Origin of the sequence: Pseudoclavibacter sp. CFCC 11306 (assembly GCF_008831235.1) — a bacterium.
Taxonomy (GTDB): Bacteria; Actinomycetota; Actinomycetes; order Actinomycetales; family Microbacteriaceae; genus Pseudoclavibacter_A.
Genome location: NZ_WBKF01000003.1, coordinates 57,672 through 115,342, shown reverse-complemented (window position 1 = coordinate 115,342; position 57,671 = coordinate 57,672). Strand labels below are relative to the sequence as shown.

Sequence of the window (57,671 nt, the reverse complement as noted above, 5' to 3'; positions counted from 1 at the left end):
GGTCACCCACGGCGATGTGTCCAAGGCATCGCTTGCGCAGATCGGCGGCGTCGGCGTCTTCGCGACCGCCCTGCGGCAGGGGCTCGCCGCCGGCGACTACGACGTGGTCGTGCACTCGTGCAAAGACCTGCCCACCGCGCAGGAGCAGCACCTCGACATCGCCGCGATGCCCGAGCGAGCTGATTCGCGCGACGTGATCGTGACCCGTGGCGGTGAGGGCCTGAGCGGTCTCGTGCAGGGGGCTCGGGTGGGCACCGGGTCGACACGTCGTCAGGCACAGCTGCGCCGGGCACGCCCCGATGTCGAGATCGTCGACATCCGCGGCAACATCGACAGCCGCATCGGTCGGGTCTACGACGATCTGGACGGCGTCGTGCTGGCCGCCGCGGGGCTGGAACGGCTGCCCTCGGCGGCCGCCCACCACCACGAGGCTCTGCCCGTCGACACTTGGGTTCCCGCACCGGCGCAGGGTGTGCTCGCCGTCGAGACGAGGCAGGGAGAAGGCAGCCTGGTCGCGACCCTCGACCATGCGCCGACGCGTCTTGCTGCGACGCTCGAGCGTGCTGTGCTCGGCGGCCTCGGCAGCGGATGCGCCGCTCCGGTCGGCGTGCACGCGATCGTCGCGTCTGACCTGCGGTCGGTCGAGCTGCATGCCCGCGTCTATGACCTGTATGACGCGCAGCACGACGTCGCCGTCGACGAGGTTCTCGAACTCGGGAAGATGCTCGGCGCGGGTGCTGCACACGGCGCCCGGCAGCTCAGTGCAGCTGGTGCGGCCGACGCAGCGGCGATCGAGGCGTGGACCGCTGTGGAAGGCGAACGCGTCGCGCAGCAGCTGATCGCCGAAGGCGCCGCCCGAATCATCGCAGCGGCAGACGCACGGAGGTCGGAGTGACCGACGGCGCAGCTGTCAGCGCCGACGCACACGAGGCTGCCAGCGCAGGGCTGCGCGGATGGCGTGTGCTTGTGCCTCGCGGCGGGCCAGGCGGTGAGCGCATCGCCGCTGAGGTCGCCGCTCGGGGAGGGAAGCCTGTCGTCGCGCCGTTGATCCGAAGCATTCCGCCAGCAGACGCCTCGAAGCTCGAAGAGGCGGTCGAGCGTCTGCAGTCGGGAGACTACGCTTGGCTTGTGCTCACCAGTCAGCGCACGGTCGATGCCCTCGCCGACTGCGGTCTGACGTTCTCAGCGCCTGCCGGCACGCCGGGCTTCAGCACCGCGTGCGTGGGCGCCACGACGGCCGCAGCTGCGGAGGCGAGGCTCGGACTCAGCCCAGATCTGCTCCCGCAGAAGCAGAGTGCGCACGGCCTGCTCGACGTCTTTCCACGACCTGACCACGCTCGTGCCCGGCTTCTGCTGCCGCACTCGGCGCAGGCACATGACTCGCTCGAACGGGGGCTGCGCGCGCTCGGATGGCAGGTCGACACCGTCGACGCCTACCGCACCATCGGCATCGCACTGTCGCAGCACGCCATCGAAGACGTGCGCCGCGGAGCGATCGACGCCGTGCTCGTCACCAGCGGCACGGTGGCGCAGCAGGTCGCCATCCAGTTCGGAGCATCCGCCGCGCAGACCGTGCTCGTCTCGATCGGAGAGCAGACGACGAACGACGCCGAGACACTCGGCCTCAACGTCGCGGCGACGGCGCGCGAGCACAGCATCCCCGGTCTGCTCGACGCCCTCGCCGAGGTCGCCGCAGGCCGCCGTCGCACCGGCGCGGCCACCACCATCTCGCGTGCACCCAGCATGCGCGCACCCGGCGCTGCGTCGGCGCACGCCGCACCTGCACGCACAACAGACATCACAGACGACAACCACTGAGGAGTCAGCATGAACGACAGCACATCTCACGACATCAGCTCTGCCCGGGGCCTGCCCGCCGGAGGATCCCACGTTCCCGGTGATCCCGGGGCCCCGGCGCTCGCGGCCTTCCCGCGTGTGCGTCCTCGGCGTCTGCGCCAGTCGCCGGCCGTGCGCCGCATGGTGCGAGAGACCCGTATCGAGCCGTCGCAGCTGATTCTGCCGCTGTTCGTGCGCGAAGACGCCACCGAGCCGGTGCCGATCTCGGCACTGCCCGGCCAGGAGCAGCACACCATCGACTCGCTGCGTCGCATCGCTGCCCGCGCTGCTGAGGCCGGCATCGGCGGCGTGAATCTGTTCGGCATTCCGGCGCACCTCGACGCCGTCGGGTCGCAGGCGGATGCCGCAGACGGCATCGTGCAGCGCGGCGTGCGTGCGATGGTCGAAGAGGTCGGCGATGCGATCGTGATCCAGACCGATCTGTGCCTCGACGAGTTCACCGACCACGGCCACTGCGGCGTGCTCGATGCGCAGGGTCGCGTCGACAACGACGCCACGCTGGAGCGCTACGGCGCGATGGCGCTGGCTCAGGCCGAGGCTGGTTCGCACATGCTCGCGCCGAGCGGCATGATGGACGGCCAGATCGGCTACCTGCGCGATGTGCTCGACGCCAACGGCTACCAGGACGTCATGCTGCTCGCCTACGCGGCGAAGTACGCGTCTGGGTTCTACGGGCCGTTCCGTGAGGCCGTCGACTCGCAGCTCAAAGGCGATCGCCGCACCTACCAGCAGGATCCCGCGAACGGTCGCGAAGGCGTGCGCGAGGCTCAGCTCGACATCGCCGAGGGGGCCGACGTGGTGATGGTGAAGCCGGCTGCGTCGTTCCTCGACGTGCTCTACCGGGTGTCGCAGATAAGTCCGGTGCCGGTCTGGGCCTACCAGGTCTCGGGCGAGTACGCTTCGATCGAGGCCGCCGCCGCGAACGGCTGGCTCGATCGCGAACGGGTGATCGACGAGTCGGTCACCGGCATCTTCCGCGCCGGGGCAGAGGCCCTGCTGACCTACTGGGCACTCGAGGTCGCCGACCGTCTGAAACGCGGCAGCTTCGGGGAGTGACCCTGCCGCTGCGCGCCCAGTCGGTCCGGGTGCGCAGCGTCTGCGCGGTCTGCGCGCGATGTGCAGCCGACCACACGACCACGTGGGCAACAGGCGGGCGCGAGCGGCGCATCCGCAGAAATGACTTCATCACAATCGAGAGGTGACACAGAACATGACTACGAACGCAGAGCTGTTCGAGCGCAGTGAGCGCATCATTCCGGGCGGTGTCGACTCGCCGGTGCGGGCCTTCGGATCGGTCGGCGGCGTGCCCAACTTCATCGCCAGCGCCTCGGGTGCGCACGTGCGCGACGTCGAGGGAAACGAATTCGTCGACCTCGTCGGGTCGTGGGGGCCGGCGCTGCTCGGCCACGCGCAGCCTGAGGTCGTGGCTGCGGTGCAGGCCGCCGCAGCTCGAGGGCTGTCGTTCGGCGCTCCGACCGAAGGCGAGGCCGAGCTGGCCGAGGTCGTCGCGCAGCGTGTGCGTCGCGGCGGGGTCGCCCCTGTCGAGCGGCTGCGCTTCGTGTCGACTGGCACCGAGGCGACCATGACCGCCATTCGACTCATGCGCGGGGCAACCGGCCGCGATCTCATCGTGAAGTTCGCCGGTCTCTACCACGGCCACAGCGACTCGCTGCTGGTGGATGCCGGGTCGGGTCTTGCGACGTTCGGCCTGCCCGCCTCTGCCGGTGTGACGGCGGCGGTCAGCGCGCAGACGATCGTGCTGCCGTACAACGACATCGAGGCCGTGCGTGCGCTCTTCGCCGAGCGCGGTGACGAGATCGCCGGCGTGATCGTCGAAGCTGCTGCGGCGAACATGGGCATCGTGCCGCCGCTGCCCGGCTTCAACGCCGAGCTGATCGAGGTCGCTCATGCGCATGGCGCGCTGGTGACGCTCGACGAGGTGCTGACCGGATTCCGCGTGAGCGACGCCGGCTGGTGGGGGTTCGAGAACGCCGATGCGGCCGAGCCGTACCGTCCCGACCTGATGACCTTCGGCAAAGTCATCGGCGGCGGCATGCCGATCGCTGCCGTGGGTGGCGCAGAAGAGTACATGAACCTGCTCGCGCCGCTCGGCCCGGTGTATCAGGCCGGAACGCTGTCAGGCAATCCGTTGGCGATCGCCGGCGGGCTCGCCACGCTGCGGCTCGCAGACGCCTCGGTCTACGAACGGGTGAACGCTGCCTCCGAGGCGCTGCAGGGCGCGGTGTCCGAGGCGTTGGATGCTGCCGGCGTCGCGCATCGCATCCAGCGTGCGGGGTCATTGTTCTCGATCGCGTTCGGTGAGCACGACGGTGCTCTGGTGAACTACGACGAGGTCAAGGCGAGCGAGACGTGGCGGTATGCGCCGTTCTTCCACGCGCTGCTCGACGGGGGAGTCGCGGCACCGCCGTCGGCGTTCGAGGCGTGGTTCGTCTCGGCCGCTCATGACCAGAGCGTGATCGACCGCATTGCCGAGGTGCTGCCTGCCGCCGCTCATGCGGCAGCCGCTGCCGAGCGCCCCGCGACCCCGCCGATCGGCGGGTAGTGGCGGCAGTCCTGGCGCGGGCAAGCCGTCCCGTTACTGAGGGTACCTGGCACAGCCGACGTCAAGCAGACGAAGACACTTCGGTGAAGCCACCTGCTCAGCCAGGAGCAGATTGAGCTGAGGCGGGAGACGGCAAGAGGCTTCCGGCATTTCGCGGTGCCGGAAGCCTCTTCGGGGTGTGTTCAGTGCACTTTCGCAGTTCCTAGGCCGGCCCACGCCCCGGTTCACCGTCCCTTTGGCGCGCCCGGTCTGTACTCGGTGCACTTTCTCATTGGCCAGGCCGGTTCGTGCTCGCTGCACCACACGTTCTGCCCGTCCTGCCGGTACAAGCCCGCATCGATCCATGGCAAATGCTGTCCCAGTCCATCGAGTCATGCCAAGTTCCATGTCTCGATGGTTGTTGAGGTCATTTCCCATGTCTCGATGGGTGGCGGCGTCATTCCCATGTCTGAGTGCGGCGTGACGGGCATCTGTGAGAGACAGAGATGGGGCCGCCGAACGAATCGGCGACCCCATCGAATTCAGTGGCTCGGCTCAAACGAGCAGAGTGATCACGCCCACTTCGAGGCGAGGTGATCGGCCTCGATCCAGCGCACGGTGCCCGACTTCGAGCGCAGCACGATGCTCTGCGTGTGGATGTAGCCGTTGCGCGGCCCCTTCACACCCTTCAGCAGCACGCCGTCGGTCACACCAGTGCCGACGAAGTAGGTGTTGTCGCTGGCGACCAGCTCGGAATCGGTGTAGATCTTGTCGATGTCGAGACCTGCGTCGATGCCACGCTGACGCTCGGCGTCATCCTTCGGCGCCAGACGACCCTGCATGACGCCCTTGAACGCCTTGATCGCCGCTGCGGTGATCACGCCTTCGGGGCTGCCGCCGCGGCCGAGCAGCATGTCGGCGTCGCCCCAAGGGCTTGCCGCGTTGATGCCGCCGACGACGTCGCCGTCGAGAATCAGGTTGGTCTTCGCCCCGACCGAGCGAATGCGCTCGATCAGCTCTTCGTGACGCGGGCGGTCGAGCACGATGACGGTCATCTCGCTGACGGGCTTGCCGAGTGCCTTGGCCAGCTCGCGGATGTTCTCTTCTGGGGTCATCTCGAGCGAGACGACGCCTTCGCCGATCGAGCTGGTGACGATCTTGTCCATGTAGAACACCGTCGAGGCGTCAAGCATGCTGCCGCGGTCAGCGACGGCCATGATCGACACGGCGTTGGGGCGGCCAGCCGCGGTCTGCGTCGTGCCGTCGATCGGGTCGACTGCGATGTCGGCCTGAACGCCGGTGCCGTCACCCACGTGCTCTCCGTTGAAGAGCATCGGCGCGCGGTCTTTCTCACCCTCGCCGATCACCACGACGCCGTCGAATGCAACAGTGTGCAGAAACTGGCGCATGGCGTTGACAGCGGCCCCGTCGGCCTCGTTCTTCTGGCCACGGCCGACCCACACCGACCCGCGGATCGCTGCGGCCTCAGTGGCACGCACCAGCTCCAACGCAAGGTTGCGGTCGGGCTGCTGAGACTGTTCAGTCATCTGAAAACTCCTAAAAGCTGCCGACCGCATTTCGATCGGCGCGTCAGCCTCCATCTTACCCGGTACCGGTGACAACAGCGGCTGAAAGCGAGTGCCGAAATCACCCGCGCAGCAGCTCGGCCGCGAGCGCCGCGGCAGCCGGAGAGATGCGGCTGTGTCCGGCCGGCTCCGCTCGCGGGGCGAGGCGCTTCTCTCGGGTCTCGCGAACATCCCCGAGATTGGCGAACAGGGTGACATAGCTGCTCACGTCGGCATACAGAGCCGACTCGTCGACGCCGCCCCCGCTTGCCGTGCGCCAGCCGAACGCGGTCATCTCGGCGGCGATCAGACGCATCTCGGGCTCGCGGCCCTCGGCGGCGACGTGCAGCAGGTAGAGCAGCCGGATGAACTCTCGCGGATCGTCCAGAGTCTCGGCGCCCAGCCGTGCGCGCAACGCGGTGACGAAGACCGCCGCATCGGTGCGGGCCTGGCGCCCGGCGCGTGACAGCAGAAGCCGCCCGCCGCGCACGTAGAGCAGCCCGAGCCGCTGCAGCAGTGTGCGCAGGTTCGCGACCGGCGGGGTCGAATCCTCGCGTGTGGCGCTGCCTGGCCAGCCGTCGCACGAGGGCAGCAGCTGCGCGACGGCCGACACGATGCGCGGGCGCAGCCGCCCGGCCTCGGTGAGCTCGGCCCCGTCGTTCCCGATGAGGTCGAGCACGGCCATGATCGGTGCGAACGCTGCGGCGAACAGGGGGTCGCGCTGTGCGTCGTCGGTGGATGCCGCGCCCGCGCCCGCCGCGCCATCGTGCGCCCGCAGCAGGCCGTCGACGATCTGCGCGCGATGCAGGGTCTCTTCGGCGATCGACGCCGGTGCCAGCCGCACGAGTCGCTGCACCGTAGCGCCCAGGTGCTCGAGCCGTCGAGCTGCCAACAGGTCGATCGACGCATTCACCTCGGCGACCGAGAACCGGTCTGGGGCGCGCTCGGCGAATGCCGACGGGTCACCCGCCGTGACCAGCCCCCGCGTGTTCTCAAGCGGGGCGGCCCGGCGGCCGTCGACGCAGGTCGCGGCAGGGGCATCCGCGGTCGACGCCCCCGGTGTCTCAGAGAGTTCGACGACACGCTCGAGACGCAGCGTCACCTGCCAGTGATCGCCGTAGTCATAGACGTAGAACAGCCGGTCGCCCGGCTGCTGCAGGGCCTCGTCGAGGTGCACTGAGGCCTCGGGTGTGCCTTCGGCGTCGCCCTCTTCGAGGTCGTACTCGCAGATGAAGGGCTCGACGCCTTGGCTGAGTGGCGACCCGCCGAGCGCGAAGCGATGCAGATGCGTGTCTTGCCAGGCGAACGCGGCCTGCAGAATCTGGTGCACCTGATCGAGCGTGAGGTCGCTGCGCAGATCGAGACGGCGCCAGATCTGCCGTTCATGGGGCGTGGGCTGCGTGGCTGAGGTCGACTTGACACTGTTGGCAACGGTCGCGTCGGGTGAGGTATCGATGTCGAGGTCGAGATCAACGCGGATGCGCAGCATCGCCGGTCGCGCAAGTCGAGGCCGGCGAAGGCTCGGGCGCTGTTCGGTGAGTTCGGACAATATGGTGTCGGGCTGCGGCTCGTCGATCTCGTTGAGCAGCTGCAGGGCCTCTTCAGCAGAGAACTGACCGACGAGTGCGGCGAACCGCTGCTGCAGATCGCGGTCGCTGCGGTCTGGATCGTTCTCTTTGTCTGGGCCGTTCTCTGCGTCTGCGGCGGTCATGCGCACAGCCTACGGGCTGAGCGCTTCGCACGCGAGGGGTGGGGACAGACACCGTTGCTGCACAGCGGGTGTCTTGTCGGAACGGCCGCTCTGGTGCGTGGTCAGCGGCGCCAACACTGTGACACGGAATCCAGGTGTCAGCACGAGGATTGCAACAGGTCAGCATTCGCTGTATGGTCAGCATGTGCTGACCATTGCATCTCGGATTGAAGTCATGAATCGGCTGGGACGTGCGATGGCCGATCCCACCCGGTCACGCATCCTGCTGTCGCTGATGCGCAAGCCGGGATATCCGGCTCGCCTGGCGCACGACTTGGGGCTCACCCGAACAAACGTCTCGAACCATCTCACCTGTCTGCGTGGCTGCGGCATCGTGGTGGCCGAACCAGAGGGTCGGCGCACCCGCTACAAGATAGCCGACCCCCATCTCTCAGCGGCGCTCGACGCCCTGATCGACGTCACTCTTGCAGTCGATGAGGGTGTGCCCTGCATCGACGAATGCAGGCGAGCGCTGTGATGACACTTCTGACTCGCGAACGTTCGGCTGTTCTGCGCAGGCGCATCAGAGGCATCGTGGCCATAACCATCGTCTGGAATGTCATCGAAGCGATGATCTCGTTGCTCGCCGGTCATGCGGCATCGTCGGCTGCACTGATCGGTTTCGGCCTCGACTCGGTCGTAGAGGTGCTCTCGGCAGCCGCGATCGCCTGGCAGTTCGCTTCGCCGACTCCTGAACGTCGGGAACGTACCGCTCTACGTGTCATTGCGTTCTCGTTCTTCGGGCTTGCGCTCTACGTCACGGCAGATGCGCTGCTCACGCTGTTCGGCGTGCAGCAGCCGGAGCACTCGCCGGTTGGCATCGTCATCGCAGGGCTCAGCCTCGTTGTGATGCCCGTGCTGAGCTGGTTCGAACGGCGCACAGGCCGGGAACTCGGGTCTGCTTCGGCCGTTGCCGACTCGAAGCAGACTCTCATCTGCACGTACCTCTCTGCAGCAGTGCTGGTCGGCCTGTTGCTGAACAGCCTGCTGGGCTGGGGATGGGCTGATTCGGTCGCTGCGCTGGCCATCGCCGTGTTTGCCGTTCGCGAGGGCATCGAGGCATGGCGGGGTGACGCCTGCTGCGCCTCATCGGCGGCGACTGCGATCGCTGCAGACGAAACGGAGGACGAACGTCACGACGACTGCTGCGCGCCGCACGGTGCACCGCACTGAGTGGCGATCGATTGAACGGGCGAACGACGAAGCGGCCCTGACGGCTGCACTCGCACCCGACACCTGCGTGACTCGCGCATCAGCACCGGGTCAGGACGCCTGCGCTGTCGAGCCGCAACTCGACGTCGAGGTGCAGGCGTTCGAGAAACGCCCGATCGTGGCTCACCACGATCACCGCACCGCGATATGCGTCGAGTGCTTCGACCAGTCGGTCGACACTCGCCATATCCAGACTGTTCGTCGGTTCGTCGAGCACCAGCGCCTGCACAGCCGGAGTCGCCAGCAGTACCTGGGCCAATGCCACACGGAAACGCTCGCCGCCGGAGAGCGAGGCGACCGGAGCATCCGCCATACGGCCACGCAGCAGCAGCCGAGCAAGCTGATTGCGCAGTTCGCGGTCGCCCAAGCCCGGAGCGAAGCGTGCCACGTTCTGCACCACGCTCTCGTCGTCGTGCAGCGAGGCGAGCTGCTGCGAGAGGTATCCGACGTGCTCGACGAAGAGCTTGCCGTGCGCCGTCTTCGCCCGAGCACTGCCAGGCCTTGCTGCGGCAACGTCGATCTGATCGCAGAGCATCGCACGCAGCAGCGTCGACTTGCCGACGCCATTCGGGCCGGTGAGGGCGACGCGCTCCGGGCCCTGCACCACGAACTCACGCCCGTCGGCGCCGGTCAGGCACGCGATGCGGCGGCCCACCGGCACGTCGGGGTCGGGCAGTTCGATCACGACGTGCTCGTTGTCGCGCACCCGTGACTCGGCATCGTCGACGGCGCGCTGTGCGGCATCCACCCGGTCGTCGAGCGTGCCGCGGCGGGCAGCCTGCGACTTCTCGGCCGAATTGCGCCGGTCGTTGATCACGGCTTTGACGAACTTCCGATTCACGGCGTCTTTGCGCCCCTGCCGCGCGGAGTGCGCAATGCGCTGCTCGGCCTGCGTGCGCTGCCGGCGTTCGGCCTTCAGTCCCTGCTCGGCCGACCGCAGCGCCTGTTCGGCGGCCTGCTGCTCGTTGGTGACCTGAGCCTCGTACGCGCTGAACGCCCCGCCGTACAGAGTGATGCGCCCATCGCGCAGCTCGGCGATCGCATCGACATGCTCGAGCAGCTGGCGGTCGTGACTGACCACGATGAGGGCGCCGCGCCATCCGTCGATCAGACGATAGACCTGCTGGCGCGCGTCGGTGTCGAGATTGTTGGTGGGCTCGTCGAGCAGCGCGATGTCAGCTCGGGAGCGCTGCACCGCGAGCTGCACGCCGACGATCGCAGCGAGCATCGCCTCGCCGCCCGACAGCGTGTCGACAGTGCGGTCCAGGCCCAGATCGACGCCGACCGCGGCGAGGGCGGCGCTCGCCCGCGCCTCGATATCCCAGTCGTCGCCGATGCGTTCGAAGAGCTCGGGGTCGACGCCGCCGCGCTCCACGGCAGCGATCGCGTCGAGCACCGCGCACACACCGAGCAGCTCGGCGACCGTCTGGTCGGGATCGAATCGTTGGGGCAGACACGCGACGACGCCCGAGCGCGTGATTCGGCCATCCGTCGGCTGCAGGCGACCGGCGAGCAGCGCGAGAGCGGTCGACTTGCCGGCGCCGTTGTCGCCGATGAGGCCGGTGCGGCCGGTCGGGAACGCGGCGGTCACGTGCGTGAGGATGCTGCGGCCGTCGGGCCAGGCGAAGCTCGCGTCGTGCAGCGCGATGGAGGATGCGGGCGTAGAGGTACCAAGGGAGTGGTGGGTCGGCAAAATGGTCTCCAGAGTGTCAGAGGATGCTGACACGAGACCGCGCGACAGTCGGCGCAGGGGTTGGTCAGCGATGGATGCTGGAACCGAATGCCCTCAACGTGATGCCTTTGCACTTCATCTCTTCTCACAGCGGCCGTGTGCCACAGAGATGCTGGGAGCCACGATAGTTGAGCGGTGGCGTGCGGGCAAGGTCGCGCGGGCAGAGTCCGTCTGGTGTCGGCTCTGCCCGCGCATGGCCTCTTCTCAGCGCGCCGACGGGCCGATCAACAGAGTCGCGGCTCGTGGTCGATGACGCGACGTGGTGACCGAGTCACCGCACCGTCCATCCATTCGACGACCCAGTCGTCGTCGGCGCTGAAGTGCAGCATATGCACATTCGCACGCACCGTCGGCATAGCCATGCCGCGGTCGGTCGGTCGCGCCGGGGTGATGAACCTCGTGTCTGACGTGGTCAGCAGCCGGTCCATCTGCGGCCAGTTCCAACCGGGAAAGTGCTCGGTGACGTAGCGCTCAGTCATGCCTCGACTGAGCGGAACAGGATGGTCGAAGCGAATGAGCGCTCCCAGAGCACTCCGGTCAAGGCGGAAGGCCATGGCATGTGCGGCCTCCCGGTCGGCCTCTGTGGCGGCGTCATCAAGCTGTGGCTCACCTGACGCGTCGGTGACGGCGTGCTGGGTCCGAAACTGAACTCCGGTCTCGCCATCGTCGGCGAGCGCAAGCCCCGCTGCGAGGCGCAACGTCTCAAGCTGTGCGACGATGCGGTCGTTCTGCCTGTCGATGAAGGCCTGCGCAGACTGGCTGCTGAGCGATTCGGCGGATGCCGGACTCGCCTCGTCTGGCCCGGTGCTTCCGCCAGCGCGGGTGAGATCGGTCGACCCGACCACTTTGTTTCTATTCATCGCCGTCACCCGCAGGAGTTCGGCTCCGGTGAGCTGATCCAGACGTGCAGCGATGATCAGTGGAGCCTGAGACCAGCGCACGCCAAGTCGGATTCGTGCCACACGGGGCGTGGCGTCGTGGTGGCTCTGCTCGCGGTCGCCGGGCAGGTTCGGGGAATCGGTGTCTTTGCACATGGTGTGCCTTCCATCAGAGCTTGCGCGCGACGTCTGTCACATGCCCGTTCTTCTCCTGGGGCACCCGGAAAGATGGATCGGGTTGCCGTGCGGCCAGCCAGGTACTGTCAGCCACAACTCTTGAACGTGGGTCAAGACTACCGGTACCCGACGACTGCCGTGTGTCAGGCGGTTCGATCCAGATTCTGTGAAGCCGCTTTCGGCGCGGTGCGTCTGGAGGTCAGACTCGAAGGCGAGGCAGTTGTTGCAGATCTTGCAACAACTGGCTGAGATGGCAAGACCTACAGCGTCGCTCTCTGCAACCTTGACGTGGATATTTCGGTTGGCTATCGAGTGAAATCTCATGAAGGCGTGCGCTTTCGGCGCTGGGCAACCTTGGTACTGCGGGATTATCTGCTAATCGGTGTGGCGATTGATCGTCAACGCCTCGAACAGCTCGGCAAGGTCATGCAGATTCTCAGCCGCTCGAGCGATGAGCTTGCGTCGGGCATGGGCTGCTGTATCGAGATACGGGCATCGCGATCATTGACAATGGGGCACTTGCCGCGCTCACACTTCTCGTCGCGAACTCTGACCCGCGAGAGAAAGAGCTGCTGGTGCACCTGATCATCAGAGTGATCACCGGTGAAAACTAGTGCGAGCGCATCAGCGGCGGGTTCAGCACACCATCCGTGACGTCGGTGCCCGGCGCCAGTCGATAGAGGGCGGCCGGGCGGCCCACTGCCTGCGCGCGTGATGAACCGGTTGCCTCAAGAAATCCGGGTGTGCCGACCGCCTTGCGATGAAAGTTGCGAGCATCGATCGATGCCCCCCAGACGGCCTCGTACACCTCGCGCAGCTCGGCGATCGTGAACTCGGGCGGGCAGAAGGCCGTCGCCAAGGGGGAGTATTCGATCTTCGCTCTCGCACGTTCGACCCCGTCGGCGAGAATCCGTGCATGGTCGAAAGCCAGCTGAGCGCCGTCATCGCCCAGCACATCCGCCACATCATGCCACGCGACTTCAGCGGCGTCACCGCCCGCACTCGGCACATCGAATGCCGGGGCGAGCGCGAGGTATGCGACCGACAGCACCGGCCCGCGTGGGTCGCGATGCAGCGGGCCGTAGGTGCGCAGCTGCTCGAGGTGTCCGCTTGCATGCCCACTGATATGTCTACTGAGTTGCGCGCTCGCGTGCTGACCTGTCGGTGCGTCAGAGGTGGGAGTCTGCACAATCAGCGCACTCGGCTGTACGCCTGTCTCTTCTTCGAGCTCACGTCGCGCGGCGTCTTCAAGGGATTCGCCGGGGAGCACGAAACCGCCCGGCAGCGCCCAGCACCCTCGAAACGGGTCGAGCATGCGTTCGACCAGCAGCACCTGCAGGCGTTGGCTGCGCACGGTCAGCGCCACGACATCCACGGTGACGGCGATGTCGGCGGCAGTGCGGGGAATCGCTGCCGAATCGGTCTCACTACGGCAGTCAGCTCGTGCCCCAGCGTCAGCCGCGTCGTCAGCATCATGACGAGTTCTGCTCATTGCCCGATGGTGCGGGCTCTCCTTGGCGAACATACCCACAGAATAGCACTTATCGTCATCTTGACATTTACTCGAAGATCTAGTTATCGTCAGACTGACATAAACAACCGCAACGAAGGAGCACACCATGGCAACCATCAAGAGGCTTCCCGGCGTCCGCCGCTTTCTCGGAACCCCGACCGGCTACGTCGTCCACCTGCGCAAGGGCCAGCTGACGCACGAAGGCGTCGGGCAGGCGTTCTGGTTCTCACCCGCGACCTCGGTGCTCAGCGAGGTGCCCTCAGATGACCAAGAGCTGCCGCTCATGTTTCATGCCATCACCGCCGATCACCAGGACGTCACCGTGCAGGCCAACGTGACCTTCGGGTTCGTCGACCCGGTCACGGTGTCGCAGCGCCTCGACTTCGGCATCTTTCCGGCGAAGGCGGATGCCACCTCGACCGGCCTGCAGCAGGTCACCACGATCGTGGGTCAGGTCGCACGCAGCATCGCTGTCGATCACCTCGCCACGATGTCGCTGCAGAATGCCCTGCGCACTGGGATCAGTGAGGTGCGTGCCGCCTTGGTTGGTGGTCTGCAGGCCGACACTCGGCTGCAGAGCACCGGTCTCGCCGTGCTCGGCGTGCACGTGCTGGCGATTCGGCCCGAGGCCGATGTCGAGGTGGCGCTGCAGACGCCGGTGCGCGAGCAGCTGCAGGCCGAAGCCGATCGCGCGACCTACGAACGGCGAGCTCTCGCCGTCGAGCGAGAGCGTGCGATCTCAGAGAACGAGCTGGCGAGCAGCATCGAGCTGGCCACCCGACGCGAACAGCTGGTGGTGCAGGAAGGCGCCAACGCTCGTCGGCAGGCGGAAGAGGCTGCGACGGCTGCACTCGTCGAGACTCGAGCGGCGTCTGAACGACGCGAGATCGACGCGGCATCCCGGGCGCAGGAGGTGAGCGTCGTCGGTGCGGCCGAGGCCGAGCGCGAGACGGCGAAGCTCGCCGCCTACCGCGACGTCGATCGGCAGACCCTGATGGCGCTGGCGCTGCGAGAACTGGTCGGCTCTGGTGCGCTGCCGAAGATCGACAATCTGACGATCACGCCTGATCTGCTCACCAACGTGCTGAGCGCCTTCACCGGAAGGCGGTGAATGCCATGCGCAGCAGAGCGGTCGTCGTCTACCGGCGCACCGAGCTCGATGAACTGCTCGATCGCCACGGCACCCGGGGACAGGCCGAGTTCTTTCTGCGCACACGTGGCCGCACGCTCGACGAGGTGCAGCGCCGCCACGACCCGGCTGCGGCGGCGCGCGCTGCAGTCGCGGGCGGGCTGCCCGAAGGGTGGGCGCTTGCCGAGGTCGAGCGTGAGGATCTCAGCCGCTTTCTGGTGGCACCTGAGGATGTCATGGTCGTCGTCGGTCAGGATGGTCTCGTTGCGAATGTGGCCAAGTATCTCGACGGGCAGCTGGTGATCGGGGTCGATCCGGAGCCTGGCGTCAACACCGGGGTGTTGGTGCGGCACTCGGCTGACGAGGCGCTGAGGCTGCTGCGGGCACCGGAATCGGCCGCGGTGTCCGGGCTCACCACCGTCGAGGCGAGGCTCGACGACGGCCAGAGTCTCTGCGCTCTGAACGAGGTGTTCGTCGGGCACCCGTCACACCAGTCGGCCAGATACCTGCTGCAGGTGGGGGAGTACCGCGAGCGGCAGTCGTCTTCTGGGGTCATCGTCGGCACCGGCACCGGGGCGACCGGGTGGTGCGCGTCCATTGCGCACGACCGCGGAGGCAGACGCCTGCCTGCGCCGAACGACGCGAGTCTCGCTTGGTTCGTGCGTGAGGCCTGGCCGTCGCCGGCGACCGGAGCGAACCTCATCGAGGGGATGCTGGGTGGATCGGCCAGCCCGGGTGCCGTCGATGGAGGCGCCGCCGAGTTGGTCGTCACCGTCGAATCGGATCGGCTCGTCGTCTTCGGCGACGGCATCGAGAGCGATCGGCTCACCGCGAGTTGGGGGCAGGAGATTCGCGTCGGTGTCGGTGGGCGCAGGCTGCGACTCGCCGTGTGAGGCGGATCAGGTGCGCAGAGCGGCGGCGAGCAGAGATGCGGCATCTCTGATCTGCTCGACCTGCTCGGGAGCCAGACGCAGCCGTTCGAGCATTCGCCTGGGCACAAGCTTCGCCTGCGCACGCAGAGCCCGGCCCTCAGGCGTCAGCAGAAGTCGCCGGCGCCGGTCGTCATGCGGGTCTGGCTCTCGCGTGACCAATCCCTGCGCTTCGAGACGACGAACTAGGCCGGTGAGTGTCGCAGTCTCCATGCTGAGTATGACCGAGAGCTCTGTCGCAGTGAGCGGGCTCTCGGATGCCCCCTCGTCGTGGTCATGCTGCCAGAGCGCCAGCATGACGAGGTACTGCGGATGGGTGAGACCCATTGGTGAGAGGACGTGCCGGTACTCCTGAACCAGCAGCCGGGCGGCGACGGTGACGGGGAAGCAGAGCTGTGCTTCCAGACGAAGGAGTTCGTCGTCAGAGAGTGCGTCGTCGTGCGCGGTGGGAGTATTCGGCGTATTCACAATGACGGAGTCTCGTCGCGCGGCTGTGCCTGCCCAGGCTGAGCTGCGGAGGTTCTGCGTCTGACCTCTTCGAGGGCACGCACATCGTCGGGTGAGAGGGGAGAGACCGCCGGCGGGCCGATGAATCTCAGCAGGAATCGTGTCCACTTGCTGTCATTGGGGCGGCCCTGAGCGAGAGTGCGCTTGCGAGGCTCGGCAGGAATGTCATCTGGCATGGTTATTAGTGTACTGATAGTCAGTACACATGCGACTTTGTTTGCGAGAGGTCTTCGCTCAAGGAGTGTGCCCAGAGAGAAGAAGGGTATTCAATGGTCGCGCGACACGCGCGAACTTGCATACAACATGTATCTCACAGAAATACCTCCGTGCCCGCCTATGGTCTGGCCACAAGGCATATAGAGTGCCCGGACAGCCGCCGCCCCTGCTTGACAGCCCATGCTCAGGGCCGGAAGATTGCTAGTGGCCGTACCACGATGCACGGCAACACTCCCCTGCAATGACGCGTCGAAAGCGTCATGCGGGAGCAACTATCGACAGAAAGAATTGAGATGACTCCCTCTCAAGAGACAACGGGCGCAGAACACCAGGCGATCGGTGCCTTTAAGAGCATCGTTGGTGCCGAGAACGTGCTGACGTCAGAACGCGCCACCATGCCGTTCAGCAAGGGCTACCGCTTCGGCGGCGGCCCCATCTTCGCCGTGCTGCGACCGACCACGCTGGTTCAGATGTGGAAGGCGCTGCAGGTCTGCGTCGACAACAACTTCATCGTCATCCCGCAGGCGTCGAACACCGGTCTGACGGGCGGATCGGGCCCGGGCTTCCAGCCCTACGACCGGCCGATCGTCGTCATCTCGACTCACCGCATCAACGACGTGTACCTCATCAACGACGCTCGCGAGGCCATCTCGCTCGCCGGCACCCCGCTGACGCACCTGACCGAAGAGCTCGCCAAGCACAACCGTGAGCCGCACTCGGTGATCGGTTCGACATCCATCGGCGCCTCGGTCATCGGCGGCATCTCGAACAACTCGGGCGGCAGCCAGATTCGCAAGGGCCCGGCCTTCACCCGTGAGGCGATCTTCGCCAGGGTGAACGAGCAGGGCAAGGTCGAGCTGGTCAACCACCTCGGCATCTCGCTCGGCGACGACCCCGAGGTCGCCCTCGACCGTCTGCAGCGCGGCGACTGGTCGCCCGCAGACGTCACTCCGGCACCGGCTGACACCAGCGAGACTGAGTACGCCGAGCACCTGCGCAAGATCGAGCCGACTCCGGCCCGCTACAACGCGAACCCCGAGTACCTCTTCGAGGCGTCGGGCTCAGCCGGCAAGCTCATGGTCTTCGCCGTGCGCACACGTACCTTCCCGCTCGAAGTGAACCCCACCATGTTCTACATCGGCACCAACAGCACGCACGAGCTCGAAGAGATTCGCCGTATGTTCCTCGAGGCCGACATGCCGCTGCCCATCTCGGGTGAGTACATGGGCCGCAGCGCCTTCGATCTGGCCGAGAAATACGGCAAAGACACCTATGTGTTCCTGAAGTTCATGAGCGCCGGCCTGCAGACCCGCATGTTCTCGTTCAAGACTTGGGCAAACGGTGTCTTCGGCAAGATCCCGGGCATCGGCCCGACCTTCGCTGACACCGTGTCACAGGTCGCGTTCGACCTGCTGCCGAACCAACTGCCGAAGCGACTGATGGAGTACCGCAACCGCTTCGAGCACCACCTGCTGCTCACCGTGAGCGCCGACCAGAAGGTCGAGAGCGAGAAGATGCTCAAAGCGTTCTTCGCCGAGCCCGAGCACAAGGGTGACTTCTTCGTCTGCACCGCCGACGAAGAGAAGAGTGCTTCGCTGAACCGCTTCGGTGCGGCCAGCGCTGCGACTCGCTACGCCAACATGAAGCGCAAGCACATCGCAGGCCTGATTCCGATCGACGTGGCTCTGCGCCGCGACGACTGGGACTGGCTCGAGGTGCTGCCCAAGGAGATCGCCGATCAGCTTGAGGTGACTGCATACTACGGTCACTTCTTCTGCCACGTGATGCACCAGGACTACGTCGCCAAGAAGGGCGTCGACCCCGAGAAGCTGCACGACCAGATTCAGGAGCTGCTCGAGGCTCGCGGCGCGAAGCTGCCGGCCGAGCACAACTACGGGCGTCTGTACCACATGCCCGAGTCGATGGTGGAGCACTTCAAAGAGCTCGACCCGACGAACACCTTCAACGCAGGCATCGGCGGCACGTCGCCCAAGAAGAACTGGAAGTAATGTAGCGCGCTCAGCGGTGCGCTGCTGAGCGGTAGCGCGTTGTCTGACTCAAGAACCCGCTCGTGTGACTTCGGTCGCGCGGGCGGGTTCTCTGCGTTTTTGGTGGATGCTGGCGCACGCAGCGAGGACATGCATGCGGTGTGCCGGGCTTCCTTGCGCTCGGTGGTACTCAGAGCGTGTGAAGCGTCATAACTTGACTGCCATACACAGTCGCCCGATATTGCGCTCATATCGGTTACGCAGGTACTGAGGCGGGTTGTTGCTCAGGTTTGAACTCATATCGGCAGGCTTCACTGTGATGGCGATGCGATTCTCAGACGCGAGAATGCGATCAATGAATTCGTGGTAGGTCTCGTCTTCGCGGCGAGAATCAATTGCGAGGCTCTCGACCAGGTGGGGAAACTCCGACTCGAGGCGTTCATGAAACTCTGAGTGGTCTTCGATCAAACCATGCAACCATGCGGCCTGTTCCACATGGGGATCGCCGCAGAGCTCACGCACAATGGTCGCTGTTAGAGCGAGATGAACCATGTACTGATAGTTCCTCAGCGATCGGTGCTGTGGGCCTCGCCTGCAAGGCGAATGGCCTGTTGAATGCGCTTGTTGTCGACATCGCCGATTATTTAGTCCCCTTGTAGACGTATCTTGCAGTGTTTAGATCCATTTGCAGCCTAAGACAGGCCACTGACCTGAGATGTACAGAGGCGTCGACCGACGCTACTCGTTGCCGCTACCTTCATTCTCCCGCTGTTCGAGAAGGGGCTCTGGAATCTGGCAGATAGCAAGCGGTGTTGTGGAAGACGATCGCGATATATCACGAACATCGAGGCAGCGATGTGGTCGATTCTGGTCAGCCGTGCATCGGCCAAAGGTCGTACGCCGACTGCCCCTACGGGTGCATGATGGCGTGAGCAGCTTAACCTGTCAGGGAGAAAACGTCGGAGTGCAGACCCCGCGAGAGCTCAAGGTCTTCGCGGTAATTCGTGAAGCGGTAGTGTCTGTAGATGCCCCAAAACGAACTCTGCCGGCAATGACGCAATGATTCGATTGTCGCGGGTGGCGCTTGCCGTCGAGGGGGTGGCGCTGACGTTGGTCGAGACTAAGAACTTGACTGCCCTGTCTGCTGCGAAGACACACTTCAGCCTTGAAAGCGAGGCCAGTACAGTGCCATACTCTGAACACAATGCTGATAGGTTCAGGGATCGTCGGCTTTCGAGTTCCACGAGTTGCTCCTCCTGGAGGATAGGTCTCGAGTGGGCTTGAATCCGCACTCGCACCGGGGAAGCGGCAACGACCGCAGCTCGGATCGGCGCCATTGATGGGTAATTGGCATGTGCTTCCTACGGCTGGTCTGCAGTTCCTGAACTCTGGCGCAGCCGACTTCAGGATGATGCCGACGAGATTGTGGCGCTGGCCGATCAGCTCGGGCACATGCGTTCGTGCCCGGTGCTGGCGATGCGTTTCATTGAAGATTCAATGGGACCACTAGCTGCTTGGTAGTGCAGAGAGCCATTGGCGCAAATGCGCAGGTCTCTGCCGTTCAAAGGGTCGGTGACGGCACTGTCCATGTGGCCGCATAAAACTAACCATTCATTAGTTCAACTTGACTTGAGTCTGATCAACCTGATTATGGTTGAGCCGTTGGGATTAATTGTTCACTATCCCAGCTAGACTTGGTCGTGACCGTCTGCCCGTCGTGAGTGAGTTGGGATTACTCGTTTACTACCCCAGTTAGACTTGAATGGGTTACCGGCAAGCTTACACCGCAGTTGGGATTACTCGTTCACTATCCCAGCTAGACTTGTAGACCTGCGCCAGCACACTTCCGTCCCGTTGGGATTACTCGTTCACTATCCAGCTAGACCTGAACCGACCTGGCGGTGCCCGATGAGGCCGTTGGGATTACTCGTTCACTATCCCAGCTAGACTTGTGAGGATGCGCTGCCACCCGTCGGCGGTGTTGGGATTACTCGTTCACGATCCCAGCTAGACTTGCGTACATCATTGCAGCGGGTGAGACTGAGTTGGGATTATTCGTTCACTATCTCAGCTAGACTTGTCGCGTCTGCGATGTCACCCTGGATGTTGTTGGGATTACTCGTTCACTATCCCAGCTAGACTTGGCATCGCCGACATCGAACGGCAGCTGCTGTTGGGATTATTCGTTCACTATCCCAGCTAGACTTGCGACGGGCAGACCACAAGAGAAAGGGCAGTTGGGATTATTCGTTCACTATCCCAGCTAGACTTGTCGGAGCGCTCACGCTGCGCCATAACTAGTTGGGATTACTCGTTCACTATCCCAGCTAGACTTGACATCACCCTCTGCAGCATTGAGCATCGGTTGGGATTACTCGTTCACTATCCCAGCTAGACTTGTGCGCGGGCATCCCGCGTATCATCTGTCGTTGGGATTACTCGTTCACTATCACAGCTAGACTTGATTGCCCGCGCGGCAGGCACGACACGTCGTTGGGATTACTCGTTCACTATCCCAGCTAGACTTGCCTGCCCTGGCTGGGCGCGGTGCGATAAGTTGGGATTACTCGTTCACTATCCCAGCTAGACTTGACGTGTCGTTGGCGTCCGGTGCGGTCGCGTTGGGATTACTCGTTCACTATCCCAGCTAGACTTGGTTGTCTTGCCCGTCGGCGGTCGTCGCTGTTGGGATTACTCGTTCACTATCCCAGCTAGACTTGCCTGAATCTTCGCGTTGCAAACCGGACAGTTGGGATTACTCGTTCACTATCCCAGCTAGACTTGGAGATCCGAGACAAAGACGGGTATTTCCGTTGGGATTACTCGTTCACTATCCCAGCTAGACTTGCAGCCAGGACGCCACCGAGCAGCCACGAGTTGGGATTACTCGTTCACTATCCCAGCTAGACTTGACCGCCGTTAGTTTTGGCTTCGACAGGGGTTGGGATTACTCGTTCACTATCCCAGCTAGACTTGCGGTGTCCGCTGGGCCACCGCACCGGTTGTTGGGATTACTCGTTCACTATCCCAGCTAGACTTGAGTGGTCGACGGTGCGAAGTTTGGACGGGTTGGGATTACTCGTTCACTATCCCAGCTAGACTTGTGACGAATACGAGAGAGAAGAAGACGTAGTTGGGATTACTCGTTCACTATCCCAGCTAGACTTGAGGCGCCGCAGCCGGAGCCGGAGCCACAGTTGGGATTACTCGTTCACTATCCCAGCTAGACTTGTAATCGCCCGGCGGCCCCGCGTCGTTTCGTTGGGATTACTCGTTCACTATCCCAGCTAGACTTGACCTCCATAGCCATAGCGACGAGCCGATGTTGGGATTACTCGTTCACTATCCCAGCTGGACTTGAGAGCTTCGCCGGATCATTCTGCACGCGGTTGGGATTACTCGTTCACTATCCCAGCTAGACTTGACACGCCACTAGCTCCGAACGGGGCTGCGTTGGGATTACTCGTTCACTATCCCAGCTAGACTTGCCAACGGTCGCAGATCGCACACCGTCAAGTTGGGATTACTCGTTCACTATCCCAGCTAGACTTGAGCGGATGCGCGTTGACATCCGCCTGGTGTTGGGATTACTCGTTCACTATCCCAGCTAGACTTGTGCCGCAGCCACGAACGCGCTGCAGCCCGTTGGGATTACTCGTTCACTATCCCAGCTAGACTTGTCCGGCAGACGCGCCACATGCGCGCCAAGTTGGGATTACTCGTTCACTATCCCAGCTAGACTTGGCAGCCCACTCGTCATACCGGCGGACGTGTTGGGATTACTCGTTCACTATCCCAGCTAGACTTGGCAGCCCACTCGTCATACCGGCGGACGTGTTGGGATTACTCGTTCACTATCCCAGCTAGACTTGTGCGCGTTCTTCGCGACAGATCCGGCGGGTTGGGATTACTCGTTCACTATCCCAGCTAGACTTGCCCCCGATCATCTGCACAGCCCCGTCCGGTTGGGATTACTCGTTCACTATCCCAGCTAGACTTGATGTAAAACAGCGTGTCATCTTCATCACGTTGGGATTACTCGTTCACTATCCCAGCTAGACTTGTCAGCGGACACCGACGACGAATCGGGCAGTTGGGATTACTCGTTCACTATCCCAGCTAGACTTGATCGAACGCTCGCCGATCCCTCTCCACGGTTGGGATTACTCGTTCACTATCCCAGCTAGACTTGTCGCCGAGTCGAAGCGCGTGACGCGATGGTTGGGATTACTCGTTCACTATCCCAGCTAGACTTGAGGTGGGTGTCCGCCACGATTGGGCACAGTTGGGATTACTCGTTCACTATCCCAGCTAGACTTGGACAGACCCGCAAGAGCCCGAGCATGCTGTTGGGATTACTCGTTCACTATCCCAGCTAGACTTGCACCAAGGCGCGGTTGAACAACGATCCGGTTGGGATTACTCGTTCACTATCCCAGCTAGACTTGTCGAACCCGCTCTTCTGCATTTCCGCGAGTTGGGATTACTCGTTCACTATCCCAGCTAGACTTGGCAGCGCGCGCTTTCCTCGGCTGCCCGAGTTGGGATTACTCGTTCACTATCCCAGCTAGACTTGAGGTCGTCGAGCAGTCGCTCGTCGTTTTGTTGGGATTACTCGTTCACTATCCCAGCTAGACTTGAGCGGATGAGCATTGACGTCAGCCTTGTGTTGGGATTACTCGTTCACTATCCCAGCTAGACTTGAGGTGGCGCATCGGCACGTACGCCGAAAGTTGGGATTACTCGTTCACTATCCCAGCTAGACTTGACATCACCATCTGCAGCATTGAGAACCGGTTGGGATTACTCGTTCACTATCCCAGCTAGACTTGGTCCTCGACGGTCACCGTCCATTCCTCTGTTGGGATTACTCGTTCACTATCCCAGCTAGACTTGGAAAGTTCTCGATGTTCTTGATGCCGGAGTTGGGATTACTCGTTCACTATCCCAGCTAGACTTGCCTGACCCGTCAACGAACCCGTGGGATAGTTGGGATTACTCGTTCACTATCCCAGCTAGACTTGACCAGCAAGGAGCACCGCCGAGCTGAGTGTTGGGATTACTCGTTCACTATCCCAGCTAGACTTGAGCACTTGCCTGGATCCGCGGTTTTATGCGGATCCAGGCAAGTCCCAAGTATCAAATAGTTCAAGAGCCTCGGGCCTTTTCTCGGGATCCTGACTTGCAGGGCCCCAAAAACGGTACTGGCTGGCCCACTGAGTGTCAGTTAGTTGCAAGACCCGCACCTGCCCTTCTAGCGGAATCTGATGCTTGATTGGGCGTACGATGCTGCGTAGCCCAGAGGCGTTGATGACGTACTTGCAGTACACGCTCAATTGCACCTGATCGAAACCGAAGTCGAGCAGCATCTTGCGATACTGGGTTGCTTCTCGGCGCTGCGACTTCGTTACGACTGGCAGATCGAACATAAGAAGGAGCCACACTGGATCAGCCATCCGCTTAGGCCACTCGCCAAGAAGATACTTGCAGGCGCGTACCCTCTCCTTCAACGTATGCGCCGACCGTCTGTGCGAGTTCCATGATCATGGTTCCGACCGTATGGCCATTAGTCGCGAACGGCATGTCGAGACTTGCGACGAGGCTCGCACGCACACCTAGATCGCCCAGCTCAGTATCAATTGAGAACCCCTGAACGACGTGGTCCACAACAGGACGGAACGGCTCGATCAAGTCATCTGCGAGTGCAAACACATTGCCGCGGTGATGATGCCAGAACCCCAGTGTCGGCCAGAGCCCGGCAGCGACAATGTTACGGATCACGGCGCCCCTCAGGATTGTGTATCCATAGTTCAGTAGTGCATTTCTATCAGTACTCATGGCCGCGTCTCGCACAAAGCCAGGCTCATCGAGAAATACACTCTTCCAATACAGCTTTGCCGCTTGTGCTTCAGTATTTGAAGGATCACCTGATCGAACTTCCTGCTGCAACCGCTGCAGTGAACGGTACGCGGCAGACTCAGGATGAAGATTTGCTCGTTGCCCTGCGATTTTTGCCTTGACCAGTTGCATCCACGCGTTCTTCCGCCTGCCTTCACTCAGCTGGCTCTGCGCAGCGTGTCTTGCTCCAACCCGTGTATTCGAGCTCCAAGGGAGTGCAGCCGAGATCGGTACGCCACGCCAATCGCATGCGAGCAGAATGATCTCAAAATGTGCAGCTCGATCGAGCAAGCTCGCATGAAGCGAACAGCGCGGGCCCGTGAGAATCGTCGAGATATCGGCGAGTGGAACGCTCCGTTCTCCGGCGAAGAGCTTGCCCTGTCTCGCAGCTATTGGGCCTTCGTACTTCTGGAAGTCAAGAACTCGCCACTGTGCCATCACCAAACACCTTTGCTGTTGACTGCAACACATTCCAAGAAACGGGCAGTCCGTCGTGAGCGTCGCGCCAGCGTGGCGAACCACTTGCCGTGCGCCTGATGATCGTTGGGTTCATCTGCAGAACTTTATTGAGCGAAGCTCGCCATCCGCGTTGGATGGCCTTCCTCGTCTCGGCGGACACTTCGCTGGAGTGTGCGGACGAGACCGGAGGGAGGCCTTCCTCAGCTAAGTAGGCTGGTTTCAAGTTCAGGATGACGTTGGTCTCGAACCCGGTGACGATCCACCTCCGCTCTCGGGTTACACCACAAGTAATGCCGCTGACCTCACCGATACTCATCACCTCAGCAGCGTCCGGGAACTCTAGTTCATCTCCTCTCACCAGCCATCCGATTTGGTGTGCAGTGCCATCTTTGATTGATTCACGGAGTTTTGATGGTGCGCAGCGCATGGCCTGTGACCAGGATGGCAGCGGAGCAGTGAACAGATCAACTCCCGATTTCAAGAATCCGATACGAGCAAACTCCCCAGCGAACACGCGAAGCTGCGCGTATATGATCTTCCCCTTCTTATCGCGGAAGGCATAAACACGGACGTGATGCTGAGAACTACCGATCTCAGCTGCACCGTCGCGGAGCGCAAGCTTCGGACTCAACCCCGAGGAAGCCGATTGAAAGAGCTTGATGCTGGCATCGGGCACATCGAGGATGGTGCCGGTATGAGGCCTGTCAGGTAATGCTGCCATGCCATCGATATCGCCTTGAAATCTCTCAGCGGTCTCGTAGAGGTCACGGTCCACAATGCGGAGCACTTCTTGAGAGGTGAACGGCTCACTGACCGGCTTGCTGACGAGCGGTTCGGGGTTCGGGCTGTGTAACGCACCAACGTTGGGGCCGAGACGCAGCGGCCGCATGACGACGATCTCGTCGTCGGCAATGGCTTGCTTGACGAATTCTGCGAGTTGGTGCATCGCCTGCCTCCAGCGGATGAACGCGTCATCGGTGTTACCGACGGTCTTCCACTCCTTGGTTTCTGGCCCGGTGGAGCTGGCGAGGCGTGCGCTGTCACGCTGCTCACTGCGCTGGGCGAGCACACGGGCAGGCTTCACTCCCATGAGCGAAATGACCGCGGCGTCCACCGCGTGATGTCTACGATCAAAGCGCGTCTTGTGCTGGGCCGCTCGGAGGCTCAGTTTGCCTTCGACGCCGCTGGATTTTCGTGCTTCTGCTGTGATGCGTCCCTGGTACACCTGCACCCAGTTGTGCATCGGAAGAGGTGTGACTTCGCCAGTCGACGTGTCGATCGTTGTCAGGATAGATGGATCGGTGCGTCGGATGTCTTTAAGGTGCTGACGCAGGAAACCGTCGATACGTTCCGTGACGACGCGCGCAGAATATGCGGTGGAAGCCATTGCGCGTTCGTCGAGCGGCGCGTCTTCTGTCGTTCTGCGGAGCCGCAGCCGAACACTGTTCTGGAGCTGTCGAAACCTGGCATAAGTCATGCCATTCGGCTTTTGCCAGTCGCGGACTCGTTGCAACGCCTCTGCGACACTGACCCCAGGGCGCCTTTCTTGTTCCTCACGGGTTGCCCAGACGCTGAAAATTTCGTTGGACTTGCGACTGTTGCATGGCTTGCAGACGGCGACAAGATTCTCTCGCCTGTTCGAACCACCACCGGCTCTCGGCACGATGTGATCCATCTCGACCTGGGAAAAATTGAACACCTTGTCCGGCTGCTCAACGTTGAGCGTGATTCCGCAATACAGACACTGTTGGTTCTGCATCTGCACTGCTTCGTAGCGGCGAAGGTCAGATCGGCGAGTGTGCTCGACGTTAGCCACGTGCAGTTCTTGGCGTGCGCGCTCGTTGCGGATGCGGTTCGAGCTGATCTCACGGTTGTACTCCGCCTTCGCCTCAGGGCCGAGGAAAGCACTGCGCACGTGCTCGACGTTCACCTGCTGAGGGAGTCCGTATCTGTCCACAATGGTCTTGAGCCAGCGACCGACATCGGTCAGCACGCGATCGACGACTGGGTGGTCGACATGGTCAAATAGACTCTCCGGAGCGGGCTTCCACCCTGGGTCTTTCTTGAAGACCTCTTTGAGTGCTTCCGTTAGCGAGCCAGTCTCGCTGGTGCGCATGTGATCGTTGAGCCTGCGCAAGGTTTCGATGCCATATGATGCTCGGCTCTTGTCAAATGCATCGATCTGATCAAGGAGTTCGCGTTCACCTTCAGGAAGCTCAGTGAGGTCTTCTGCAATCAGAGAGTCCTCGTCAAATGCGGTCGTCTCTCCGAGATACACGGCAAACTCACTGCGCTGAGCATCGGTCCACAGCTTTTCCCAGAGCACAGATAGACTCGGGAGCTTCTTTCGGTTCCGCGCGAGAACCGCGGCGGTCTTGTCAACCGGAGGAGAGGAAAGATGAGGATCATCAGAGATGGGGAACGTCACCTGCGAGCTCTCGCGATCGATCCACGACGCGAGCTCCTCCCACGTCGGCGACACCTCATCCTCCCACGCCAGAAGCTTGTCAATGATGACATCGCGTTGCGCTTTCGTCAGCCGGGCATCCTTGCCGCGGGTGCGATCTGTGAGATTCGCAATCGTTGACCGGATGCGAAACTCCTGAAACTCGAGCGAGGTGCGTGGGACACGGGGCAATCCGTCGAATGGATCCTTGCCGACGCGTTCCTTCGGAACAGTTGGCTTTTCGGTGTGGAAGACCGCCGCGACGATTCTCTGGCGGTCCTTCTCTGGAACGCCCTGCTGTACGAGGATTGCTTCGAGCTCTCTCAGCTGGTCTTCTTGCAGAATCTTTTCGGCGAAGATTCTGAACTTCTTCGTTTGTGCGAGGGCCTTCTTGCCTGTTCTTGGACGCAACGGCACCTCAGGAGGAGTCAGCGCGCCGATTGCTCCGAGCGATGGCAGGTCTTCGACCGCCACGTTAAGCGTCTCAGAAGCCCGTTCTTGGGTCGCAACGAAAGCCGCAGTGGGGCCTTCAGCAGCAGATGCGCGAAGGCGCTCGAGGCTCCACCAGGGGTTACGCCATCCTCGGTGTCGGGCAATATGCTCAATCGCGATCCGTAGCTTCGCTTGCCGTTGGATGTAATCGGTCTCATCCTTGAGATAGAGGTCGTGCCGTGCCTGCCAAGGGTTGATGTAGGGGCTGAGAGCTGGACGCATATCTATGATGCCCAACTCGTCCAGAAGCTTTTGCAACGCAAGGATACGTTTGCGGCGATGGCGCAGCAGCCTGCGAGTACGTCTTGCCAAGCCTGAGACCGCAAGTCGTGACTGCGGCGTCTTGCCGCTGGATGGGTCTTTGCCACCGTCGATGATTGTGACTGTGGCGTTCAAAATGGCGATCGGATTGCCATCATCATCGACTTGGATGGCAGCCTTGCCGATTCCAGATTCGCCGACGTCGATGCCGATTCGATACTTGATTTGGCTATCAAAGTGAGTAATCATGCAGTTTCCCCCGGTGACCGATGAATGACGGCGTGAAACGCTAGCTGTGAAGCAGAACTTGAAGCTCTGCTCAGAATATACCGTGCGTACGACATCCAAAAGACGAAGTGCCCCCGACAGGAGCCGGGGGCACTGGAGAAATCAAGCTTCCGAGAAGGAAGCCTTATTGGGTTACTCGTTCACAGCGAGTTTAGCGCGTGGACCGTGCGGTGGCGCAACTAATCGCGACGAGCTAGACATTGTCCTGGTCGGGGCGGCAGGGCGCAGGGCCCTGCCGCCCCAGGGAACGAGTCGACCCAACATGAATACAAAGTGTCAACTAGTGGCGTGCTTGTATTTATAAACCATACAAGCATGCTATGGTCAGTTTAGGCTGAGGTATTGAACAAGTCAAAATCTTGAAGGGCGATCGATGGGTGGAGAATGGCGAACAATGGGAATGAGGATGGGGCGTCGAATCAGCGCGTCGTGCGCTCATCCGCTGCGGAGTATCTGACCTTCATTGCGGCGAGTGGAGGAACAGGGGCCGACGAGCGGAGCTTTGAGTTGCGCTATGAAGACGAGAACATCTGGTTGAGTCAGAAGCTCATGGCTGAGGTGTATGGCACGAGCGTGTCCACGATCAACGAGCACCTGAAACGGATCTTCAAAGACGGTGAGCTCGCGGAGAAAGCAGTTATTCGGGATTTCCGAATAACTGCGAGTGACGGCAAACGCTATCGAACCAAGCACTACAACCTCCAGGCGATTGTTGCGGTCGGATTCAAGGTGAACAACGCTCGCGCAGTGCAGTTTCGTAAGTGGGCGGGGCAGGTCGTGAAAGACTTCACGATCCAAGGATGGGTCATGGACGCTGAGCGGCTGAAGAGCGGACACATGTTCACCGATGAGTACTTTGAGCGCCAGCTCGACCTTGTCCGTGAGATTCGCGCGTCCGAGCGTAAGTTCTATCAGAAAGTCACTGATCTCTATGCAACGGCTTTCGACTATGATCCTGACGCTGCAACAACACACGCCTTCTTTGCACTCGTGCAGAACAAATTGCACTGGGCTACGCACCGACATACGGCAGCCGAACTCATCGTCGAGCGTGCGGATGCTGACCGAGAGCGGATGGGGCTGACGACTTGGGCAGCGGCTCCGCACGGAAAGATCGTGCGTTCCGATGTCTCGGTCGCCAAGAACTATCTCGCCAGCGCTGAACTGGACTTCTTGAACCGGCTTGTTTCGATGTACTTGGACTACGCAGAATTACAGGCTTCTCGCAAGATTCCCATGTCAATGGAAGATTGGGCCAGTCGCCTCGATGGATTCTTGGAGTTCAACGAGACCGAAATACTCACAGGCCCTGGTCGTATCTCACATGAGCAGGCCAAACTGCACGCTGAGACCGAGTTTGAGAAGTATCGGATTGTACAAGATCATCAGTACATAAGCGACTTTGATCGGTTTGCTCTGGGGCTGATCGATGAGGGTGACAGCAGGGAGTCCTGATCTATGGGGAATATCGAGCTCATGCAGAAACTGCGGGCCTTCACCGCTGAACGCGACTGGCAGCAGTTTCACACACCAGAGAACTTGGCGAAGAGCATCAGCATCGAGGCTGCTGAGTTGCTCGAGTGTTTCCAATGGTCGACAGATCCGGCAGAGGCTGACCACGATGCCGTGCGCGGCGAGCTTGCCGACGTGCTGACCTACTGCCTCTATCTGGCGGATGCGCTCGGCCTCGACCCAGACACGATCGTCGAAGAGAAGCTGCAGGTGACGGCAGAGAAGTACCCTGTCGAGAAGGCGAAGGGGCGCAGTGCAAAGTATGACCGACTTTGACATCGAGCACATCACGTTCGACATCGACGATGTCCAGACGCACGCCACGCTCAATGACAAACTGACGAACTGGCCGGTCGTATATCTGATTGACGGCGCCAACGCCGAGACCAACCAGACGTCTCAAGTCAGACGGCGGCAACGCGCCCATGGCATCCACCGGCCGCGCATCTATGTCGGTGAGACCGGCAATGCGCTCGCCAGGATGCGGCAGCACCACGAGAACGAGGTCAAGCGTGATCTCGAGCAGGTGCGCGTGATTATCGACGAGACGTTCAACAAATCTGCCTGTCTCGACCTCGAGTCCCAGCTGATTGGATGGTGCCAAGGAGACGGCACCTTCCAGGTGCTTAACCGCAATGCCGGGCTGGTCGATGCTGACTACTTCGACCGGGAAACGTATCGCAAGAGATTCCACGAGATTTTCGAACGGCTGCGCGCCGAGGGCGTCTTTACGCACAGCATCCCCGAGATCGAGAACAGCGAGCTGTTCAAGCTATCGCCGTTCAAGAGCCTGACGACTGATCAGTCTGTCGCGATCGAGCAGATTCTCGAGACGCTGAGCGCCGATCGCGCAGCGCAGCGAGGCAGCACCATTGTGGTCCAGGGAGATCCTGGCACGGGGAAGACCATCGTCGCGATCTATCTGATCAAACTGCTGCGTGACATCGGCAACACGAGCGACGACGACCTGTTCGAGATGAATTCTCTGTTCTCTGACTTCTTCGCCGGCGAGCACCGCGAGGCGCTGCAGCACATGGATATCGGTATCGTGGTTCCGCAGCAGTCGTTGCGGACATCGATGCGGCGAGTGTTCAAGAGCATTCCAAATATGCGCGAGGTCAAAGTCCTCACCCCCTTCGACGTCGGCAGCGGCGATGACTATTACGACCTGCTGCTGGTCGACGAGGCCCATCGTCTGGGCCAGCGCGCGAACCAGTCGTCCGGTACGCAGAACAAGAAGTTCATCGACATCAATACGAAGCTCTTCGGCGAAGATGACCTGCACTACACGCAGCTCGACTGGATACGTGCACGCAGCACGAACCAGATTCTGCTGATCGACGCGGATCAGACCGTTCGGCCGAGCGACCTGCCGACACCGACGTTGCGGTCGGTGCTGGATGCTGCGTGCCGCGGTGATCGGCTGCTGCGGTTGACGTCGCAACTGCGTGTCAAAGGCGGCAGCGACTACATCGAGTATGTCGGCCGTCTTCTGAGTGATGAGCCGCCAGCACCGAAGAGCTTCGGTGACGCATACGATCTGCGTTTCTTCGACGATCTCGGAGAGATGCACGAAGAGATACGCAAACGGGATGCCGAGGTCGGGCTGTCACGTCTGGTCGCCGGTTTCGCATGGCCGTGGAACAGTAAGAATGACAAGTCAGTGCCCGACATCGTTGAGGATGGCGTGGCGCTGCAGTGGAACTGGGCACAGACCGACTGGATCGCATCGCCGCATGCGATTGATCAGGTGGGGTCGATTCACACGGTACAGGGGTACGAGCTGAACTATGCGGGTGTGATCATCGGTCGTGATCTGCAGCTTGACCGGAGTACCGGCAGGCTCATGTTCAGCCGGGACGACTACTACGACAAGAAGGGCAAAGAGAACAACGCACAGCTTGGGATCACCTACAGTGACGAAGAGCTGCTGAAGTTCGTGCGCAACATCTATCGAGTGCTGATGACTCGCGGCATGCTCGGAACGTATGTGTATGTGTGTGATGCGGAGCTCAAGGAGAGGCTCAAATCGTTGGTGCCTTCTCGCCAAGAACGATGAAATGGACGCGCAGCTGCGTGGGGTTGATGCGCAGTCAGAGGCATTGTAGAAGACGTAACAGCTACCCTGACGCCATAGTCTGCGTGTGTGGTCGTGTGTACTTGGTGCAAAGTCATTCGCGGGGCTCAGCGACATGATAATGCGTCATCTCTCGCAGCTGATCAAGACGGACGAAAGATCCTCTAGCCGCTGCGCGTAGGGATGACAAGGCAAGGCTGTATAGGCTTCCCCTATCCTGGTATTCGTGTGGTGTCCTGCAAAGAGAGGCACCCAGCGTAGACCAGCCCAGCCAGGAGGCAGCCATCAGTAAGGTCATCACCGTCGTCGGTGCCGCTATCGTCCATAAGGGTCGCATCCTGTGTGCGCAGCGCGGGCCGGGGCGTGCACTCGAAGGCAAGTGGGAATTTCCCGGCGGCAAGATCGAGGCGGGCGAGACCGGCGCCGAGGCGCTGGTGCGCGAGATTCACGAAGAGCTGCGCTGCAGCATTCAGGTGGGGTCGCGGATAGAGACGACGACGTATGAGTACGACTTCGGCACGATCCAGCTGACCACGTACTACGCCGTGCTCACCGACGGACACCCGACGCTCACCGAACACTCGCACCTCACCTGGTTCGGCCAAGACCAGCTGGCCGACCTCGACTGGGCCCCGGCCGACATCCCCGCCGCAAAGGCGCTGCAGCAGGCCGACCTGCACGAGATCGAGGCGAGGCTGCAGGCGGGCGCCGCAGCATCCGCCGACAACGACGACTGACGCGACTTGATGTACCCAGACAACGAACTCAGCGCGCTGCAGGCCGGCCTGCAGCATGGGTTCGTCGACGCCGATCAGGTGACCACCACACGGCTGGCGCCGACGCTCATTGCCAACCGCGACGGCAACACCATGCTGCGCGCGCTGCGGCGCGAGCTGCGCATCGCAGACTCGTTCACGTTCTCAGTTGCGTTCGTGACTCCGGGTGCGATCGCGACGCTCAAGCAGGAGCTCATCGACTTCGAAGGTCGAGGCGTCATCATCACCTCTGACTACCTGCAGTTCAACAGTCCGCGGGCGTTTCGCGAGCTGCTCGCGCTGCCGAACATCACCACGTACATCTTCCAAGGTGATCGTGCGTCGAGTGCCCGGCGGCCGTTTCACGCCAAGGGCTACCTGTTTCGCCAGGGCGACATCACGACGGGCATCGTCGGCAGTTCGAACCTGACCCAGGCGGCGCTTGACGGCAACGTCGAATGGAACCTGCGCGTCTCAGCCCTGCACCACAGCGGCATCACGGCGATGCTCGACAGCGAACTCGAGGCGCAGCTGGCCGAGAGCATTCCGCTGACCGAATCGTGGGTCGACGAGTATGCGCGCACCTTCGTGCCCAAGCGAGTCGACGTCTTCTGGCCGGGCGATGCGCAGGTCGAGATCGAGCTGCCCGAAGCTGAGAATGCGCCCGATCAGACGCCGGCGCGGATGCCGGGGTCGGCGCCGTCGGTCAGGCCGGGGGAGCGAGCATGGCACGTCGTCGAACGTCTGCGACCCAACGCGATGCAGGCGCGTGCACTCGATGCGCTGCAGCGGCTGCGCGACGCGGGCGAGACTCGTGCCGTCGTCATCTCGGCGACCGGCACGGGCAAGACGCTGCTGTCTGCCTTCGACGTGCGTGCAGTGCACGAACACGAGTCTACGGGCTCCGGTCGCATGCTCTTCGTCGTGCATCGCGAACAGATTCTGCGCCGCGCGATGACCGAGTATCAGCAAGTGCTCGACGGTGACGCGCCAGATTTCGCCCTCTATGCCGGGCAGCACAAGAACGCTGCGGCCAGGTACGTCTTCGCCACAGTGCAGTCGCTGAACGCGGGTGACGCGTGGAGTCAGTTCGCGCCAGATGCCTTTGACTACATCGTGATCGACGAGGTGCATCGTTCTGCGGCGGGCAGCTACCAGCGCATCCTCGATCACTTCGCCCCGAAGTTCCTGCTCGGTATGACTGCCACGCCGGAGCGCACCGACGGCGCCGACATCTTTCGAGCGTTCGACTACAACACCGCCTACGAGATTCGCCTGAACGAGGCGCTCGAAACCGAGATGCTCTGCCCGTTCCACTATTACGGCGTCACCGAGTACCTCACGAACGCCGGCGAACTGGGCGACGATCCGAGCACATTGATGCGCCTCGCTGACTCGGAGCGTGCGCACTACATCCTGCGTCAGATCGAGCTGCACGCTCAGGCCGGCATCGCCCCCAAAGGCATCATCTTTTGCAGTCGCAACGCCGAGGCCGCGGCGCTCGCAGCCGAGTTCAATACGCACACCCTGGGCGGTCGGCCGCTGCGCACGGCTGCCGTGAGCGGACGCGACAATCAGCAGCGCCGCGACGAGCTCGTGCTCGATCTGCGCGAGGGACGCCTTGACTATCTGCTCACCGTCGACATCTTCAACGAGGGCATCGACATTCCCGAGGTCAACCAGATCATCATGCTGCGCCAGACGCAGTCGAGCATCGTGTTCGTGCAGCAGCTCGGTCGCGGGCTGCGCAAGGCGCCGGGCAAGGAGTACCTGGTGGTCGTCGACTTCATCGGCAACTATCAGAACAACTACATGATCCCGATCGCGCTCTTCGGCGACCGCTCACGCAATCGTGACGCCCTGCGCAAGCAGATGCGTCGGGCGATCAGCGAGGGCACACTCAGCGGGCTCTCGACGGTGAGCTTTGACAGAATCGCCGCCGAGCGGGTGCTCGCCTCAATCGACACCGCGCGCATCGATACCAAACGCCAGCTGCTCGACGCCTACCGCGAGCTGCGTGCACGTCAGGCTGAGCCGCCGCGGTTGGCTGACTTCGCCGAGGCCGGAGCGGTCGACCCAGTTGTGTTGGCGAACGGCTTCGAGAACTACGCTCGGCTGCTGACCGCGGCGCACGAAGAGGTGCCGGTGCTGCCGCCATGGCAGGATGCCGTGCTCACCTTCGTGACGAAAGAGTTGCTCAACGGGCGGCGGCGCGCCGAGCTCGTGGTGCTGCGTGACGCGCTCGCAAGGCTGCGCCATGATGCGGATGCGGTGGTTGACTTAGCCGACAGCGTTGCAGATTCGATAGGGCCTGGTAGGTCGGAACTGCGCGCACGTTCAGCGGGGCGCGTGCTCGACCTCAGCTTCTTCACGCAGGCCGAACGCAAGAAGTACAGCAGCCAGCCGTTGGTGATCGACGGCAAGGCGACTGACGACCTGACTGACGCTTATCTGGCCAACGGATTCTTCGCATCCGTCTTGGACGACATGATCGCGACCGGGCTGCTCGTCAACGCTCAGCGATATGTGGGCAGCTCTGATCTCGTGGTGGGGCAGAAGTACGGGCGCAAAGATGCGCTGCGGGTGCTCAACTGGGCGTCGAACGAAGCGAGCACGGTGTACGGGTACAAGGTCGACCCGGTGACTGCCACCTGCCCGATCTTCGTGACCTATCACAAGAGTGATGAGATCGCCGAGACCACTCGGTACGAAGACGCGTTCGTCGACGAGCGCACGTTCACCTGGTTCTCGAAGAGTCGGCGCACGTTGGAGTCGAAGGATGTGCGCCAGATTCTCGGCGGTGAGATCGCGCTGCATCTGTTCGTGAAGAAGAGTGATGCCGAGGGCACCGATTTCTACTACCTGGGACGTGTCACGACCGCGGCGGCCGAAGCACAGCAGCTCACGATGCCGGCTGAGAAGGGTGAAGTGTCGGTGGTTCGCACGACGCTGCACCTCGAGCATGCGGTCGATGCGGGGTTGTACGACTTCTTGACGTTGGGCGCGGCGGGGTGAAGTCTGCGGGCATCAGAGCGAACGATATCCTCTACTTCGGATGCCCGCAGAGGGGCACATCGTCAAACTTCAGACGTTGCGGGTGCAGGCGTCGTCGGCTTGCCCTCGACCAGCCAACGGGTGATGCCACCGGCAATCTGGTGCACATTCTGGTATCCGTACTCCTTGAGCTGGTCGACAACCGGGTCTGAACCGAATTCGCTGCCGCAGAACACGACGACGTCTTGATCGAGGTCGCCAGTCAGCTGAGCGATGCGCTCGTCAGAATCTGGATTCAGCACCTCGGCAGTGCGTGCCTTGTCGATGACAATTGCATCGTCGACGAGCCCCTGCTTACCGCGCGTGATCGGACCGCGCACGTCGATGAGCACAGCGCCATTCGCATGCCGCTCAACCGCCTCGTCAGGGGAGATGAGGTTACCGGGATTGTGGATCTTATGTTCTTCGGTGGCGTCAGTCATCGGGATACTTTCTGTTGTGAGCGCGTGCTGCTCCTGCGAGTCACGCTCGGCGATATTTGAGCACTCCTCGTGAGACACAAGCGAAACGAACCTCACGAGTTGAGTGAGCCTATTCAATGCCACTGAGATCTATTGGTCGGTTTTGTGACGAAATAATCCAACTCATTTGGTGCAGCATAAACCCGGCTGGTGGAATGAGCCGCGGCGCTTCGGCGCAAAGAACCGATTAGTACCCGATTTCCGAGGAAGTAGCATCCATGAACTCCAGCGTGACTCGTCGCGGCCTGCTTGCCCTAGCCGGCGTCGGTGTGACAGCACTCCTGCTCGCAGGCTGCGTCACTACAACGTCCACCAATGCATCCTCATCGTCAGACGGCGATCCAGTGCCCGGCGGCACTCTTGTGTATGGCACGAAGAGCGAGCCCGGCAACGGCGGCCTCGACCCGTTCTCGACGGCGGTGTACTCGAGTACGGCCATTCAGGCCCTGATTTATGACACTCTGCTCACCAAAGACAACGACGGCACGCTGCGACCGCTCATCGCCGAATCATGGACCACTAACGACGACAAAACCGAGTTCGTGTTCACCATCCGCGACGGAGCGACCTTCGCCGACGGTAGCCCGATCACGGTGGACGATGTCGCCTTCAGCTTCAACAAGGTGCGCGAATCAACACTGAGCAAGAAGAGCTACCTCACCGATCTGAAAGGGCTGACCACCGATGCGGTAGCCCGCACAGTCACGTTCACCTTCAATAAGTCAAACCCCGCCTTCTTGAACATCGTCTCTGATCGCAAGAGCTTCTTCATCGTCAGCCAGAACTGGTACGACACGACGAGCGAGCAGGACCGACAGAAGACCGCCAACGCATCCGGTGCCTTCAGCCTCGACCATTGGACGCAGGGCGTCGAGGTCGTGCTGACGAAGAACTCGAAGTACTGGGATCAGCCCAAGCCTTACCTCGACGGCATCACCTTCAAGGTCGTCCCCGACGAGAACACCCTGCTCACACAGCTGCAGAGCGGCCAGATCGATGCTGGCTGGTTCTGGAACTCCACTCTCGCGCAACAGGGCAAGGACAGTGGTCTGACCCTGGGCGAGCTGCAGAGCACCAGCACTCGCGTGCTGTACTTGAACTCTGAGGGTGCATTCAACGATGTGCGCGTGCGCCAGGCGTTCTCGAAGGCCGTCGATCGCGACCAGCTGGCCAAGGTCGGCGCACAGGGGTTCGGTGAGGTGTCCTTCGTCACCGAACCTACCCAGATCGGTGTCGATGCGCCGAACGACAGCACGCCGAACTACCAGCGTGACGTCGAAGGTGCCAAGCAGCTGCTCGCCGAGGCCGGCCAGACCAACCCTACGATCAGCCTGGTGTATCAGGCCGACTCGAACGATAAGTCCACTTGGGAACTGCTGAAGCAGCAGGCTGCCGAGGCCGGCATCACCGTCGACCTCCAGCCGGTCGAGTACTCACGCATCCAAGCGGTATTCACCTCAGGTGCTCCGTTCTTCGGCGACATCATCGCCGTACAGAACGTCGGCCGCCCCGACGTGGCTGGCGACTTCAACCAGTGGGTGCCCGAGAGCGCGAACCTGAACGCGTTCAAGGGCAGCACCCAGACCGCGCGTCTGCAGGAGCTGTTCGGCCAGCTGACGTCTGAGGCTGATGATCAGAAGCGCCTGCAGGTGGCCAACGACCTGAACCAGGAGATCGCGGAGCAGTCATTCATCGTCGTGGCCTATGCCACCCCGCTGTCTTACAGCCTATCGACGAGCAAGGTGCACGGTTACAGCCCCGATCCCTTCGATTCACGTACTTCTCTGCTGACCACATGGATTGGTCGCTGAACCGTCTGAACCCACCGCTGAGGCCTGAGGCTGGCCGCACGTCGAGATGGCTTGCGACCGACTCGGGCCTCGGCCCACGGCATCGCCGAGGAACTTCATGAAATACATCGTTCGCCGACTGGGCTCCAGTCTGGCCGTGCTGGTTCTACTCTCACTGCTGGCGTTCGGCATCGTGCGCCTCATGCCGGGCGACCCTGCCGCGGCATTCTTCGACAGTGACGGGCAGCCGTCCGCTGAAGACATCGCAGCGATTCATGCGAAGCTCGGCCTCGACAAGCCCTGGCCTGTGCAGTACCTCACCTGGATCGGAGGCATCCTTCGCGGTGACTTTGGCACCAGCATCTCGACGCCTTACAGCGTCAGCGAGCAGCTCGCCCAGCGACTGCCCGTCTCGCTTGAGCTTGCCGTCCTCGCCACCGTCCTCGCCTTCCTCATCGGCATTCCGGTGGGGGTCTGGGCAGCGCGTCACCGCGGTGGCCTCATCGACGGCGTGCTGCGTGTCGGCACATTCACCCTCATGTCGGTGCCGGCTTTCGTGCTCGGCGCCGTGTTGCTCATCGTCAACTCGGCCACGATCAAGCTCGTGCTCATCGGCTACCAGCCCTCGTCCGTGAATCCCGCTCTGCATCTGCAGATCATGTTCGTTCCGGCTCTGCTGCTCGGTCTGCAGGCCGCTGCGGTGCTCGCTCGCTACATTCGCGCCAGCATGGTCGACGAGTATGGGCAGGACTACGTGCGCACCTTGAGAGCGAAGGGGCTGAGCGACCGGCAGCTCAGCCGCCGACATGTGCTGCGCAACGGTCTGCTGCCGGTGACGACGGTCGGTGGTCTGGAGCTGGCCAACCTGGTCGGCGGAACCGTCGTCATCGAGCGTGTGTTCGCCTTGCCCGGCCTCGGCAGCCTGCTCGTGCAATCGATCTCCACCAACGACTACCCGACCATCCAGGCATCAATTCTGGTGATCGGCACCATTTACCTGCTCATCAACTTCGCCGTCGACATGCTGCATCCGGTGATCGATCCCCGATTGGCGGTGGCTGAATGACCACGACCGCTCAGCGTCCCCGCACGCGCACCCGACGTTTCGAGATCGGCTGGGAGGTTATCGTCGCAACTGTCATCATCGCCGTCATCGCGGTGGCCGGCCTGATCGTCTGGCTGCTGCCCGGCCTCGATTCCTACGCGACGACCGCCGATCCGTTCCTCAGCCCGTCGGCCCAGCACCTGTTAGGGACCGACAACATCGGCCGCGACAGCTTCACGCGACTTGCGTCGGCATCGCTCACCAGCCTCCTGATCTCGTTGAGTGCGACCGTGATCGCGGGCGTCATCGGGGTCACAGTCGGGTTCACCGCTGCCTATCTCGAAGGGCCGGTCGCGAGTGTGATCATGCGCTTCGTCGATGTCGGCCTGGCGATTCCCGGCATCCTGCTCGCGCTGACCATCCGCGTGATCCTAGGGGCGGGAACGCCCACGCTCATCCTTTCGCTCGGCGTGCTCTTCGCACCCAGCATCGCCCGAATCGCCTACGGGGCGGCCCATGAGATTCGTCACCGCGCCTATGTGCAGGCAGCCGAACTCGACAACGTGTCGGGGGTCACGATCGTCGTGCGACATTTACTGCCGAATGCGGCGACCCCCGTCTCGGTGCAGCTGGCAGCTACCGCGGCGGCGGCGGTCGCTCTTGAAGCTGCGCTGAGCTATCTCGGCCAGGGTATCCAGCCACCGAACCCTTCGATCGGACAGATGGTGCAGGAGTTCGGTCAGTACATTCAGTCGGCACCGCTGTTGTTCGTCGGCCCGATCATCTCGCTCGTCCTCATGTCGGTGGCGTGGAACCTGCTCAGCGACGGGCTGCGCCGCGGGGCCAACGCCAGGTCAATCCGCGAGTAACTCGTTTCAGAAAGGTCATTATCATGAGCACATCCGTTGAGGTCCTCACGCGTGTGACGCCCGATCTGGTGCAGCGGCTGCGCGAGATCGACGACCCGGTGGCCGTCGTGACCGGCGCGAGCAGTGGCATCGGGCGATCCATCGCACTGAACCTCGCCGCAGACCATGCGGTGGTCGCGATCGCGCGCAGTACCGAACGGCTTGCGGCACTGGCAGTCGATGCCGAAGCCGCGGGGCGTATCCTGCCGCTGTCGCTCGATCTGACGCCGGTTGATGCCCTGCAAGAGGCCGTGGCTGCGCTGCCCCGCGTTGACGTGCTCGTTCACGACGCGGCGATTTCTGAGCGCAGCACCCTCGAAGATGCCACCGTCGACGACTGGCAGCGAGTTCTGAGCACGAACGTCATCGCCCCGGCCGAGCTGACCCGCGCTCTGCTGCCGCAGATTCGTGCCGCCGAGGGCACCGTGGTGTTCATCAGCTCTGGCGCGGCGCGGAGAGCGGTGCCCTATCTAACGATCTACTCTGCCTCGAAACACGCCCTGCTCGCGCTCGCAGACGGGCTGCGTCGGGAGGAGGCTGCGCACGGCGTTCGCGTGGCTACCGTCGCCCCGGGGCCGACAGAGACCCCGCTCGCGCACGTGAGAGATGACTATCCAGTGATCGAGCCGCAGGATGCCCCATCGCATCCCGAGTCGGTGGCCGCGGCCGTCCGCTTCGTCATCGAGGCCCCGGCAGATTCACAGTTCACCGAGCTCTGGGTGCGTCCGCGACGATAGTCGTCGACTCGCACGCACAGCACAGCACAGCACGAGAGAAAGGCACGGGCAGTTCGGCCCAGGGTACAGATATGAGAGTAGCCATCATCGGCGGTGGCCCCCGCGGAACCTCAGTGATCGAGCGGCTCATCGCCAGAGCGAACGACCCGAATTTTGCGCTCACTCGACTCGCGAGAGATGACGGGCACGCGCCCGAGCTACACATCGACATCTTCGACCCGTATCCGATCGGGGCCGGGCAGGTCTGGCGCAACGACCAGAGCCCATGGTTCATCAACAACACGAGTGCCCGCAACAACACGCTGTACACCGACGCCGAGGTACCGCTCGACGGCGGCCCCGTCGTGACCGGCCCTTCGGTCGCCGAATGGGCCGAGCAGATCGCGCCTGCACTGCCACTTGCCGACGATCCTGACTTCGCCCGCGAACTGCGTGATGTGTCCCCCTGGCATAAGCCATCACGGCGCCTGCAGGGCGAGTACTTCCACTGGGTCTTCGAGCAGGTACGGGCACAGGCACCCGATTGGGTGCACATCACCACGCATCGCGCTACAGTCACCGACGTCAGGGGCACCGGCATCGATCCGCAGGTGTTGACCTACCTCCCCACTGATGCCGACCAAACGCAGACTCTGCTCGCCGACGTGGTCGTCTCGGCACAGGGGTTCGTGCCTGACCGTCTGGCCGATGACTCCGTCGACGGCACTGCGCTACCTGCTCGCCTGGCCGCTGACCTGCCGCTCGAACGCATCCCGGCCGGTGCATCCGTCGCCGTATCCGGCCTCGGGGCGACGTTCTTCGATTTCATCGGCACCTTCTTTGAAGGGCGCGGCGGCCGTTTCGAGCGCGACGCCGAAGGCACGCTGATCTACCATCCTTCCGGTCGCGAACCACGCATGTTCGCAGGGTCGCGCTCAGGCCTCCCGCACCGCAGCCAGCGGCTCAACGGCCCTGACCAGTATGCAGCGCCGAGTATCCCGCTGTTCGCCCCGGAGGCGACGGCGGCCCTCATCGAGGAGCACCGTAATCGGCATGACCTCACCTTCGTTGACGATCTTTGGCCGGCATTCTTGGCGCAGGCCGGGACGGTGTTCCGCACCCGTGCCGAGCACTTGGGCCTCGACGTCGATTTCGAATGGGAGCGTTTGGTAGACCCCACACTCGGCCGTGACTTCGCGAACGCCGACGAATGGAACGCCTTCATCGAGGAGCATTTCATCCGGGAGTTCATTAGTCTGAGCGCCCCCGATGCGAGCCCCTGGACCGGCGTTCACCAGCTCGCCGGTCACCTTCGCGCACTCACCGAGCGTGCTCGCATCGCGGGGGTATTCACCTCCGAAGCCGAGCAGCGCTACATCGAGCGCGATCTGCTTCCTGCGGCGAACATCCTGGCCAGCGGGCCGCCGTCGTTCCGCTTCGAACGACTCGCGGCACTGCGCCGTCAGGGATTTGTGCAGTTGATCGGCCCAGAACTTCGGGTACGCGCCGAAGATGACGGCTATACGGCGTGGTCACCACGTGTGGCCGGCAGTGAGGTGCATGCGCAGTACTGGCTCGCTGGCCATCAGGCGTGGGGCACACTCAGCAAGACCGAGGACGCCCTGCTGGCAGGGTGGCTTCAGCGTGGTGAGGCCACCCTCGCCCCACTCGGGTGGCCGGCAGATGCGCGCAATGTGCATTCGCTCGCCGTTACTCCGCAGAGGCTGCATCCGATCACCGAGGATGGCACGGTGCTCACCCAGCGCGTGGTCATCGGCTGCGTGGCTGGGCAGTATCAGCCCGGCGCAGGGCAGGCCGCAGTGCCGCACTCCGGCGGGTCATTCCTTGCAGGCACCGACATCGCGGCCCAAGTGGTCTGGGAGAGATTGATCGATCAGCCTCATGCCGCCGAAAACGCCGGAATCGCCGAGAGCAATTCTCTGGTGTAGTCGCTGCGAGGCTCGGTGAAGACGCGCTCAGTGCTGCCGGAATCAACGACGCGGCCTTGGTGCATCACCGCAGTCTCGTGGGCGATGCGACGAGCGACCGCGAGATCGTGGGTGATGAAGAGGTAACTCACGCCGAGGTCGGCCTGCAGCTGGGCGAGCAGATCGAGCACCTGGCGCTGCACAAGCACGTCGAGCGCAGAGATCGGCTCGTCACAGATCACGATTTTCGGGTTGGTGATCAGTGCCCGGGCGATCGCCACGCGCTGTTTCTGCCCACCGCTGAGTTCACGTGGGATGCGGTCGGCATGTTCCGGGCCGAGACCGACGGCGGCGAGCGCCTCGGCGACCACCTCATCGGGCCTGCCACTGGTATCGATGCCTAGGCTGCGCAGCGGCTCGAGTAGCGAAGCAGCGACTGATCGGGTCGGGTTCAGCGACGCACCGGGGTCTTGGAACACGGCCCGCACATCACGGCGATAGCGAGCACGATCAGTGCGAGAGGTGTTCTGGATGTTCGTGCCGTCGATCAGAACCTCGCCGCTCATCGGGCCGTGCAGCAGCTGCAACACAGCGCGGGTCACCGTGGTTTTGCCCGAACCGGATTCTCCGACGAGCGCCAGGGTCTTTCCTGGTGCGATGCTCAGTGAAACCTCCTGCAGCGCTGGCGCGGAGGCCCGCGGATACGTGTAGGTGAGGTCGCGCACATCGAGCAGTGAACGGGCGGCACTCTCGCCTGCGGACGCGGCTGCCACCTCGGCGACCGGCACCTGGGTGACCGGGACATCGGTCACCGCGGCGACGAGCGCCTTCGTGTACGCCTGCATTGGGTGAGTGAACACGGTCGATGACTCACCGGTCTCAACGACGACGCCGTCATGCAGCACAACCACCCGATGGGCCCGCTCGGCGGCCAGGCGCAGATCATGGGTGATCAGTAGGATCGCCGTGCCCGTCTCATTCTGAATGGTATGCAGCCGGTCGAGGATACGGCGCTGCACCGTCACGTCGAGTGCAGAGGTTGGTTCATCGGCGATGAGCAGTTTCGGAGCGTTGGCCGTGCCAATGGCGATGAGCACGCGCTGTCGCTGCCCGCCTGAGAGTTGGTGCGGATAGCGTTCGGCGAGTTCTGCAGGCTCGTTCAGTCCAGCATTCTCGAGTGCGGCGAGCGAACGCTCACGAGCTTCGTGTGATGAGATGCGCTGATGCAGCGTGATGACTTCTTCGACCTGGCGGCCAGTACGGTAGAGCGGGTCGAGGTTGGACAGAGGATCTTGCGGGACCAACCCGAGGGCTGAGCCGCGTAACTGCCGCCACTGAGTCTCCGTGGCTGCAGACAGATTTTGACCATCGAGCTCAATGCCTCCACTACTGACGGTCAGTGTGCTCGGCAGCAGACCCAGAACGGCGTTCGCGAGGGTCGTTTTACCTGATCCCGAGGCACCGACGACAGCGAGGGTCTCCCCGTGAGCGATGCTTAGCGACACCCCTCGCAAAAGCTGCTGTTCGGGGTCGTGCGTAAGAGAGACAGAAAGATCGTTGACGTCGAGCACCATGAGAATCATCGTGGTGCAATGGTCGACTTTGTGCGAGTTGATCTGTCACAATTCGTTGCGCAGCACCCATTCGAGTGTGGCGAGGTGCAACCGCTCTGTCTCAACGGCATCATCGACCCTTCGCTCTTGCAGGGCATGGGCGATACGCAGATGGACGTCATTGTTGGTGGCACGGGTACAAGTGGTGGACGGAACCTGCTGGAGTAACTCTACGACCTGGTTCCAGACCTCAGCTGTGGGGTCCACCAGATGTTTGAGGCCGCTCAGACGCACGAGGGCAAGATGGAATCGAGCATCTTCGCTTCGGCAGAAGGCAACATCGGAGCCAGCGATCTGCCTTTGGTGTTCGTACAGAGCGGCGACTCGGTTGTCGAGGTCGTGTGCTGCTGCGAGCTGTATGATTGCACCGATCTGGACTACGCGCAGCGTCGACACCAGCTCGGCCACCTGATCGAGAAGTGGCGACTCTGCGAGATTTCGCTGGGTATCGTGGTCTTGAGTGCTCTGACTGAATGCGGGCTTTGGCCCGTGGCGAGCAACCTTGGACGAGGCAGAATGTGGTGCGGCTCGCAGTTCTTGCGGAAGATCTTCGCAGACGAACGTGCCCCCGTACCGTCCCCGGCGAGTCTCGACGTATCCGAGCTGCGAAAGTGCACGAATGGCTTCGCGCAGAGTGTCTCGACTGACCCCCATGCTTTTGGCAAGCTCACGTTCCGGTGGGAACCGCTGACCGGGAGCTATTTCGCCACGTTCTACTACTGAGAGTATGCCGCGGATCACTGTGTCACGAGTCGGCTTGACTCGATCAAATGCGATGGCAAACGGCTCAACTGCCCGATGGAGTGCCCCAGCTCCCGGCACACTGGACATGAGACTCCTCTCAACGGCTGAGAACTCTCGTACCGACATGTGAGAGATTAGCCATTACTGTACTGACAACAATGTCAGATCGGTGGCCTGTGTGTCGACATGCTCCAGCGCGAGACACGACAGTAGGCAGACAGGATAGCTGCCATCTGTCCGCACCAAGAAGCCTTCGTAGACGAACGCACCTTCTCCTAGCTCTCAAAGGGTCAGCAGACAACGGAATCAAGAAGTGCGCGCCCGATTCGGGGCAGTGAGAACGCACTGGTTCTCGACCACTCGATCGATGCGGGCTGTACGACCTCTTGACGTTGGAGCTGCGGGGTGAAGTCTGGGGCTAGCCCGGCAATGTCTCGGGGCCAGCGGTCTCAGCAGTGTCGCTGCCACCCTCCCACCGCACCGCATAACTCAGCTCCGCGAACCGTCCGATCTGGCGTGTGCCCATCAGCTCGAGTTCGCGCCAGCTCAGCGCTCGCGGCAGAAACGGTTTGCCCTGCGCCAGCGTCGCCGGTGTGATCGTGACGATGATCTCGTCGAGCGCCCCAGCATCAACGAACTGCCCGGCGAGCTCGCCACCGCCCACCACCCAGATGTCGTGATCGTCTGCGGCCTCGGAGATCGCTGCGAGATGCCGCCCGACTTCGCCAGAGATCAAGCGGATGTCGGCGCCGGGAACGAGCGGAAGCCCGCGTGACGAGAACACGAAGGTCGGGCGCTCGCCGTAGAACTCCTGCCAGCGTTCCGGATGATTCAGCAGATCATTCTCGCGCAGCATCCACTCATAGGTCGCCGAGCCCTCGACCAGCACGCCGACACGTTCCATGAAGGCGTCGGCTGCGCCGAGTGCGTCATCCTGCGGCACTTGGAGCAGCCAGTCGAGGGAGTCGTCGGTCGACGCGAGAAAGCCGTTGAGCGTCGAGGCAGCGTAATAAGTGATCTGGGGCATGGATCCATTCTGCTATATCAACACATACTCAGCGTCTGATAAATTCATCACCATGCGCGACGCTTTCAGCAGTTCGCACTAGGGGGTCGAATTCGTGCCAACGTCATCGCTCAAGCTGCCGAAGATGCTGTTACGCGGAGTCCTGTGCGTGCTTCCTCTATTGAGCGCCACAGCGCTGACCTTATATCTGAATGGAGCCACACGGCCAGCAGTCATCGTAGAGCTGTTTGCTGCTGACGTCATTTGGGTCTCTATCGTGACAATCTCTCTCGTCGTCAACCGACGTGGCTTGGGAATTATTTCAACCTGGAAGCTGATATTCGTTGACGCGATTCCCATTGTCGTCAGGCGTCTTGTAAGCAATGAGATCGCTGCCTTGCTGTCGGTGACACGAACGGCGCTCCGGCTTCCTGCGCGTGTACCCCGTCGAGCTTATGTTCTTAGGCCACCAAAGACAGGGGTGGTTCTTCCGATTTTTCTTGGCATGCTGGTCGTCGAGGGCGGTATCCTACATGTCGTATTCAGCCGATGGCCTGTCGCTCAAGCTGTTTTGGCCTTCTTGCATATTTACGCAGTTATCTTTGCGCTGGGGCTCTTGGTCCTTCCAAAGCAGTTCCCACACTATGTAGATGGTCAAACACTGATCTTGCGCTCGGGGCATCGTCTGGCAACGAAGTTCGACTTTTCTCAAGTTGAATCAGTGCAACAAGTCATGGACATCTCGACATTGAAAGACTCGGTCGAAGGAGGAGTTGCGCGGTTCCCCGGACCAGATGGTTGTTCAATCGCGATCAGGCTGAAAGAGCCGGTAACCTGCAGCTTGACGGGCATCTTCCAGACGACGACTCAGGAGGTCACGGAAGTGCGGTTGGCAAGTCGTGATTCGGAGGCGGTGGAAGAGCTCCTACGCCTAACGCAAAAATAGGTGAACGTATTCTATTCTAGCCGATTCGAGATCACCCGTGCGTAAGATACATTTGGCACGAACGAGCGGCAGCAGTGCAGTCCGCATAACAGGATCGGCACGGCACTGCGTCTTGACCGACAACGCCACAGAGTTCCTGAGGCGGCTCAACAGCTTACGTATGAGCTGCGCCGGCCGACTGCACAGTTGGACGAGCTCGACGCAGACAAGCTGCATTTCGGCGAAGTCATCCGCGACTCCGATTCCTCACCAGCCGCGTCCACATCCTCACGCAGACTGACATCCCCTGACCTGCTGCACAGGATCGAGCGGAGTCTCAGGACTCTTTCCCGCAACGCGAGCGCTGGGGCTCTGCGGTCGTTCAGGCAGTGGCTCCCGTCACGAGCGTTGTCGGCAGCACACGGTGCTGCGCCGGAGTGGTGCCGGCATCTTCAGTCGACTGTGTGCGCTGCGTTCTGCGGCTTGCGGCAGCGAGCTCGACAAGTAGCTCTGCGGATGTGACGCCGACCTGATACATCGGCTGTCTGATCGCTGTCATAGCGGGCAGTCCGAGCCCGAGATCGACGAGGTCATCGACGGCCACGACCGCCAGTTCATCGGGCACTCGCACGCCGGCATGCACTGCGGCAGAGACGATCCCGCTGCCTACGAGCGCGTTGTACGCAATGACTGCAGTCGCGCCGGTCGCCCGAATCTCAGGCAGGACCTTCGCGCCGGCCACGGCCTTCGGCGGCACAGGTCCCAGGCGGGTGACCGCAGCCGCATGCTGATCGAGGTGCTGACGAATGGTCGCGTATCGGGCGTCATCGTATCGCGAGCCCGCGGGGCCACCCAGGTAGACCAGATTGCGGTGCCCGCGCATGAGCAGCCATGAACAGAGCTCGGCGAGGCCGGCGTGCACGTCCACCGCGACCGAAGCCACGCCCGGTACCTGGGCGTTGATGGTGACCAGGGGCATGACCGCCGCATGCGCTGCGATCACTTCGTCGGCTGACCGTGGGCTCGCCGTGATCACCCCGTCAACACGGCCACGCAGACGTGTGAGTATGTGTGCTTCGCGTGCGGCCTCACCGTGAGAGTCGGCCACCAGCAGCTCGAATCCTGCTTGCTCCAGCGTCGCCTGCACTGCGGTGATGATAGGGCTGAAGTAGCTGTTCGAGAGGCTGGGCACGACGAGGCCGATGAGCCCGGTCAGGCCTGTGGCAAGAGCTCGTGCAGCACCATTCGGAACATAGCCGAGTTCGTCTGCCGCTCGGATGACCCGATCTGCTGTGGCCGGGCTGACCTTGTCGGGTCGTGCGAACACACGTGAGACTGTGGCCGTCGAGACGCCTGCGTGCGTCGCGACATCGTGCAGCGTCACCATCGACAGGGCTCCTTTCGCAGACGGCAGACCGTCAGCAGCGCTGTGCACAGGAGTGCAGCGTCCGACCGCGCTATCATAGCCTCATCATAGTAATGCAAGCGCTTGCATTGCGGCTCGTTCTCTTGGCAGGCTCTGCCACGAGCCGCTCGAGGAGGATCCATGCCCGGTAACACCACCAAGACCTCGACGCCCGTTCGCAGACGGTCGCGGCCACTCTTTGACATCGTCGGGAACGGGTCGACCCCTGTTCGCGAACTGATCGCAGGCCTGAGCATGTTCCTGGCCACGGCATACACCGTCGTCGTGATTCCCGGCATGCTGGAAGACGCCGGGCTGCCCGTGGCCGCAATCACCACGTGCGTCATCACCGTGATCATTCTCGGCACGGCGGCCATGGGCGTCTTCGGCAACCTTCCGATGGTGCTGGCTCCTGGCTTGGGCGGCGTGTCTCTGGTCGCCTACACCCTCGTGCTTGACGGACAGATCGAGTACCCAGTGGCCATGGGCATGGTGTTCTGGTCGGGCGTCGTTTTCCTGTTGCTCACCCTCTTCGGCATCCGCAGCCTGGTGACGCGCATCATACCCGCCTCGATTCGACTCGCCATCGGCCCGGCGATCGGCCTGTTCATCGCATTCGTCGGCTTTCGGTCAGCCGGGCTGGTGGTTCCGGGCAAGTCATCATTGAAGCTCGGCGATCTTGGCAGCCCGGCAGCTCTTCTGACGCTTGCCGCGGTCGTGGTGCTCATCGCTCTGGTCGCGCGCAGAGTTCCGGGCGCATTCATCATCGTCATCGTCGCCGCCACCTTGGTGGGCATTCCTCTGGGGCTCACTCAGCTGCACGGCTCCGCGTTTTCGCTGCCGCAGTTCGACGGCTCACTGCTCTTCCACATCGACTTGGTCACGTCGCTGTCGCCGCACTACCTGCCCTATCTCTTCGCCTTCTTCGCATCGGAGTTCTTCTCGACGACCGGTGTGATCATGACGGTCACCGATCATCTGGGCCGTGCGAAGCATCCGGGCAGCCCAGCACTGGTCGACCCGAAGCGGGCATTTCTCGTCGACTCGTCGACGATCATCGGCGGTTCGCTCTTCGGCGCCCCGTCAGTCACCACATATGCAGAGTCCACTGCTGGTGCAGAGGCCGGCGGTCGCACGGGTGCGTCGTCACTCTGGACGGCAGCGTGCTTCTTGGTGCTGCTGTTCGCCACGCCGCTGGCGGCGGCGATTCCCGCTGCGGCCACCGCACCTGTTGTGATCGTGGTCGGGCTCAAAATCCTCTCAGGTTTTCGCCGCATCTCGACCGACGACCTCACCGAGCTGATTCCCGCCGCCATGGTGCTCGCATGCACGATCTTCTGGGGCAACTTCGGAACGGGCATCGCAGCTGGACTGCTGTGCTTCGTACTGGTCAAAGTGCTTGCCGGCAAGTGGCGTGACGTTCACCCCGGCATGTGGGTCATGGCTCCCTTCCTCGTCTACTTCTTCATCGCTGTCGCGTAGAAAAGAGCTCTCGAATGCCGTCTCTGATCGATCTGCACATTCACCTGCCCGGCACAGTTCGTGCCGCCACGCTGCAGGAGCTCGCTGACAAGAACAGCGTCGCGCTGCCCCTCCCGGCTGCCGACCTGTACCCACGCATCAATTCCGACCCGACCGAGGCCGAGAGATCACACGGACCGTGGTTTCCGCTGCTGCGCGTCTACGAGCTGATCTCTGACAGCCTCCAGACCCGTGAAGACTTCGCGCGTGTCGTCTTCGAAGCGCTCGAAGACGGTCAGCGTGACAGCGACCTCTGCTATGCCGAGCTGGCGTTCAGCCCGTCAGTGCACATGCAGAACGGTGTCGCCTACGGCGAGATGGCCGCCGGTATCGCCGATGGGCTGTCGCGCGCTCGTAGCGAACTCGGAGTCGACGGGCGGGCGATCGCGGCGGTCAACCGCGAAGACACAGCAGCTGTCGCCGAACAGATGGTTCAGACCGTCATCGACAACCCCAGCGATGACATCGTCGGCATCGGACTCGACTTCTACGAGCTCGCAGGCTTTCCTGAGAAATTCGCCGCAGCCTTTCAGCTGGCCGGCCGCCACGGGCTGCACCGGACAGCTCATGCCGGAGAGCATGCGCCGACTGCGGCGACGGTCGCGACCGCTCTTGACGTTCTGGGCTGCGATCGTATCGACCACGGGTATCAGATCCTGCGTGATCCCCAGTTGGTCGAACGGTGCGCCGAGCAGGGAACGATCTTCAACATCGCGTTCACGACGTCGCGACGAGCCCTGCTGCAGTGGCGCCGTGAGTCTGTTGCTGGAATGGTCGCCGGGGGGCTGCACGTGACGGTGAACTCCGATGACCCATCCCTCTTTCCGACGACGCTGCGGCGTGAGATGAAGATCGCCGCCGAGGTGATACCAGACAAAGATCAGAGCTGGCTGCTGAACAACTCCGTCAACGCGACGTTCCTCGATGCAGAGGACAAGAGCGAGCTGCGCGCTCGGGTCTTCGGCGACTGACCGTCCGCCTCTGCAAGGATGGGATCACAAGACGGCTGAATTGCCCGGAGGCCAGGCTCACGGCGTACGTGTGTGGGCCCAGATCGCGTGCAAGGTCGGCCGAGACGCAGGCTGGGGTCGTGTGCAACGAGTTGTTGTGTGAGCAGGTCGAACGCGGCAAACAGATCGAACGCGGCGAGCGGGCCACGAGCGTCATGACGGTCGACCGGCTGCGCAGCAAGCGCTTTCCGGTCGTGCGCTTTCAGCTCGGCTATGCGCAGGATGCCGTAGACGACTTTCTCGACGACGTGGCGGCCCGCCTGCCCCGCGGCTGAGACACCACCGGTCTGAGTCAGTCGCGCACCTCGCCGTCGAGGTAGACCCAGCGGCCGTCGTCGCGCACGAACCGGGACCGCTCGTGCTGAACACCGCGCTCGCCGTCAGTCATGTATGTGGCGCGAAACTCCACAATTCCCTCGGCGTCGTCGGGCCCACCGGCGACTGTGTCGACGATCTGCAGCCCCCTCCATCGAACCTCGGGATCGAATCGAAGCTCAGCAGGCCTCGTGCGCGGGTGCCAGGAGGCGAGCAGCCAGGCGGCATCCTCATGACGGAACGCCTCGAAACGTGACCGCATCAGCGCCTCGGCGGTCTCGGGCCACGCCTCGGGCGCGCTGGTCGACGATGAGGGCGCTGAATCGGCGGACGGATCGGTCGATGCGGAATGATCATTGGTCACAGGGTGAGTCTACGATCGCGCCGCGCCCACATATGCCCAGGCCGTACAGTCTCGCGTCGTAGACTCGCCACGTGCAAGATCTCGACATCTTTCTGAAGACCAAGCGGCCTGGTGACAATCTTCCGGGCGAAGCGGCGAGTCTGCGCTGGCTGGCCGAAGCCGAGCCCGACGGGGGAGTGCACATCGCCCGAGTCTTCCGCGTCGACGAGAACGAGCTCGCCATCGAGCGGGTGCACGAGACCATGCCGACTGCGGCATCCGCGCGAGCGTTCGGACGCGCCCTCGCGCACACGCATGCCGCTGGGGCTCCGTGGTGGGGGTGCCCGCCGGACGACTGGGTGGGACCGTCGTGGGTCGGCCACTCCCACACCCCGCTCGTACTCGACGAGACGCAGGCGGCCCTGAACTGGGGCACGTTCTATGCCGACAGCCGCATTGAGGTGTTCGCCGAGCGTCTCAGCGACCGCGGAGACATCGACGCTGCCCAGCGTGCCGTGTTCGATCGACTCTGCGACCGGCTGCGTGCCGGGGAGTTCGACGTCGTTCAGCCTGCGCTCGTGCGCGAAGCAGGCCACACCGTCGCCCGCAATCACGGAGACCTCTGGGGCGGCAACGTGATGTACGACGGCGGGCCGACCGGGGTGACGCTGATCGATCCGTATGCGCAGGGCGGGCACGCCGAGACCGATCTCGCGTCGCTCGCGGTCTTCGGTCTGCCCCTTCGTGCGGATGTCGTGGCCGCCTACGATGAGGTCTCACCGTTGGCAGACGGGTGGCGTGAAAGAGTCGGTCTGCACGAACTGGCCATGATCATCATGCATGCGTACAAATACGCGGGCGGATATATCGAAGCGGCTGTGAACCTGGCCCGACGCTACTGCTGAGTTCGGGGTGCGGACTCTGTTCGCGGGTTCTGCGCTTTCGTGGCTGGGCTCATGTATTTGTCCTGCCGAGTGTGCAGTACCTGTCGAATGCTCGGCGAGTGTGTAGAAGGTGTGGCCGTGCGCGGCTGATAGCCACAGAATCTGCGCATTCGAAGCTCGGACTGCATGCGACGGCTGGTGAGTGCGTAGAACCCGTCGACTTCGTTGCGCGAGTGAGTAGAACCTGTCGGCCTCCTTGTACGGGTGCGTAGAACCGACCGATCTCCAGCGCGAGTGAGTAGAACCTGTCGGCCTTCTGGCGTGAGTGTGCAGAATGTGTGGCCATGCGCGGCTGATAGTCGCTGGTTCTGTGCTTTCGCGGTTGGGGATGCCGGAGAGAGCTCGTGAGTGTAGAGAATCTGCTGCACTGATCGTCTAGTGCGTAGAACATGTCGACTTCCTCGTGCGAGTGCGTAGAACCCGTCGACTTCGTTACACGGGTACGCCCTGTCTGTTGTCTGTTGTCTGTTGTCGGCTGACTGCTGACTGCGCAGCGAGCGTCTGAACCGGAGCTCGAATGAAGCGCAGCAACTAGGCTGTGTGCATGCTCATCTTCATCTCAGTGGTTTTGCTCGTCAACGCCTTCTTCAATGTGATCGTCTGGCCGCAGTTTCTGCGCCGTGTGTCGCAGGATAAGCGCGCTCGCGACGAGAACGGCAAGGCCACGAGCTTTCTGCGAGTGCACCAGATTCTCATCGCGATCGCCTTGATGCTCGCCGCAGTGAGTGCAGTCGCCGGGGTCATCGGTCTGGTGAGCGCTGCGACCGCTGCCTAAGGTGCGACAGCTGTGGAAAAGCGAAAGAAGAAGAGGCCTGCGAACAAGCGAGTCTCTGTCGCCGCACCGCAGAACGAACCGTCGTCTGCGCACGCAGAACCTGTCAGAGGAGTTCGCGCCGACTCGCAGCATCCGCTGAGCGCGTGGCAGTTCACCGGCACGCTGCGCACGTATCAGCGCGACATTCTGCAGCGCATCGAGGTGGGCAGCCACGAAAGCCTGCACATTGTCGCACCACCGGGTTCGGGCAAGACGCTTGTCGGGCTCTTGCTCGCCATGCGCGATGGTCGGCGTTCCGTCGTGTTCGCGCCGACAGTGACCATCCGTCAGCAGTGGGGGCGAACGGCGAGCGGTCTGGCGACCGGCGCCACAGACCAGGCGGCGTCGCCCGAGCCTGCGGTCTCCGAAGACCCGCAGCACCTCGGCGACCTCACCGCCTTGACCTATCAGATGGTCAGCACCGTCGCCGGCTCCAACCCGTTCGACGACGTCGCAGCTGAGATGTGGGTGACAGAGCTCGTCAAAGGCGGGCGCACCGAGCACGATGCCCGCGCCTGGCTCTCCGCACTTGAGCAGAGCAACCCTCAGGCATGGCGTGCAGGAGTGCGCCGCCGCGCAGCTCGGGCCCGCAAGGCCGAGATCGCAGACGACCCCGCCACGATTGAACGCGCACTGCACCCGAACGCGGTCGCGCTGATCGACCGGCTCGTCGCACATGGTGTGCGCACGATCATCCTTGACGAATGCCACCACCTGCTCGACCACTGGGCGCTGGTCATCCGCTGCCTCGTCGCGCGCATCCGAGCCACCGGCGACACTCCGCTGCTCATCGGACTCACTGCGACGCTGCCTTCGAGCGAAGACCCGCACTACGCGAACTACGCACGGCTGCTCGGCGACGTCGACTACGAAGTGCCGACTCCGGCGGTGATCCGAGAGGGCAACCTCGCACCGTCTCGCGACATCGTGTGGTTCACCGAGCCGACCTCCGACGAGCAGCGCTTTCTGCGGCGTCACGACGACGAGCTGCAGCAGCTGATCGCCGACACCCTCGGCACGGCCGACGGGCACGACTGGCTGATCTCGGTGCTGCAACCGCCCGTGGCCACCTCTGAGTCGTCTGCTTCTGTGCCGCCTGCTGCCGGGTCGCCCGATTCCGAGGATGCCCCCGGCGCGTCCCTCCCAGCCTCCCGACCGCCCGCCGTTGAGAGCCAGGCGGCCAGAGATGCCGCCCTCGCACGGGCGTTCGACACCGACTTCGACCTCGCCCATGCGGCCGCCGTCATGCTCGCCGACCTCGATCCGAGGCATCCGCTGGTCGGTCGCCTGCCCGCTGGATCGACTGCCGCCCCGACCGCCGAAGACCGTTTCACCGTACTCGCGAGATACGCGCTGCAGCGGCTGCTGATCGATCCCGAGCGTGAAGGCGACTGGCGGCGGATGCGACGCGTGCTCTCCGACTTCGGCTGGCGGCTGACCGATCGCGGGCTGCGCCGCGGGCGAGATACCGTCGAGCAGGTGCTGGCCATGTCTGCGGCCAAAGATCAGGCGGCCGTCGACATCCTGCACGAGGAGCTGCACCGCGACGGCGAGCTCGTGCGTGCCGTGGTGGTCACTGACTTCGCGACGCACGGGAACTCTCGTTCGCAGCGGCGTGCCTCGGGCGTCTCAGACGTCTCGGGCGGAGCGCACCAGCGCGGTGCCGCAGGAGGGGAAGCAGAAGGGTCAACGGGTTCGGCCCAGAGCGGCGCGCTGCGCGCCTTCGAGACCATCGCGGCAGATCCGGTCATCGCCGAGCTGCACCCGGTGCTGGTCACCGGCCAGCACCTGCGCGCGAGGGCTGATCAGGCCGAGGCGCTCGCGGACGCCCTGTCTCAGCTGTGCGGAGTAGCCTGCACGGCGCGCGGCGGGGCAGAGGCCGAGCGCATGACCAGCACGAACACGGCCAGTGAGACCACCGTGACGTCACAGGCGGGTGTGGCTGACACATCCGTCGTCGACATCGTCACCGACGCCGGCGCGGCCACCATCATCGCGGGCCTCAACCGCCTGGTCACCGAGGGGCGTGTGCGTGTGCTCGTAGGCACCCGCGGCCTGCTCGGCGAAGGCTGGGACTGCCCCGCGATGAACACGCTCATCGATCTCACAGCGACTGCGACCTCGGCGGCGACGCAGCAGCTGCGCGGGCGAACGCTGCGGCTCGACCCGGCGTGGCCGGGTAAGGTCGCCCACAACTGGACGGTCACGTGTCTGCTGCCGGCACGGTCGAAGCTCGACGGCAGCTCTGAGCTCAGCCGGCTGAACCGCAAACACGAACACCTCTGGGGCGTCGATCTCGAGAGCGAACGCGAGATCGTCACTGGTCTCGCCCATGCGCTCACGATGGAGCAGGTCGCACGGCTCAGCGTGCGGCTCGGACAGGGCGGCGAAACTGGCGGCATACCCTCAGGCGGTGTCAGACCAGAGGCGGCGGCGAAGCTCACCGAGCGCAGCCTTGCGGCCCTCGAACCGCGGCCCACGACTTGGAGACGCTGGGGCGTCGGCGAACCCTACGCCGACCAAGAGGGTCAGGCCGCCGTTCTCGGCGACGGGCGCTCCGTTGCGAATCTGCACGTGCCGACGCTGCTCGGCCTCACCGCAGTGCTCTGGGCCGTTGCCGCGCTGTTCGCCGTGCTCATAGGGCGAACGTTCTTCGGCTTCGGCCTGTCAGCGGGCAGCCTCATCGCTGCGCTCGTGTACCTCGTGGTCTGCGTCTGCGTGCTCTGGCGCCCCACGCTCGAGGCGGCCCGGCGCATTCGCTACCGGGCCCGTCCCGAGCAGGTCTACGTCGGCGCCCTGCAGTCGATAGCCGACACCTTCGCCGACGAGGGCACCACCGAGCGCATCGGCCGTGCCAACCTGACGGTGGCGGCCACACGCGACGAGAAGAGGCGGCCCCTCTCGTGGACGCTCGGCGTCAACGGCGGCTCCGAGGCCGACCGTCGTCTCATCATGGATGCCGTCGGCGAGATGTTCGGCCCGGTCGAACGCCCGCGATTCCTGCTGCGCATCGATCGTGGGCCGGTCACCTTGGCCAGCGTTCTGACGGATGGCCCGCTCGCCCTGCTCGATCGCCTGCTGCCCGCCTCGACGCTGCTTGCGGTGCCGAAGGAGATCGGTCGGCGTGCAGAGACCGCGAAGCGCTTCGCAGATCGGTGGAGTCGCACCGTCGGGCCCTGCGAGCTGATCGAGGCGCGTGGCATCGAGGCTGCACCTCTGATGACCGAGGCGCGTCGAGGGCAGCGTCCGTCGCCGCAGCGACGTCGGGTGTGGAGCTGAACCTCCGCTGCCTCGGCGAGCAGTCTGAGCAGAGTTCTCTAGCGTGCGGTCTTGCGCCGCGGGCCGGGCATCGTCTGCCGCACTGCGAGCCAGGCAGCGACGGCGCCGACGGCGGCGAACGCCGCGAAGAAGAGGGTCAGCGAGCGTGCGCTGCCGGGAATCGTCGGCCCGCCGAGATTCACCAGCAGGCCGGCCAGCGCCGAACCGACCGTGTTCGCCAGCAGCTGCACCGTGTTCACTCCGGCCGAGGCCTTCTGCGATTCCACGGGGTCGTCCGTGCTGCGCAGCGCTGCGGCGGCCGTGTGCCCGAACGACGACCCGATGCCCACGCCCGCGACGAACAGCGCGGCGAACCATAGCGCGACCGTGCCGAGCCCGGCATCCGCCGGCTGCACTAGGGCGTAACCGGCCAGGCCGACCGCAAGCAGCATCGGGCCGCCGACGCGCAGGGTCGCAACCCTGCCGTCAGACACGGCGCCTGAGGTGAGGATGCCGCCGAACGTCCAGCCCCACGAGATCATCGCGCCCAGAAAGCCGGCGACGAACGGCGACATCCCGGCGAGCTCCTGGCCGAAGAGCGGAACGAACGCCTCGACCGTCGAGGCGGCAGACAGAGCGGCGATCACGATGTAGATCCACCGCAGCGGCGAACCGCCCCGGTAGACGCTGTGCGGCAGCAGGGTGCGTGATCCGCTGCGTTCGACCAGCACGAACGCGACTGCCAGCGCTGCGGCGACGCCGAGCAGGGCGAGCACCTGCCGCTGCCCGGTGAAGACGACGGTCAGCGAAAGCGCCGCCGTGACTCCGGTGAGCAGCGTGAGCGAGACGATCGGCATGCGTTCGAGCTGTTCCGCGGATGCCGTGCGCGGCAGGGTGCGCAGCGCCAGGCCGGCTGCGACGAGCGCTCCGATCGCCAGCGGAGCGAACGCCCCGCGCCAGATGCCGAACTCGGCGAAGAGACCGCCGAGCATGGGGCCGACGAAGTTGCCGACGCCCCACATGGCCGAGAGTAGGGCGATAGCGCGCGTCCAGAGTCGGGGAGCGAGGGCCACGCGCATGACCGCATAGGCCAGACCGGTCAGCAGGCCGCCGGCGCAGCCCTGCACGAACCGGCCCGCCAGGAACATCGGCATGTTCGGTGCGATCATGCTGAGCACCAGGCCGGTGGCGAAGCCGAGGAACGCGACGAGGTACGCGCGGCGGGCGCCCCAGCCGGCCAGGGCACGACCGACGAAGAGCGAGGCGACCACCGAGGGCAGCAGAAACGCGGTCGACACCCACGCATAGAGCTCTTGGCCGCCGATGTCGGCGACGGCGCTCGGCAGCAGACTCGCGGTCAGATAGACGTTGGTGCCGTAGAGCGCGATTCCGCTGGCGAGCACGATGACGGCTGCTCGGCTCGGGGCGGCGAAGAGATCGCGCCAGGACGCTGCAGTCTTCGGGGTGGTGGATGCGGTGGGTTCGGTAGACATACAGGGCACAGAATACCGGGTGCAGGTGGCTGAAGGTTCGACGCCGTCAGAATGGCGTTCGCCATGTTCACGCGTGTGAACTAAGATAGATTGGCTCCTCGTTTCGTCTCGATGGAGCCCCGGCGGTTGCCGACCGCCGTCTGTTCCGTGCCCGACCTGGCACACACACATTTTGAGGATGAACCTGATGGCCCT

Annotated in this window: 46 protein-coding genes, 1 CRISPR repeat array and 1 riboswitch (2 of these 48 cut by a window edge); of the genes, 28 read left to right on the top strand and 18 right to left on the bottom strand. The window is 63.0% G+C overall.

Features of this window, described 5'->3' with window-relative positions; translation table 11 throughout:
* From hemC to hemL, 4 genes are all read left to right on the top strand, one after another.
* On the top strand, positions 1–895 hold the 3' portion of the coding sequence (hemC, locus tag F8O09_RS09355; protein ID WP_158055111.1) for a hydroxymethylbilane synthase. Its footprint begins 110 nt before the window's first position; the window shows 895 of its 1,005 coding nt (coding positions 111–1,005); the start codon falls outside the window, past its left edge; it ends in the stop codon at positions 893–895.
* Complete coding sequence (locus F8O09_RS09350; RefSeq protein ID WP_158055110.1) at positions 892–1,818, top strand: uroporphyrinogen-III synthase; 927 nt, start codon at positions 892–894, stop codon at positions 1,816–1,818. The genes hemC and F8O09_RS09350 overlap by 4 nt, the downstream gene beginning before the upstream one ends.
* 9 nt (positions 1,819–1,827) lie before the next feature.
* The gene (gene hemB, locus F8O09_RS09345) at positions 1,828–2,913 is read left to right on the top strand and encodes a porphobilinogen synthase (protein WP_158055109.1); all 1,086 of its coding nucleotides are present in this window, start codon (positions 1,828–1,830) and stop codon (positions 2,911–2,913) included.
* A gap of 154 nt (positions 2,914–3,067) precedes the next feature.
* Positions 3,068–4,420 (top strand): glutamate-1-semialdehyde 2,1-aminomutase, encoded by a 1,353-nt coding sequence (gene hemL / locus F8O09_RS09340; protein WP_158055108.1) that lies wholly within the window; start codon positions 3,068–3,070, stop codon positions 4,418–4,420.
* Positions 4,421–4,971: 551 nt separating this feature from the next.
* On the opposite strand, the gene glpX is transcribed toward hemL, so the two are convergent.
* Together glpX and F8O09_RS09330 are read right to left on the bottom strand one after the other, a co-directional pair.
* The gene (gene glpX, locus F8O09_RS09335; protein ID WP_192496746.1) at positions 4,972–5,946 is read right to left on the bottom strand and encodes a class II fructose-bisphosphatase; all 975 of its coding nucleotides are present in this window, start codon (positions 5,944–5,946) and stop codon (positions 4,972–4,974) included.
* 100 nt (positions 5,947–6,046) lie between these two features.
* Positions 6,047–7,675 (bottom strand): plasmid pRiA4b ORF-3 family protein, encoded by a 1,629-nt coding sequence (locus tag F8O09_RS09330; protein WP_158055107.1) that lies wholly within the window; start codon positions 7,673–7,675, stop codon positions 6,047–6,049.
* Between the two features lie 184 nt (positions 7,676–7,859).
* Between F8O09_RS09330 and cmtR the strand changes: the two genes are divergently transcribed.
* Both cmtR and F8O09_RS09320 read left to right on the top strand, forming a co-directional pair.
* Positions 7,860–8,192, top strand: a complete 333-nt coding sequence (cmtR, locus tag F8O09_RS09325) for a Cd(II)/Pb(II)-sensing metalloregulatory transcriptional regulator CmtR (RefSeq protein ID WP_158055106.1) — start codon at positions 7,860–7,862, stop codon at positions 8,190–8,192.
* The gene (locus F8O09_RS09320; protein WP_158055105.1) at positions 8,192–8,887 is read left to right on the top strand and encodes a cation transporter; all 696 of its coding nucleotides are present in this window, start codon (positions 8,192–8,194) and stop codon (positions 8,885–8,887) included. Before cmtR ends, F8O09_RS09320 begins: the two co-directional genes overlap by 1 nt.
* Positions 8,888–8,966: 79 nt before the next feature.
* On the opposite strand, the gene F8O09_RS09315 is transcribed toward F8O09_RS09320, so the two are convergent.
* Together F8O09_RS09315 and F8O09_RS09310 are read right to left on the bottom strand one after the other, a co-directional pair.
* A complete protein-coding gene (locus F8O09_RS09315; protein WP_158055104.1) occupies positions 8,967–10,619 on the bottom strand; it encodes an ABC-F family ATP-binding cassette domain-containing protein in 1,653 nt (550 codons plus the stop codon).
* A 263-nt stretch (positions 10,620–10,882) separates the two neighbouring features.
* Complete coding sequence (locus tag F8O09_RS09310) at positions 10,883–11,692, bottom strand: hypothetical protein (protein WP_158055103.1); 810 nt, start codon at positions 11,690–11,692, stop codon at positions 10,883–10,885.
* A gap of 11 nt (positions 11,693–11,703) precedes the next feature.
* A riboswitch (SAM riboswitch) is annotated at positions 11,704–11,818 on the bottom strand.
* Positions 11,819–12,001: 183 nt separating this feature from the next.
* Here F8O09_RS09310 and rhuM point away from each other — a divergent pair.
* Complete coding sequence (gene rhuM / locus F8O09_RS09305; RefSeq protein ID WP_158055102.1) at positions 12,002–12,298, top strand: RhuM family protein; 297 nt, start codon at positions 12,002–12,004, stop codon at positions 12,296–12,298.
* 25 nt (positions 12,299–12,323) lie between these two features.
* On the opposite strand, the gene F8O09_RS09300 is transcribed toward rhuM, so the two are convergent.
* Entirely contained in the window at positions 12,324–13,205 is an 882-nt protein-coding gene (locus F8O09_RS09300; protein WP_158055101.1) for an NUDIX hydrolase, read from the bottom strand.
* A 127-nt stretch (positions 13,206–13,332) separates the two neighbouring features.
* Here F8O09_RS09300 and F8O09_RS09295 point away from each other — a divergent pair, with 127 nt between their 5' ends.
* Together F8O09_RS09295 and F8O09_RS09290 are read left to right on the top strand one after the other, a co-directional pair.
* Positions 13,333–14,337: an SPFH domain-containing protein gene (locus F8O09_RS09295; protein WP_158055100.1), complete on the top strand. Its 1,005-nt coding sequence runs from the start codon at positions 13,333–13,335 to the stop codon at positions 14,335–14,337.
* A 5-nt stretch (positions 14,338–14,342) separates the two neighbouring features.
* Entirely contained in the window at positions 14,343–15,248 is a 906-nt protein-coding gene (locus tag F8O09_RS09290) for a hypothetical protein (protein ID WP_158055099.1), read from the top strand.
* 6 nt (positions 15,249–15,254) lie between these two features.
* Here F8O09_RS09290 and F8O09_RS09285 read toward each other — a convergent pair whose 3' ends face one another.
* Both F8O09_RS09285 and F8O09_RS09280 read right to left on the bottom strand, forming a co-directional pair.
* The gene (locus F8O09_RS09285; protein WP_225732975.1) at positions 15,255–15,752 is read right to left on the bottom strand and encodes a MarR family winged helix-turn-helix transcriptional regulator; all 498 of its coding nucleotides are present in this window, start codon (positions 15,750–15,752) and stop codon (positions 15,255–15,257) included.
* Positions 15,749–15,967 (bottom strand): hypothetical protein, encoded by a 219-nt coding sequence (locus F8O09_RS09280; RefSeq protein ID WP_158055098.1) that lies wholly within the window; start codon positions 15,965–15,967, stop codon positions 15,749–15,751. The genes F8O09_RS09285 and F8O09_RS09280 overlap by 4 nt, the downstream gene beginning before the upstream one ends.
* 333 nt (positions 15,968–16,300) lie before the next feature.
* Between F8O09_RS09280 and dld the strand changes: the two genes are divergently transcribed.
* Positions 16,301–18,016, top strand: coding sequence for a D-lactate dehydrogenase (gene dld, locus F8O09_RS09275; protein WP_158031940.1), 1,716 nt, complete (start codon positions 16,301–16,303; stop codon positions 18,014–18,016).
* 186 nt (positions 18,017–18,202) lie between these two features.
* Here dld and F8O09_RS09270 read toward each other — a convergent pair whose 3' ends face one another.
* The 4 genes from F8O09_RS09270 to cas9 all read right to left on the bottom strand — a co-directional run bounded on the left by F8O09_RS09270 (position 18,203) and on the right by cas9 (position 27,800).
* Entirely contained in the window at positions 18,203–18,547 is a 345-nt protein-coding gene (locus F8O09_RS09270) for a hypothetical protein (RefSeq protein ID WP_158055097.1), read from the bottom strand.
* Positions 18,548–19,910: 1,363 nt separating this feature from the next.
* Positions 19,911–23,083: direct repeats of the CRISPR family, unit length 36 nt; unit sequence GTTGGGATTACTCGTTCACTATCCCAGCTAGACTTG.
* A 23-nt stretch (positions 23,084–23,106) separates the two neighbouring features.
* Positions 23,107–23,451 (bottom strand): CRISPR-associated endonuclease Cas2, encoded by a 345-nt coding sequence (cas2, locus tag F8O09_RS09265; RefSeq protein WP_158055096.1) that lies wholly within the window; start codon positions 23,449–23,451, stop codon positions 23,107–23,109.
* Between the two features lie 4 nt (positions 23,452–23,455).
* On the bottom strand, positions 23,456–24,331 hold the full coding sequence (cas1, locus tag F8O09_RS09260; protein WP_192497643.1) for a type II CRISPR-associated endonuclease Cas1: 876 nt from the start codon (positions 24,329–24,331) through the stop codon (positions 23,456–23,458).
* A complete protein-coding gene (cas9, locus tag F8O09_RS09255) occupies positions 24,309–27,800 on the bottom strand; it encodes a type II CRISPR RNA-guided endonuclease Cas9 (RefSeq protein WP_158055094.1) in 3,492 nt (1,163 codons plus the stop codon). Before cas9 ends, cas1 begins: the two co-directional genes overlap by 23 nt.
* Positions 27,801–28,223: 423 nt before the next feature.
* Here cas9 and F8O09_RS09250 point away from each other — a divergent pair, with 423 nt between their 5' ends.
* From F8O09_RS09250 to F8O09_RS09230, 5 genes are all read left to right on the top strand, one after another.
* On the top strand, positions 28,224–29,294 hold the full coding sequence (locus F8O09_RS09250) for a virulence RhuM family protein (protein ID WP_158055093.1): 1,071 nt from the start codon (positions 28,224–28,226) through the stop codon (positions 29,292–29,294).
* 21 nt (positions 29,295–29,315) lie between these two features.
* On the top strand, positions 29,316–29,627 hold the full coding sequence (locus F8O09_RS09245; RefSeq protein ID WP_412973590.1) for a nucleotide pyrophosphohydrolase: 312 nt from the start codon (positions 29,316–29,318) through the stop codon (positions 29,625–29,627).
* Positions 29,614–31,410 (top strand): DUF2075 domain-containing protein, encoded by a 1,797-nt coding sequence (locus F8O09_RS09240; protein ID WP_158055091.1) that lies wholly within the window; start codon positions 29,614–29,616, stop codon positions 31,408–31,410. Before F8O09_RS09245 ends, F8O09_RS09240 begins: the two co-directional genes overlap by 14 nt.
* Positions 31,411–31,625: 215 nt before the next feature.
* Positions 31,626–32,165 (top strand): (deoxy)nucleoside triphosphate pyrophosphohydrolase, encoded by a 540-nt coding sequence (locus tag F8O09_RS09235; RefSeq protein ID WP_318655757.1) that lies wholly within the window; start codon positions 31,626–31,628, stop codon positions 32,163–32,165.
* A gap of 9 nt (positions 32,166–32,174) precedes the next feature.
* Positions 32,175–35,198 carry a DEAD/DEAH box helicase gene (locus F8O09_RS09230; RefSeq protein ID WP_158055089.1) on the top strand — a complete coding sequence of 1,008 codons (3,024 nt, stop codon included), beginning with the start codon at positions 32,175–32,177 and terminating at the stop codon, positions 35,196–35,198.
* Positions 35,199–35,260: 62 nt separating this feature from the next.
* Here the strand turns inward: F8O09_RS09230 and F8O09_RS09225 are convergent, their stop codons facing one another.
* On the bottom strand, positions 35,261–35,659 hold the full coding sequence (locus tag F8O09_RS09225; RefSeq protein ID WP_158031932.1) for a rhodanese-like domain-containing protein: 399 nt from the start codon (positions 35,657–35,659) through the stop codon (positions 35,261–35,263).
* A 257-nt stretch (positions 35,660–35,916) separates the two neighbouring features.
* On the opposite strand from F8O09_RS09225, the gene F8O09_RS09220 reads away from it, so the two are divergent.
* The 5 genes from F8O09_RS09220 to F8O09_RS09200 all read left to right on the top strand — a co-directional run bounded on the left by F8O09_RS09220 (position 35,917) and on the right by F8O09_RS09200 (position 42,106).
* Positions 35,917–37,509 (top strand): ABC transporter substrate-binding protein, encoded by a 1,593-nt coding sequence (locus tag F8O09_RS09220; protein WP_158055087.1) that lies wholly within the window; start codon positions 35,917–35,919, stop codon positions 37,507–37,509.
* 97 nt (positions 37,510–37,606) lie between these two features.
* Positions 37,607–38,554 (top strand): ABC transporter permease, encoded by a 948-nt coding sequence (locus F8O09_RS09215; RefSeq protein WP_192496744.1) that lies wholly within the window; start codon positions 37,607–37,609, stop codon positions 38,552–38,554.
* On the top strand, positions 38,551–39,402 hold the full coding sequence (locus F8O09_RS09210; protein ID WP_158055085.1) for an ABC transporter permease: 852 nt from the start codon (positions 38,551–38,553) through the stop codon (positions 39,400–39,402). The genes F8O09_RS09215 and F8O09_RS09210 overlap by 4 nt, the downstream gene beginning before the upstream one ends.
* A gap of 23 nt (positions 39,403–39,425) precedes the next feature.
* Positions 39,426–40,178, top strand: coding sequence for an SDR family oxidoreductase (locus F8O09_RS09205; protein ID WP_158055084.1), 753 nt, complete (start codon positions 39,426–39,428; stop codon positions 40,176–40,178).
* 71 nt (positions 40,179–40,249) lie between these two features.
* A complete protein-coding gene (locus tag F8O09_RS09200) occupies positions 40,250–42,106 on the top strand; it encodes an FAD/NAD(P)-binding protein (protein WP_158055083.1) in 1,857 nt (618 codons plus the stop codon).
* On the opposite strand, the gene F8O09_RS09195 is transcribed toward F8O09_RS09200, so the two are convergent.
* The 3 genes from F8O09_RS09195 to F8O09_RS09185 all read right to left on the bottom strand — a co-directional run bounded on the left by F8O09_RS09195 (position 42,058) and on the right by F8O09_RS09185 (position 45,469).
* Complete coding sequence (locus F8O09_RS09195; protein ID WP_225732997.1) at positions 42,058–43,659, bottom strand: dipeptide ABC transporter ATP-binding protein; 1,602 nt, start codon at positions 43,657–43,659, stop codon at positions 42,058–42,060. The genes F8O09_RS09200 and F8O09_RS09195 overlap by 49 nt on opposite strands.
* Positions 43,660–43,704: 45 nt before the next feature.
* Positions 43,705–44,529: a FadR/GntR family transcriptional regulator gene (locus F8O09_RS09190; protein WP_192497642.1), complete on the bottom strand. Its 825-nt coding sequence runs from the start codon at positions 44,527–44,529 to the stop codon at positions 43,705–43,707.
* A 331-nt stretch (positions 44,530–44,860) separates the two neighbouring features.
* The gene (locus F8O09_RS09185; RefSeq protein WP_158055080.1) at positions 44,861–45,469 is read right to left on the bottom strand and encodes a dihydrofolate reductase family protein; all 609 of its coding nucleotides are present in this window, start codon (positions 45,467–45,469) and stop codon (positions 44,861–44,863) included.
* A 124-nt stretch (positions 45,470–45,593) separates the two neighbouring features.
* Between F8O09_RS09185 and F8O09_RS09180 the strand changes: the two genes are divergently transcribed.
* Positions 45,594–46,394: a hypothetical protein gene (locus F8O09_RS09180; protein WP_158055079.1), complete on the top strand. Its 801-nt coding sequence runs from the start codon at positions 45,594–45,596 to the stop codon at positions 46,392–46,394.
* 361 nt (positions 46,395–46,755) lie between these two features.
* On the opposite strand, the gene F8O09_RS09175 is transcribed toward F8O09_RS09180, so the two are convergent.
* Positions 46,756–47,760, bottom strand: coding sequence for a LacI family DNA-binding transcriptional regulator (locus F8O09_RS09175; protein ID WP_158055078.1), 1,005 nt, complete (start codon positions 47,758–47,760; stop codon positions 46,756–46,758).
* Between the two features lie 159 nt (positions 47,761–47,919).
* Here F8O09_RS09175 and F8O09_RS09170 point away from each other — a divergent pair, with 159 nt between their 5' ends.
* The 3 genes from F8O09_RS09170 to F8O09_RS09160 all read left to right on the top strand — a co-directional run bounded on the left by F8O09_RS09170 (position 47,920) and on the right by F8O09_RS09160 (position 50,584).
* Positions 47,920–49,260: an NCS2 family permease gene (locus F8O09_RS09170; protein WP_158031921.1), complete on the top strand. Its 1,341-nt coding sequence runs from the start codon at positions 47,920–47,922 to the stop codon at positions 49,258–49,260.
* Positions 49,261–49,274: 14 nt separating this feature from the next.
* Positions 49,275–50,270: an adenosine deaminase family protein gene (locus F8O09_RS09165; RefSeq protein WP_158055077.1), complete on the top strand. Its 996-nt coding sequence runs from the start codon at positions 49,275–49,277 to the stop codon at positions 50,268–50,270.
* A 119-nt stretch (positions 50,271–50,389) separates the two neighbouring features.
* A complete protein-coding gene (locus tag F8O09_RS09160; RefSeq protein WP_158055076.1) occupies positions 50,390–50,584 on the top strand; it encodes a DivIVA domain-containing protein in 195 nt (64 codons plus the stop codon).
* 17 nt (positions 50,585–50,601) lie between these two features.
* Here F8O09_RS09160 and F8O09_RS09155 read toward each other — a convergent pair whose 3' ends face one another.
* On the bottom strand, positions 50,602–50,988 hold the full coding sequence (locus tag F8O09_RS09155; RefSeq protein ID WP_225732974.1) for a YchJ family protein: 387 nt from the start codon (positions 50,986–50,988) through the stop codon (positions 50,602–50,604).
* 71 nt (positions 50,989–51,059) lie between these two features.
* Between F8O09_RS09155 and F8O09_RS09150 the strand changes: the two genes are divergently transcribed.
* The 3 genes from F8O09_RS09150 to F8O09_RS09140 all read left to right on the top strand — a co-directional run bounded on the left by F8O09_RS09150 (position 51,060) and on the right by F8O09_RS09140 (position 56,004).
* The gene (locus F8O09_RS09150; RefSeq protein ID WP_225732973.1) at positions 51,060–51,872 is read left to right on the top strand and encodes a fructosamine kinase family protein; all 813 of its coding nucleotides are present in this window, start codon (positions 51,060–51,062) and stop codon (positions 51,870–51,872) included.
* Positions 51,873–52,455: 583 nt separating this feature from the next.
* The gene (locus F8O09_RS09145) at positions 52,456–52,686 is read left to right on the top strand and encodes an SCO4848 family membrane protein (RefSeq protein WP_158055075.1); all 231 of its coding nucleotides are present in this window, start codon (positions 52,456–52,458) and stop codon (positions 52,684–52,686) included.
* A gap of 12 nt (positions 52,687–52,698) precedes the next feature.
* Positions 52,699–56,004: a DEAD/DEAH box helicase family protein gene (locus F8O09_RS09140; protein WP_158055074.1), complete on the top strand. Its 3,306-nt coding sequence runs from the start codon at positions 52,699–52,701 to the stop codon at positions 56,002–56,004.
* A gap of 38 nt (positions 56,005–56,042) precedes the next feature.
* Here the strand turns inward: F8O09_RS09140 and F8O09_RS09135 are convergent, their stop codons facing one another.
* Positions 56,043–57,476 (bottom strand): MFS transporter, encoded by a 1,434-nt coding sequence (locus F8O09_RS09135; RefSeq protein ID WP_158055073.1) that lies wholly within the window; start codon positions 57,474–57,476, stop codon positions 56,043–56,045.
* A 187-nt stretch (positions 57,477–57,663) separates the two neighbouring features.
* Here F8O09_RS09135 and typA point away from each other — a divergent pair, with 187 nt between their 5' ends.
* Positions 57,664–57,671: the beginning of a translational GTPase TypA gene (gene typA, locus F8O09_RS09130; RefSeq protein WP_158031915.1), read on the top strand. It continues 1,900 nt past the right edge of the window; the window shows 8 of its 1,908 coding nt (coding positions 1–8); the start codon lies at positions 57,664–57,666; the stop codon falls past the right edge of the window.

What these genes read in the sequence shown, in the direction of transcription:
- dld (WP_158031940.1), top strand. Translation starts at nt 16,301, where the DNA reads ATGACTCCCTCTCAAGAGACAACGGGCGCAGAACACCAGGCGATCGGT.
- F8O09_RS09240 (WP_158055091.1), top strand. Translation starts at nt 29,614, where the DNA reads ATGACCGACTTTGACATCGAGCACATCACGTTCGACATCGACGATGTC.
- F8O09_RS09270 (WP_158055097.1), bottom strand. Translation starts at nt 18,547, where the DNA reads ATGGTTCATCTCGCTCTAACAGCGACCATTGTGCGTGAGCTCTGCGGC.
- cas1 (WP_192497643.1), bottom strand. Translation starts at nt 24,331, where the DNA reads ATGGCACAGTGGCGAGTTCTTGACTTCCAGAAGTACGAAGGCCCAATA.
- F8O09_RS09205 (WP_158055084.1), top strand. Translation starts at nt 39,426, where the DNA reads ATGAGCACATCCGTTGAGGTCCTCACGCGTGTGACGCCCGATCTGGTG.
- F8O09_RS09300 (WP_158055101.1), bottom strand. Translation starts at nt 13,205, where the DNA reads ATGAGCAGAACTCGTCATGATGCTGACGACGCGGCTGACGCTGGGGCA.
- cas9 (WP_158055094.1), bottom strand. Translation starts at nt 27,800, where the DNA reads ATGATTACTCACTTTGATAGCCAAATCAAGTATCGAATCGGCATCGAC.
- F8O09_RS09185 (WP_158055080.1), bottom strand. Translation starts at nt 45,469, where the DNA reads ATGCCCCAGATCACTTATTACGCTGCCTCGACGCTCAACGGCTTTCTC.
- F8O09_RS09230 (WP_158055089.1), top strand. Translation starts at nt 32,175, where the DNA reads ATGTACCCAGACAACGAACTCAGCGCGCTGCAGGCCGGCCTGCAGCAT.
- F8O09_RS09170 (WP_158031921.1), top strand. Translation starts at nt 47,920, where the DNA reads ATGCCCGGTAACACCACCAAGACCTCGACGCCCGTTCGCAGACGGTCG.
- F8O09_RS09330 (WP_158055107.1), bottom strand. Translation starts at nt 7,675, where the DNA reads ATGACCGCCGCAGACGCAGAGAACGGCCCAGACAAAGAGAACGATCCA.
- F8O09_RS09210 (WP_158055085.1), top strand. Translation starts at nt 38,551, where the DNA reads ATGACCACGACCGCTCAGCGTCCCCGCACGCGCACCCGACGTTTCGAG.
- F8O09_RS09220 (WP_158055087.1), top strand. Translation starts at nt 35,917, where the DNA reads ATGAACTCCAGCGTGACTCGTCGCGGCCTGCTTGCCCTAGCCGGCGTC.
- F8O09_RS09290 (WP_158055099.1), top strand. Translation starts at nt 14,343, where the DNA reads ATGCGCAGCAGAGCGGTCGTCGTCTACCGGCGCACCGAGCTCGATGAA.
- F8O09_RS09195 (WP_225732997.1), bottom strand. Translation starts at nt 43,659, where the DNA reads ATGGTGCTCGACGTCAACGATCTTTCTGTCTCTCTTACGCACGACCCC.
- F8O09_RS09245 (WP_412973590.1), top strand. Translation starts at nt 29,316, where the DNA reads ATGCAGAAACTGCGGGCCTTCACCGCTGAACGCGACTGGCAGCAGTTT.
- F8O09_RS09175 (WP_158055078.1), bottom strand. Translation starts at nt 47,760, where the DNA reads ATGGTGACGCTGCACGATGTCGCGACGCACGCAGGCGTCTCGACGGCC.
- hemL (WP_158055108.1), top strand. Translation starts at nt 3,068, where the DNA reads ATGACTACGAACGCAGAGCTGTTCGAGCGCAGTGAGCGCATCATTCCG.
- F8O09_RS09225 (WP_158031932.1), bottom strand. Translation starts at nt 35,659, where the DNA reads ATGACTGACGCCACCGAAGAACATAAGATCCACAATCCCGGTAACCTC.
- F8O09_RS09215 (WP_192496744.1), top strand. Translation starts at nt 37,607, where the DNA reads ATGAAATACATCGTTCGCCGACTGGGCTCCAGTCTGGCCGTGCTGGTT.
- cas2 (WP_158055096.1), bottom strand. Translation starts at nt 23,451, where the DNA reads ATGGCTGATCCAGTGTGGCTCCTTCTTATGTTCGATCTGCCAGTCGTA.
- F8O09_RS09145 (WP_158055075.1), top strand. Translation starts at nt 52,456, where the DNA reads ATGCTCATCTTCATCTCAGTGGTTTTGCTCGTCAACGCCTTCTTCAAT.
- F8O09_RS09250 (WP_158055093.1), top strand. Translation starts at nt 28,224, where the DNA reads ATGGCGAACAATGGGAATGAGGATGGGGCGTCGAATCAGCGCGTCGTG.
- F8O09_RS09200 (WP_158055083.1), top strand. Translation starts at nt 40,250, where the DNA reads ATGAGAGTAGCCATCATCGGCGGTGGCCCCCGCGGAACCTCAGTGATC.
- hemB (WP_158055109.1), top strand. Translation starts at nt 1,828, where the DNA reads ATGAACGACAGCACATCTCACGACATCAGCTCTGCCCGGGGCCTGCCC.
- F8O09_RS09190 (WP_192497642.1), bottom strand. Translation starts at nt 44,529, where the DNA reads ATGTCCAGTGTGCCGGGAGCTGGGGCACTCCATCGGGCAGTTGAGCCG.
- F8O09_RS09320 (WP_158055105.1), top strand. Translation starts at nt 8,192, where the DNA reads ATGACACTTCTGACTCGCGAACGTTCGGCTGTTCTGCGCAGGCGCATC.
- F8O09_RS09295 (WP_158055100.1), top strand. Translation starts at nt 13,333, where the DNA reads ATGGCAACCATCAAGAGGCTTCCCGGCGTCCGCCGCTTTCTCGGAACC.
- F8O09_RS09165 (WP_158055077.1), top strand. Translation starts at nt 49,275, where the DNA reads ATGCCGTCTCTGATCGATCTGCACATTCACCTGCCCGGCACAGTTCGT.
- F8O09_RS09280 (WP_158055098.1), bottom strand. Translation starts at nt 15,967, where the DNA reads ATGCCAGATGACATTCCTGCCGAGCCTCGCAAGCGCACTCTCGCTCAG.
- F8O09_RS09135 (WP_158055073.1), bottom strand. Translation starts at nt 57,476, where the DNA reads ATGTCTACCGAACCCACCGCATCCACCACCCCGAAGACTGCAGCGTCC.
- F8O09_RS09180 (WP_158055079.1), top strand. Translation starts at nt 45,594, where the DNA reads ATGCTGTTACGCGGAGTCCTGTGCGTGCTTCCTCTATTGAGCGCCACA.
- F8O09_RS09310 (WP_158055103.1), bottom strand. Translation starts at nt 11,692, where the DNA reads ATGTGCAAAGACACCGATTCCCCGAACCTGCCCGGCGACCGCGAGCAG.
- glpX (WP_192496746.1), bottom strand. Translation starts at nt 5,946, where the DNA reads ATGACTGAACAGTCTCAGCAGCCCGACCGCAACCTTGCGTTGGAGCTG.